This is a genomic window from Streptomyces carpinensis (assembly GCF_002154505.1).
GTDB classification, from domain to species: Bacteria; Actinomycetota; Actinomycetes; order Streptomycetales; family Streptomycetaceae; genus Streptomyces; species Streptomyces carpinensis.
In genome coordinates, this window is sequence record NZ_MUBM01000370.1 from 1 (window position 1) to 42,150 (window position 42,150).

Annotated in this window: 32 protein-coding genes, 1 tRNA gene and 1 pseudogene; 11 read left to right on the forward strand and 23 right to left on the reverse strand. The window is 70.1% G+C overall.

Annotated features, from left to right (window positions below):
* Positions 1 to 14: 14 nt before the first annotated feature.
* Positions 15 to 1,112, forward strand: a complete 1,098-nt coding sequence (locus BZY54_RS38750; protein ID WP_086730044.1) for a DUF1152 domain-containing protein — start codon at positions 15 to 17, stop codon at positions 1,110 to 1,112.
* Positions 1,113 to 1,331: 219 nt separating this feature from the next.
* Here BZY54_RS38750 and BZY54_RS38755 read toward each other — a convergent pair whose 3' ends face one another.
* From BZY54_RS38755 to BZY54_RS38760, 3 genes are all read right to left on the reverse strand, one after another.
* Positions 1,332 to 2,909 (reverse strand): GmrSD restriction endonuclease domain-containing protein, encoded by a 1,578-nt coding sequence (locus BZY54_RS38755; protein WP_086730045.1) that lies wholly within the window; start codon positions 2,907 to 2,909, stop codon positions 1,332 to 1,334.
* 582 nt (positions 2,910 to 3,491) lie between these two features.
* Entirely contained in the window at positions 3,492 to 4,394 is a 903-nt protein-coding gene (locus tag BZY54_RS50540) for a hypothetical protein (RefSeq protein ID WP_143668225.1), read from the reverse strand.
* 233 nt (positions 4,395 to 4,627) lie between these two features.
* Complete coding sequence (locus BZY54_RS38760; RefSeq protein ID WP_158103983.1) at positions 4,628 to 5,122, reverse strand: DUF4365 domain-containing protein; 495 nt, start codon at positions 5,120 to 5,122, stop codon at positions 4,628 to 4,630.
* A gap of 368 nt (positions 5,123 to 5,490) precedes the next feature.
* Here BZY54_RS38760 and BZY54_RS38765 point away from each other — a divergent pair, with 368 nt between their 5' ends.
* Together BZY54_RS38765 and BZY54_RS38770 are read left to right on the forward strand one after the other, a co-directional pair.
* Positions 5,491 to 5,724, forward strand: coding sequence for a hypothetical protein (locus BZY54_RS38765; RefSeq protein ID WP_086730047.1), 234 nt, complete (start codon positions 5,491 to 5,493; stop codon positions 5,722 to 5,724).
* Positions 5,725 to 6,377: 653 nt separating this feature from the next.
* A complete protein-coding gene (locus tag BZY54_RS38770; RefSeq protein ID WP_086730048.1) occupies positions 6,378 to 7,052 on the forward strand; it encodes a hypothetical protein in 675 nt (224 codons plus the stop codon).
* 298 nt (positions 7,053 to 7,350) lie between these two features.
* Here the strand turns inward: BZY54_RS38770 and BZY54_RS38775 are convergent, their stop codons facing one another.
* Positions 7,351 to 7,713 (reverse strand): hypothetical protein, encoded by a 363-nt coding sequence (locus BZY54_RS38775; RefSeq protein ID WP_086730049.1) that lies wholly within the window; start codon positions 7,711 to 7,713, stop codon positions 7,351 to 7,353.
* A 133-nt stretch (positions 7,714 to 7,846) separates the two neighbouring features.
* Between BZY54_RS38775 and BZY54_RS51240 the strand changes: the two genes are divergently transcribed.
* Positions 7,847 to 7,975 (forward strand) — tRNA-Gly (locus BZY54_RS51240).
* A 128-nt stretch (positions 7,976 to 8,103) separates the two neighbouring features.
* On the opposite strand, the pseudogene BZY54_RS54040 reads toward BZY54_RS51240, so the two are convergent.
* From BZY54_RS54040 to BZY54_RS38795, 3 genes and pseudogenes are all read right to left on the reverse strand, one after another.
* Positions 8,104 to 8,277 (reverse strand): annotated as a pseudogene (locus tag BZY54_RS54040) (tyrosine-type recombinase/integrase); the annotation flags it as partial.
* Positions 8,278 to 8,796: 519 nt separating this feature from the next.
* Positions 8,797 to 9,348 carry a YwqG family protein gene (locus BZY54_RS38785; protein ID WP_086730069.1) on the reverse strand — a complete coding sequence of 184 codons (552 nt, stop codon included), beginning with the start codon at positions 9,346 to 9,348 and terminating at the stop codon, positions 8,797 to 8,799.
* Positions 9,349 to 10,371: 1,023 nt separating this feature from the next.
* Positions 10,372 to 10,551, reverse strand: coding sequence for a hypothetical protein (locus tag BZY54_RS38795; protein WP_086730051.1), 180 nt, complete (start codon positions 10,549 to 10,551; stop codon positions 10,372 to 10,374).
* Positions 10,552 to 10,727: 176 nt separating this feature from the next.
* On the opposite strand from BZY54_RS38795, the gene BZY54_RS38800 reads away from it, so the two are divergent.
* From BZY54_RS38800 to BZY54_RS38810, 3 genes are read left to right on the forward strand one after another with little or no spacing between them, the layout of a single operon-like run.
* Positions 10,728 to 12,926: an MMPL family transporter gene (locus BZY54_RS38800; protein WP_086730052.1), complete on the forward strand. Its 2,199-nt coding sequence runs from the start codon at positions 10,728 to 10,730 to the stop codon at positions 12,924 to 12,926.
* A gap of 5 nt (positions 12,927 to 12,931) precedes the next feature.
* Positions 12,932 to 14,131: a sensor histidine kinase gene (locus BZY54_RS38805; RefSeq protein WP_208640900.1), complete on the forward strand. Its 1,200-nt coding sequence runs from the start codon at positions 12,932 to 12,934 to the stop codon at positions 14,129 to 14,131.
* Positions 14,128 to 14,766 (forward strand): response regulator, encoded by a 639-nt coding sequence (locus BZY54_RS38810; RefSeq protein WP_086730053.1) that lies wholly within the window; start codon positions 14,128 to 14,130, stop codon positions 14,764 to 14,766. The genes BZY54_RS38805 and BZY54_RS38810 overlap by 4 nt, the downstream gene beginning before the upstream one ends.
* 246 nt (positions 14,767 to 15,012) lie before the next feature.
* On the opposite strand, the gene BZY54_RS38815 is transcribed toward BZY54_RS38810, so the two are convergent.
* From BZY54_RS38815 to BZY54_RS38825, 3 genes are read right to left on the reverse strand one after another with little or no spacing between them, the layout of a single operon-like run.
* Complete coding sequence (locus BZY54_RS38815; protein WP_086730054.1) at positions 15,013 to 15,831, reverse strand: ABC transporter permease; 819 nt, start codon at positions 15,829 to 15,831, stop codon at positions 15,013 to 15,015.
* Positions 15,828 to 16,790, reverse strand: a complete 963-nt coding sequence (locus BZY54_RS38820) for an ATP-binding cassette domain-containing protein (protein WP_086730055.1) — start codon at positions 16,788 to 16,790, stop codon at positions 15,828 to 15,830. The genes BZY54_RS38815 and BZY54_RS38820 overlap by 4 nt, the downstream gene beginning before the upstream one ends.
* 30 nt (positions 16,791 to 16,820) lie before the next feature.
* A complete protein-coding gene (locus BZY54_RS38825; RefSeq protein WP_086730056.1) occupies positions 16,821 to 17,513 on the reverse strand; it encodes a DUF4097 family beta strand repeat-containing protein in 693 nt (230 codons plus the stop codon).
* A gap of 261 nt (positions 17,514 to 17,774) precedes the next feature.
* Here BZY54_RS38825 and BZY54_RS38830 point away from each other — a divergent pair, with 261 nt between their 5' ends.
* Entirely contained in the window at positions 17,775 to 18,884 is a 1,110-nt protein-coding gene (locus BZY54_RS38830; RefSeq protein ID WP_244217544.1) for a sulfite oxidase, read from the forward strand.
* Between the two features lie 129 nt (positions 18,885 to 19,013).
* Here the strand turns inward: BZY54_RS38830 and BZY54_RS38835 are convergent, their stop codons facing one another.
* The 5 genes from BZY54_RS38835 to sigJ form a co-directional block, all read right to left on the reverse strand.
* A complete protein-coding gene (locus tag BZY54_RS38835; RefSeq protein WP_086730057.1) occupies positions 19,014 to 20,417 on the reverse strand; it encodes a hypothetical protein in 1,404 nt (467 codons plus the stop codon).
* 67 nt (positions 20,418 to 20,484) lie between these two features.
* The gene (locus BZY54_RS38840) at positions 20,485 to 24,123 is read right to left on the reverse strand and encodes a trypsin-like peptidase domain-containing protein (protein ID WP_158103984.1); all 3,639 of its coding nucleotides are present in this window, start codon (positions 24,121 to 24,123) and stop codon (positions 20,485 to 20,487) included.
* A gap of 13 nt (positions 24,124 to 24,136) precedes the next feature.
* Positions 24,137 to 24,460, reverse strand: coding sequence for a trypco2 family protein (locus BZY54_RS38845; RefSeq protein ID WP_086730059.1), 324 nt, complete (start codon positions 24,458 to 24,460; stop codon positions 24,137 to 24,139).
* A 235-nt stretch (positions 24,461 to 24,695) separates the two neighbouring features.
* Positions 24,696 to 25,892: an NAD(P)/FAD-dependent oxidoreductase gene (locus BZY54_RS38850; RefSeq protein ID WP_086730060.1), complete on the reverse strand. Its 1,197-nt coding sequence runs from the start codon at positions 25,890 to 25,892 to the stop codon at positions 24,696 to 24,698.
* A gap of 102 nt (positions 25,893 to 25,994) precedes the next feature.
* Positions 25,995 to 26,942: an RNA polymerase sigma factor SigJ gene (gene sigJ / locus BZY54_RS38855; RefSeq protein WP_086730061.1), complete on the reverse strand. Its 948-nt coding sequence runs from the start codon at positions 26,940 to 26,942 to the stop codon at positions 25,995 to 25,997.
* A gap of 231 nt (positions 26,943 to 27,173) precedes the next feature.
* On the opposite strand from sigJ, the gene BZY54_RS38860 reads away from it, so the two are divergent.
* Positions 27,174 to 27,848, forward strand: coding sequence for a dienelactone hydrolase family protein (locus BZY54_RS38860; protein WP_086730072.1), 675 nt, complete (start codon positions 27,174 to 27,176; stop codon positions 27,846 to 27,848).
* Between the two features lie 71 nt (positions 27,849 to 27,919).
* Here BZY54_RS38860 and BZY54_RS38865 read toward each other — a convergent pair whose 3' ends face one another.
* The 4 genes from BZY54_RS38865 to BZY54_RS38880 all read right to left on the reverse strand — a co-directional run bounded on the left by BZY54_RS38865 (position 27,920) and on the right by BZY54_RS38880 (position 31,315).
* Positions 27,920 to 29,251 (reverse strand): erythromycin esterase family protein, encoded by a 1,332-nt coding sequence (locus BZY54_RS38865; RefSeq protein WP_244217545.1) that lies wholly within the window; start codon positions 29,249 to 29,251, stop codon positions 27,920 to 27,922.
* A gap of 69 nt (positions 29,252 to 29,320) precedes the next feature.
* Positions 29,321 to 29,533 (reverse strand): hypothetical protein, encoded by a 213-nt coding sequence (locus tag BZY54_RS38870; RefSeq protein ID WP_086730062.1) that lies wholly within the window; start codon positions 29,531 to 29,533, stop codon positions 29,321 to 29,323.
* Positions 29,534 to 29,684: 151 nt separating this feature from the next.
* Positions 29,685 to 30,476 (reverse strand): Fpg/Nei family DNA glycosylase, encoded by a 792-nt coding sequence (locus tag BZY54_RS38875; protein WP_086730063.1) that lies wholly within the window; start codon positions 30,474 to 30,476, stop codon positions 29,685 to 29,687.
* A gap of 383 nt (positions 30,477 to 30,859) precedes the next feature.
* Positions 30,860 to 31,315 (reverse strand): MarR family winged helix-turn-helix transcriptional regulator, encoded by a 456-nt coding sequence (locus BZY54_RS38880; protein ID WP_086730064.1) that lies wholly within the window; start codon positions 31,313 to 31,315, stop codon positions 30,860 to 30,862.
* Positions 31,316 to 31,419: 104 nt separating this feature from the next.
* Between BZY54_RS38880 and BZY54_RS38885 the strand changes: the two genes are divergently transcribed.
* Positions 31,420 to 31,875 carry an SgcJ/EcaC family oxidoreductase gene (locus BZY54_RS38885; protein WP_086730065.1) on the forward strand — a complete coding sequence of 152 codons (456 nt, stop codon included), beginning with the start codon at positions 31,420 to 31,422 and terminating at the stop codon, positions 31,873 to 31,875.
* A 291-nt stretch (positions 31,876 to 32,166) separates the two neighbouring features.
* Here the strand turns inward: BZY54_RS38885 and BZY54_RS38890 are convergent, their stop codons facing one another.
* Positions 32,167 to 32,652 (reverse strand): SAM-dependent methyltransferase, encoded by a 486-nt coding sequence (locus tag BZY54_RS38890; protein ID WP_086730066.1) that lies wholly within the window; start codon positions 32,650 to 32,652, stop codon positions 32,167 to 32,169.
* A gap of 432 nt (positions 32,653 to 33,084) precedes the next feature.
* On the opposite strand from BZY54_RS38890, the gene BZY54_RS38895 reads away from it, so the two are divergent.
* Positions 33,085 to 33,714 carry a phosphatase PAP2 family protein gene (locus tag BZY54_RS38895; protein ID WP_086730067.1) on the forward strand — a complete coding sequence of 210 codons (630 nt, stop codon included), beginning with the start codon at positions 33,085 to 33,087 and terminating at the stop codon, positions 33,712 to 33,714.
* A gap of 130 nt (positions 33,715 to 33,844) precedes the next feature.
* On the opposite strand, the gene BZY54_RS38900 is transcribed toward BZY54_RS38895, so the two are convergent.
* The 3 genes from BZY54_RS38900 to BZY54_RS38910 form a co-directional block, all read right to left on the reverse strand.
* Complete coding sequence (locus BZY54_RS38900; RefSeq protein WP_107419938.1) at positions 33,845 to 38,839, reverse strand: DNA repair ATPase; 4,995 nt, start codon at positions 38,837 to 38,839, stop codon at positions 33,845 to 33,847.
* Positions 38,840 to 38,941: 102 nt separating this feature from the next.
* Complete coding sequence (locus BZY54_RS38905) at positions 38,942 to 41,017, reverse strand: flotillin family protein (protein WP_086730068.1); 2,076 nt, start codon at positions 41,015 to 41,017, stop codon at positions 38,942 to 38,944.
* A gap of 484 nt (positions 41,018 to 41,501) precedes the next feature.
* Entirely contained in the window at positions 41,502 to 42,146 is a 645-nt protein-coding gene (locus BZY54_RS38910; protein ID WP_425276356.1) for an Rv1733c family protein, read from the reverse strand.
* Between the last annotated feature and the right edge of the window lie 4 nt (positions 42,147 to 42,150).

The window sequence follows — 42,150 nt, forward strand, 5'->3', positions numbered from 1 at the left end:
CGTAGGCTGAACCCATGACCCGGTTGATCGTCGCGGCGGGGGGCGGGGGCGACGCGGTCGCTGCCGCAATGCTTGACGCCGGCCTCTACGGCGACGAGGACCGGGCGGTGATCCTCACGTACGCGTGGGACCGCCTACTTATCGACCCGGTACCGGGCCCACGAAGAGCCGACAACTTCACCGGCCTCCTGCCGATGACCCCCGCCGTACGACAAGTACCGGCCCAGGCCCGCCCCGTCGCCCCGGCAGGCTCCACCCTCCCCCGGCTCGCGGCAGAGCTCCCGCACACCTTCGCCCTGCTCGACCCGCACCACGGCGTGGAGGGCGTCACCCGCCAGCTCGAAGAACTCATCAGCCACCTCTCCCCCACGTCGGTCGACCTGCTGGACGTGGGCGGCGACATCCTGGCCCGGGGCGACGAACCCACCCTGAAAAGCCCCCTGGCCGACGCACTCGCCCTCGCGGCATGCTGCCAGGTCAACGCCCCCATCCGACTCCTGATCGCAGGCCCCGGCCTGGACGGCGAACTACCCCCGGACGACTTCCGCGACCTGCTCGACACCCTCGTCCACACCTTCACCGCGGCGGACGTGGACAGACTCGGCACAGTCCTGGACTGGCACCCCTCCGAAGCAACGGGCATGCTCGCCGCCGCCGCCCGAGGTGCCCGCGGCACCTGCGAAATCCGAGACGCCGGCCTGCCCGTCCACCTCACGGACGAAAGCCCCACCGTCCACGAAGTCGACCTGGACGACGCCGTCACCCGCAACCAGCTCGCCCGCGCCATCATGACGACCGAAACCCTCGACCAGGTCGAAGCCCACAGCCGCGAGATCTGCGGCTACTCGGAAATCGACTACGAACGCAACAAGGCCGCCTGGCTCAACGACCAGCCCTCAGCCGACCTGAACCCGGACACGGTCCTGGCCCAACTCTCAGCATTCGAGGCGGAAGCCACCAGCCGCGGAGTCACCCACACCACGTTCCGCCGCCTCACTGAAGCCCTGAACTACAGCGGCACCCAACGCGAGAACCTGCGCCAACTGCTGATCAGCAACCGCCCGGAACAGTACGAAGCCCCGCTCTGGCGCATCACGACCCAGCCTGAGTAACAACCTTCCTTACAGGTTCAAGGCGGCTCGCTCCGCTCTCCGCGCGCGGCCCGGCCCCCGGCCGGGCCTGCGCTCCTGTCTCCGCCCCGCTCCAGCCCGGCCGGCGCCCGGGCCGCGCACACGGCGGGCAGCCGAACTGATCGTAGAGAATGCGGTCCGATATCGCGCCATACCCGGCAGGACAATGGAGGGCCCGGGGCGCGAGACCCTGCAAACGCTCTATTGGTCCGCGATCAATTCCTTGGCTTTGCTGACAAGTCGTGCAGCGCGCTCATTCGAAAACTTCTCGAAGTCATCCTCAAACAAGCTCGCTGGACAGAGGGACTTCTCAAGAATCTTCGGGGTGGCCTTCACGTCCATAGTCTGCCGATAGACGCTTGGTGCGACACCGCCTAGTGTCTTATTGTCCTGAGAGGACATGAACGCGAAGTTCACGAGCGCATTAATGTTTTCCGCCTTCACTCCTTGTTGCTTCAGGTAAGCTCTCGGGTAGAGGTGATGGAACTCATTTCGATTATAGTTCTGCAGTACGCTCGCCAGCGTAATGGGGGAACCCGAGACGAAGGACAGCGGTGTTTCTTGCGCAAGCAAGAGCACAAAGGTACGGGTGCTAACCGTTCCCACCGAGAAGCTCTGGTTGAGGAAGTAATCGGAGTCTACTGACGCCGCGATTTGATCGATGCTAGAGCTTCCCTTTGTTCGCAACGCTACCGCTTCGGCGATGTCACGGTTCATGTTGCGCAGAACACCAGCAGAGTAGCGACGTGAAAAGCACGACCGCCAGAACCATCGGAGAAGCTGTTTACGCTGCGCATCCGTGTACTTAACAGCCGTGGTCCCGGGAGTTGCGAAGAATGCACTCAGGGCAACAATGAGCGTTGCGTATGGCAGGTTATTAAGAGACTCAACGTTGAGATTTTTGCGGAGGAAGTCAACAGCCCCCTTAATTCCGTTTTCGATCTCCTGAAAGCGAGTACGCACCTCTGCCCCATTCAGGCCGATCAGGGCGGACGGGGATGCGTCGTGCGCAATGATGGCTGCACAACAGCGCAGCAGAAGGTTGGTGTCCTCCCCTACGTCTTCAAAACCAAAGGGACGAAGGTCCTCGGCTAGGTCATTGAAGCGCTCTTGCAGATCGAATTCTTCGCTCCACGTCCATGCAGAGAGCAACTGGAGAGTATCCAGCTCCACGCCCATTCGGTTTACCCGTTCGAAAACAATAGCCACCTTTGCTCGATTATCAGTCTCGATGGACTGAACCGGAATCGTAGCTTCTTTGAACTCCGCCTGAACTTTGTCGATTAGCTCAAGCTTTTCAGGGCCAAGATGCTCGGTTGCTTTTCTGTACGCAGTAACGTTGAAAAACGTCCCGATGGGGAAGTGTTTTTCAGGATCGACCTTCTCGTCCGACAGCGCAATAAATTGACTCTCCTGTAGGTCGGGCGAGGCTTCGAAGTCGAAATAGACTTTATTCCACTCGACGGTTTCTTGCGGCGTGATATCTGATTGAAAAACGCCGAAAATTGAAGTTAGTCGCTGCTGTCCGTCTAGAACATAGTCGATCGGGTAGTCGGGGTCATTTTGAGGCAAGACAAAAGGACCGAGTTGGCGTTCAGATTGCAACTGTTCCTTGGTCCGCCACAAGATCAATGCGCCGAACGGGTATCCCTTGTAAATCGAATCCATCAAGTAAGCGACACGCTCGGCATCCCACACGAATCCGCGCTGAAAAGCGGGAATTCGAATGGAACCTGACGTGGCTTGGTCGATGACCTTGCGAATTGACAGCCCGTCCAAGGTTTTCCCCCCAAAAAAAGCAAGCGGAGGCCCCGCTCGCGTTCAGCCCGCGCTAGAGACCTCGAAGTCACACCAAGGTCGTAACGAACGCTAGACGGCACAGGGAGTCACAGCAAGCAGAACACCAGAACTCCTCCACCTTGCTTACGGCCAAGGCGGAGTCAAAGTTTCGCGGCCGCTCTCACGGGTCGGCCGTCGCCTCTTGCTCTGGTCGACGGCGTAGCAGCGTGGCTGAGGTCGGTCGGGGTGCAGCGAGGCATACGCGTGCGTGGTCGGACCGCACACCCGCCGTCGTGGCTGACTGTCGTCGGCTGGGGTTCAGACAGGGCGCAGTTAGGGGTGCCGGCCGTCAGTCAGGTGCGCCAGGGCTGGGCCGTCCAAGGTCACTCGACAGTGGCCAAGATGACCAGCGACGACCGCCAGGCGCACGAGCACGCCACCTCTGATCAGGAAAAAGCAGGTCATCAAGATCCCCGGCAAGACCAGGGCAGAAGACTGGTCTTGACGCACCCATTCAGCCTCTGGCGACCGCTCGGAACACCTAATGTTCGTCTATATCAGCGGCCGAACGCAACAAGCACGTTATGTAATGGGAAGTAGGATCTCATCGATGGGCCGGAAGCCGACTGGATTATCGACCACCAGTCTCCTTCCAGTGCCGTGGTTGACCTCTCCATCCACGATGACCACTCGACGAGCACGATGCCAAATGACGGCCTCTTGGTAAGCCTCATAGGGAAGACGAACGCGAATTTCCGACCGCCTCCCCCTGCGTACAGTAGAAATTGTAGCAAAGCCGAACGGATCGTCACCCACGTGCCTCAACTCCACAATATTTCCCGAGAATGTCGATGTGGAATCGATGCGATGCTTTTTCAGCTTTTCTGCGGCCTCCTCAATCTTCTGCGAAGCGCCTGATTCAATAGACACTGAATTAGGCATTGTCTCTGGGGCGGGAACAGAAGAGGCCCATTCGAAACTCGTCTCGAACTCGCTAACCGAAGGTTCCGTGAGGATCTTGGCCAGCGCCGAGCAAAACTCCCTGCTGACGCCGCGTGCAACTACGGCATGCAGATCTCCCACACTGGGCGAAGACTCAGGCTCGAGAATAATCTCTTTCACTGCCATTAACGATTGCGCCAAAGTGCGCGTCACTCGACGCTCAAAAGGTTCCGGAGCAGCTTGGAATAGTTCAAGGTCGGCCGTTTGCGCAGCCTCTCCAGGGGTCTCTTGGGTATGCGATAGAGGAACTAGGATGGGGATGATGAAAGAGCCTTCTTGGGTGTGGTCCATCCGTGCACGTCGCAAGACTGCGTCGCCCTGGCGTGCATAGTTTCCCCCGATGTCGCCGCGTTCATTCCACGCGGTGGTGCCTACTGCCCTGAGCAATTTGCGCGCGGAGGCGATCACCGTAGATGCGGCCTCGAATGGGATCGTGTCGGTGATCGCATAGTCATTTGCTGCCCGCAGATACGTCACGTCCATCAGATGATATCGAATACTTAGAGCCACGTCTTTTGGACTTCTGCGCTCTTGCCTAGCGATTCTCTCAACGATTCCGACCGCAATCCCGGGATCGTTTACAACTGGGACTCCGATCATGACGCCATCGCGGACCCAGATTGTACCGGCCGGTCCGGGAGGATGGCTTTCCCACCCCTCAGCTTGCAAGTATGTGCGAATCTGCGAGACTGTGGGAATTCTGACGCCACGCGGGCCTAGGGCATCGTTGGAATAAAGCATGATTTTACCTCCCCCTCCCATAATTCCAACGTTGCCGCTGTGAGTCGCTGCGTCTTTGGGACCACGATCTTGTCAGTGGGGGCCCCTGCGCCGTTTACGCGTACCCAAAATGCGGCCGCCCTATGGTTGGTTCCTGCATCGTGATGCTGAACCCAGTCCACGGGATCCTTATAATCCAAAATAACTAGCACGAAATAGACGGGCACAGCCGAGGTTGACCAGCTATCCCGCCAGTGCAGCTCTGAGTCCCAGGTGGCACTTTTGCCTGAGATTTTGAATTGTGAGCTACACTTGATCTGAACTCGCGCTGCCGCTATCGCAAATTCCAAGCTGCCGTCTACTGCGATGGCATCCTCATCCGGCGCCGTCTCATTGAAGCCGACTGCAGCCTGGCTAAATATCGATTTCACATAGGCAACACCAAATCTGCCTTTAGCGGTGTTCGGATCCAGCGTGGCGATCGAATGCAAGTGCGTTGCCCCCCCCCTTCCCGCCGTGCGACTTCCCCATCCCGGCCCACGGCGCACACCTTCATGACTGTCCGCCCAGCCTTGAGTTCAACCTGCAACGAGATCGAAATCCTAGCCACGAGGTGACGACCTGTCACTAGTAGTGACCATCTGTCGCTGTCGTGGTCAGCTCGCGCAACGAGCCACGTGCCACAGCCGCGCCGGAAGCAGGGGTCACCAGCGGTCAACTTGGGTGGCTGACGGGGTCGTCCGTGCCCGCCAGCTCGACTAGAGAAGTCGCAGGTCAGCTATGCGAAGCCCCCACCTCTCTCCACAGCCATTGGCGTAGCGGTCTCCGAGGACGCCTCGGAGACGGACGGGGAGGCGCCGTGAACGGCCGGGCCGGCCACATGCAGCGGCTGCTCGTGGTACTGGCGTTGGCCGCGGAGTCCGGACAGGCCGACGTTGAGGCGTTCATCGACGACATCGAGCTGCAAGACCTGGTGGTGCTGATCGCGAACCTCGCCGATCTGGCGCTGCGCGGGATATCCCAGCCGGATGCAGACCTAAGCGGCGGGCCGCCCTGTGCGCCTGGTTGCGGACCGAACTCACCCAGCAGATAGCTGCAGACGGGGCGTAACCCCTACGGCGCCGGAACGCCCATTCTGGTGACCAGGACCGGCCGCCTCGAGTACGAGTACGGGCGCCTGGCCAGCGACGACCAAATCGCCGTTCTCGCAGCGCAGCACGGCCTTACCCTGCGCGCGCCCCTGGACCTGATCAAACCGCCAGCCGAGTGACCCCGCAGGCCGTACCGTCACCACAGAGATCAGCCCAAACCGTACAGGAGCGCCCTTGCCCGACCTTCAAGTGATCTGCGACGCCCGCAGCAAGCCCATCCAGGGAGCAGAGGGCTACCTGTGGATCGACAACGACCAGATCAACGCCGTACTCAAAGCCGTAGCTGAGTGGGACCGCCAGCACACCCTGACCGACAGCCCCCGCCCGGGCGCCAAGATGTTCAGCGCCGCTGACCTCTTCGACTACCCCGAAGAAGTCAGTGGCAGGCCCACCACCACACCTGCGACCCCAAGCAGGACGCGAACGCCTACAGCATCCAAGCCAACCGCATCGGCACCTGGCCCGAACTCCTCGACTGGACCGCCCACCTCATGGAAAAGGGCTGGCTCACCCACACCGACTGGGACGACATCCTCCGCGGCGTCCACGGCGGGCAGCGCCGCATCGTCCTAGCCCCGACCAGCAAGGAGAAGTAGTGGCAGGCAAGCAGCTCAGCGCACGGAACGCGACCATCACCACAGCCGCCGTCGAGGTGAAGGCCCTCACCATCAGCGGCAAGCAGGTCACCCTCGCTGTCTTCCGGCAGCTCAAGGAAGAACCCCTGATCGCCGAGGACGGCACCCTCAACGGCGAACCGTGGGGCATCGTCAACTACCACCCGGACAAGTGCGGAGACGCCCCTGAGCACCTGCATGTCGTCTGGCAGAACGGGGACGAACTCCGTCGCTCCGCAGTGCAGATGCCGAGCGCCGGCTTCCACTCACATCCCCTGGCGAGCTTGTACATCGCAGCTAGGATTATCGACGGAACGGTCCATAGCCCTTGGTCGGAGCCCGAAGTCTGGGACCTCCGCCTCGGAGAGAAGACCGCTGAAGGCTGGCGCTACTACGCGGCGGGACAATTCGTCGTCGGAAGCATGGTCTATCGCAGTGAGGTTTCCGCTGGTCTGCTGGAGAACTGGAAGCAAGGCCGCCCAGTCGACGCCGAGTATGCCAAGGCCTTTCGCGACGCCCTGGCACACGCAGATCTGATGCCTCAGGGGGCGAGCGGCGAGATCGCCCCGCACCTTCTAGACCTGATCGTCGCACGTCGGTACGAGGACACCGTCTACGAGCTGGCCAAGCTTCCGCAGTTGTTCATCGCGGTCTGACAGCACAACGGCCGTGCCCGCGGACATCGGGCACGGCCTAATTCCTAATCGTCTCAGCCCCGCCCAGGAAGTGGAGACGACCATGAGCACGACGGGCAGTCCCCAGCTCATCGAACCAAGATGGCCAGTGGCTGCTCGACCAGGCCCTTCGTCCCACGCTTCCTGGCATCCACGAGTGACATCAACGGCCCCGTACACCAACACACGGCTACGGCTCTGTTCGACCGAGGCGACCACGCAGCTCCGCAGCAAAGCCGAGCTGCAATCGAACTCCTAAAGCGGGTGTCGAGGGCCCACGTCATTCCTCGCGGTGCTGAGCGAACACCTGCTGCTGCTCGTCCCGCCAACTCCAGTTAGTCGGCCGGGAGAAGGGCAGGCTCCGGGCAAGGCTGGAGAACCGGTCGGATGGTTCCCGGCTGGCCTTGTTCACCACGATCGCCGAGAGCATCGGTGCTCGTCCATCCTCGTTGCGGTGGAGGCAGACATCCTTGAGTAGGTAGGTCATGACTCCGCGGTGAGGGAGGATGGAGTCGAAGCCCTGTGCCGCCAACTCGTCGCTTAGCTCCCCGTACGTGATGGTCTTTCCCTGCCTGGCCCACATCTGCAGGATCTCCACGGCCGCTTCGACTGCTGCCGGGTACTCCGGGTCCTTGGTCCTCATTGTCCCTCCCCCATCGCGTGGACACTGTCCAGCCTGCGCATCGTACCGACCAGGCACCACCCCGTACTGCTAGAAGCGTACGAAGAGGTCGTGCCAGAACCGTGCCAGATCGTGCAGGGAACCACGGGGAATGGCGGGTGAACCAGGGTGCCAGCCAGTCAACTCCAGCGCCGCTCCACCACAGGTCAGCACAGCACCCACTCGCAGACGACTCAAGCTTCCCAAGCTGAGAGCGCGAGTTCGATTCTCGTCACCCGCTCCAGGAAACCCCCAGGTCAGAGGCCCGGGGGTTCTTTGTTGTCCAGACCGGTAGGCAGTGCGCGCACCACAACCGCACCATTGGCCCTCCGGTGGCTTCTCCTTGTGGTGCGCGCGGTCGCCGTTGTGGTGCTTCGCACGTTCGGCGCGTACGAGGTCGTCGAGCCCGGCGGCGACCTCCCGTTCCCACTCCTCGGCGGAGTCCTGATAGATCAGCGCCGCCTTCTCGGAGGACTGGCCGGCGCGCACCATCGTGTCCCGGAGGGTGGCACCCGAGCGGGTCGACAGGGTGTGTCCGGTGTGCCGCCTCTGCGGCGCGCCGCGTGCAGGGGGCAGGTTGGATCAACCCGTACGGGCCATGGAGAGGGGCGGCATCGCTGAGCGGTTTACGTGGCACGAGCGCCGCCGACCGCGGCCAAGGCCGCTGTGCTGTCGGCCAGGCAAGCGGCGGAAGGGGTGGCGCCGGGGCCGGGCGACCAGGCCGGGCAGAAAAGGCCGGCACAACCGGGCCGCCGTACCGCCGCCGTCACGGATGCGGCAGCGTGAGCGGACCAACGCCGGGAGATGGATCGAGGGGGAGCAGCTGCTGCCGCGATGTGGCCGAGCCCGTCATGGGCGCTCCGCCAGGCGCGCCCCCATCGTGGCCAAGCGTTCGGCCGTCGGGCCGTCCCTGGGCCGTGCGAGGCCGACCAACGTTGACAGATGACAACAACTGGTCGGGGGATCAACGCGGGTCAGATGTGCGTGTTCACGGCGGGGCGCAGGTAGGGGAGTTGCCGCATCAGATCCAGAAGATCTGACCGAGCGCGTTTACTTGGGACGCGTTCAGCGCTGCCAAAGGAACGCGGCTTCACCGCAGGGCTGACAGCTGAAGACGTAACCGCGGCCACCACCGCCGAAGTTCGCTGAGGTAGCGAAGTCGTGCCCTTCCTCCAGCTCCGCTGTGAACGTCATCCGGGCGGCGCAGGTGGGACACGCGGGGGTCTCGTCGCCCTGGATCCAGTCGGGCTCACCGCCCAGCCGTCCAAGAATCGGCTCATCGGTGGGGGGATCAGTGGGATGGAGGCGCAGGGCAGTGACGGCACCCAAGAGCGTTTCGCCCTCGGCGGGGATGGTGGCCGGGGTGAGGCCGCCGGAAAAGAGGTAGGCGCGGTTGGCGCCGGCGGCAGCGTCCCAGTCGTCGCACATGCCGGGCTCGTTCTGGCAGAAGAACACCGCCACCGCACCGATGTCGAGGGGCAAGTGGGCGAGAAACTGCATAGGTCCCCCACAATTGCGGCACTTCGGCCAGACGAATCCCTCGGGGACGAGGGGGACACCGCCGGTGCGAGGAATGGGCACGTCGGCAGCGGTCTCGCCGTCGTAGATCAGCAACATGGCCACAGCCTAGGTCGGCGGCTTGCGCTATGGGCCTGACGTCGCTTGCTGAGCACGGGAGGCAGAGGACGCCGCGACCGTGCGCCCCGCCACGCTCGGAGCACGTGTCCCCTGCGTGCCCGATCCGACGGCGAGCGGCGGGGAACGACGGGGAACGTCGGCAAGCCGCCAGGAAAGGCCAGCGCCCAGCACCCTCGCGGGTCAGGCCAGATCCTGTTACGCACTCTTCCAAACTGGTGCTCCAAGATCCGAGCGCGGCGGCGCTTGACTGGGTCATTGAAACTCCGGGCCAAAGTCACTGCACCGACCGCGTGGGCGGGTGCTGGCGTTGTCCCATGGTCACGACAGTGGTCGCGATATAGCCCTGCGGCCCGATCGCACTCATCATGAGCGGCATGCAAAGTGCTGAGGTAGAAGCAAGAACTGCCAAGACACGGGGATCGCTTGGCAGCGTCTCGGTCCTCTTCTTCGTACTGGGGAGCGTTGACGCGGGGATTTACCTCGCCGAGTTGATCACGGTTGGTGACCGCTACGTCCAGATGCTTGAGTCCGCTTTTGCCGTGCTGTTCGTAAGCTGGATTACCGGAGCCGTGCACCTCCGCCGGACCAGGAAGGCAGAGAGGCAGAACAGGTCGGGGTCACCGGTCCCGGCGCCTGTGCGGTGCAGCAGCGATTTGCGGCTGACGGAGTCGTGGGCTGAGTGCTGGTGATCACCTTTCTGTTGTTGCAGTGAAGGCCTCCGCGTCGGCGGCGACGTGTCAAGCGACCCACTGACGTCTGAAATCAACGGCTGACACCAGCAGCGACGGACGGAGCCGGACGAAAGCGGCCCCGAGCGACCATCGCACCGCCGCCAGGCTGAGCCTTCCCTAGCTTCTAGGGGTGCCGTGATCGACCTGATAAGGATGAGGCCAGCGAGGCCGATGCGGTACAGCGGCGAAGTACAGCGATCACAGCAAGCGCCCGCATCCTCGTAGAGCCGTAGCCTGACCGAAACGGCCCTCCCCGACCGCCCCACAAGAGCTACACACAGAAGCAGAAGAAGCCGCACCCTGAAAAGATGTGGCTGAACCCGTGGGGCACGGGGCGCAGGACCCGGCCTCGTTCCCATGGGTGGATCCCGCCGGTGGTGAGCCCCGCCACGCCGAACCCCACCATGCCCAGAGCGAAGGCCATCAACGCCAACAGGATCAAGTGGTTCATCGCACCTCCCAGCGGGGATCGTGGCGCGCGAGCGCCTCGCCGGAGTGCCGACAGCTCAGCGCGGCCTTGCCCGGCCCACGGGAAGCTCTCGCGGTCCGTGTCCACCGAACGGTGGACCCGAAGTTCAACCCGTCACCTCTGTCTGCCAACCGCCTTGCCCAGCAAGGCTTTCGGGTATGAACCCACTCACTGTACGCATGGCACGTTGGAGTGCCCGGCACCCCTGGCGGGCCATCATCGGCTGGCTCGTGTTCGTGGTGCTGTGCCTGGGGATCGGCAGTGCCGTCGGTACACACAGCGCGACGACAGCCGACTACCGGGTCGGCGAGGCCGGCCGGGCGGAGGCGATGGCCGCCGAGGGGCACCTGGAGCGCAGGTCCACCGAGCAGGTGCTGATCTCCTCCCGGTCGGACCCGCTCGACCGGAGCACGGCCGAGGCCGCCGCGAGAGACCTGACGGCCCGGATGCGGGGGCTGCCCGACGTGGCGGGCGTGGCCGACCCGGTGCTGTCCGACGATCGCCGGATCCTCATGGTCGAGGTGGCCCTGAAGGGCGAGGAGCGGGACGCCAAGGACAAGGTCGGCGCACTGGTCGAGCAGACCCGGGCGGTGGGGAAGGCGTATCCGGGGCTGCTGCTGGAGGAGACCGGCAGTCCCTCCATCAGTGAGGGAGTCGACCGGCAGCGCAGCGACGACCTGGCGCTGTCGGAGGAGATCACGCTTCCCATCACCCTGATCACCCTGCTGGTCGTGTTCGGGTCCGTGACCATGGCGGGAGTGCCCCTGCTGCTCGCGCTGTCGTCGATCGCGGCGGCCGTCGGACTGTCGATGGTGGTGTCCCACCTCTCCCCTGACGCCGGGGTCGGTACGAACGTCATCCTCATGATCGGCCTCGCGGTCGGCGTCGACTACACGCTCTTCTATCTCAAGCGAGAGCGGGAGGAGCGCGCCCGCTCGGGCGGCCGGCTGAGTTCCGAGGCACTGGTGGAGCTGGCCGCGGCGACCTCGGGCCGGGCGGTCGTGGTGTCCGGACTCGCGGTCGTGGCCTCCACCGCCACGCTGTACCTGGCCGCCGATGTCATCTTCTCCTCGCTTGCCACCGGCACGATCGTGGTCGTCCTGGTCGCGGTGGCGAGTTCCCTGACGGCACTGCCCGCGCTCCTGGTCAAGCTCGGCCAGCGGCAGGAGCGCAGGGTGCGGCGCCGCGCCGAGCGCGGGAGGCCGGCTCGGCGGGTGCGGGGCGACGGCGGGGGCCGCGTGTGGGCCGCTCTGCTGCGACCCGCGAGCCGGCATCCTCTGGCCACCCTGTGCGTCTCCGTGCTCGCCCTGGTCGCGCTCGTCACGCCTCTGGCCGGGCTGAAGATCACGGAGATGAGCCGGGACACGCACTCCCGCGACATCCCCGCCATGCGCGTGTACGACCGGCTGAACGAGGCGTTCCCGGACCACCGGGTCACGCACCAGGTCGTCGTACGGGCCGACGCCGCGCGCGCCGGTGAGGTCACCAGCGCCCTGCACGAGCTGGCCCGGCGTGCCGGCGACGACCCGCTGTTCGCCGGCGCCTCGCGCATCCGGACCTCCGCCGACCGGCGGATCAGCACGCTCGAACTGAAGGTGCCGTACCTGGGCAACTCCGACCAGGCGTACGACTCCCTCGACCACCTGCGGAAGGACTACCTGCCCGCGACCGTGGGCCGGATCGCCGGGGCGGAGTTCGGAGTGAGCGGGGACGTCGCCCGGTACGCCGACTATCCCGCCCACCAGAACAGCAAACTCCCCTGGGTGCTGGGGGCGTTGCTGTTGGTCACCTTCGCGATGACCACGTACGCGTTCCGCTCGGTGGTGCTGGGACTGATCGGTGTCGGGTTGAACCTCCTGTCCGCGGCGGCGGCGCTCGGGCTGCTCGTCCTGGTCTTCCAAGGGTCCTGGGCGGAGGGGTTGTTGGACTTCCACTCCACGGGGTCGATCGGATCGCGCGTGCCGCTGTTCCTCTTCGTGATCCTCTTCGGGCTCTCGATGGACTACCAGGTGTTCGTGGTGAGCCGGATCCGCGAGGCCGTGCTCGCGGGGGTGCCGACGCGGCAGGCCGTACTCGACGGAATCCGCCGGTCGGCGAGCGTGGTGACGAGCGCGGCGGTGGTGATGACGACCGTCTTCGTGAGCTTCGTCTTCCTGCACATCATCGAGATGAAGCAGATCGGCTTCGTCCTCGCCGCGGCCGTGCTGCTCGACGCGTTCATCGTCCGCATCATGATCCTGCCGTCGGCGATGCTGCTGCTCGGGGATGCGAGTTGGTGGCCCGGGCGAGCAGCGGTGCGCACGGCGGCGGCCTCGGCCGAAACGTCCGACGGGCGGCCGATGGTCGACGTACCTTGAAGGTCATGACTGCTCTGACCGCTCCCTCGGCCGACGCCTTCTGGGCCGCGTCGCTGCGCCGGTGGAACACGGTGTGCTGGGTGCTGTTCGGTGCGATGGCCGTCGGGCTGGTGACGACGGCTCCGCCCGGCGGGAGCAAGTACAAGGCGCTCGCGCTGCTCAGCTGCGTGGTGCTGTGCTACGCCGTACTCGACCGCTTCCCCCGGAATCCGGTTGTACGTCCACAGGCGTACCTGTCGGTGCTCGTCCTCGCACTCGGTGGGCTGGCGTATCTGGGCAGCAGCTATGCGGCGCTGTTCATGGTGACGCTGCCGCACTACTGGATGTTCGGGCGCACTCCCAGGGCCTCGATGGGATTCCTCGGGCTCGCGACCGGCGCCACGGTGGCCGGCAGCCTGGTCCGGCAGGGCTGGTCGGCGGAGTTCTTCGGCGAGACGCTGGTGTCCACGCTGATCGTGGTCGCGGTGGGCGTACTGATCGGCCTGTGGGCGCACTCGGTCGTCGCGCAGAGCAGCGAACGGGCCCGGCTCATCGAGGAGTTGGAGCGCACACAGGCGCGTCTTTCCGAGGCGCACCAGCGCCAGGGCGCGGCGGACGAACGGGAACGCATCGCACGGGACATCCACGACACGCTGGCGCAGGGCTTCGCGTCGATCATCGTCCTCGCGGAGGCGGCCCGGGCGGGGATGTCCGAGGATCCGGCACGCAGTGCCCAGCAGCTGCGGTCGATCGAATCCACCGCCCGGGAGAACCTCGCCGAGGCCCGTGAGCTGGTCGCCTCGGCCGGGCAGCCGGGCCCGGGCCGCGAGGAGTCCGGTTCGGTGGCGCAGACGCTGCGCCGCACGCTGGACCGCTTCGCGGAGGACACCGAGCTCACCGTGGACGCCGATCTGTCAGACCTCGACTGCGACCAGCAGACCCGGATCGCGTTGCTCCGCTGCACCCAGGAGTCCCTGGCCAACGTGCGCAAGCACGCGCGCGCGTCCACGGTCGGCGTGGTGCTGGTCCGGCGGCCGTATGGGGTGGAGCTGGAGATCACCGACGACGGAGCCGGATTCGTAGTGGACGAGTCGACGGGTTTCGGGCTCGACGGCATGCGCAAACGACTGGCGGAACTGGGCGGGAGGCTCACGGTGACGAGTTCGGTGGGCGACGGGACGCGAGTCCTCGCAGTGATCCCCATGGCGGACGAGGTGGGGGCATGAGCGAGGGGGCTGTGCGCATCGTCGTGGTGGACGATCACACCGTGATGCGCGCCGGGGTCGTCGCTCTGCTCGCCGACGAGGACAGTATCGAGATCGTCGGTGAGGCGGAGGACGGGCGTGCGGCGCTGGACCTCGTGGAGCGGTACGGCCCCGACGTGGCCCTGGTCGATCTGCGGATGCCCGTGCTGGACGGGGTGGCGACGACGACCGAGATCGTCGCCAGGCATCCGCGCACCCGTGTCCTGATCCTGACGACGTACGACACGGATACGGAGATCGAACGCGGGGTGGAAGCCGGTGCCATCGGCTACCTGCTCAAGGACACCACCCGAGAACAGCTCGTCGACGCCGTCCACGCGGCGGCACGCGGTGAGACGGTGCTCGCTCCCCGGGTCGCCGCGAAGCTGGTGGCGCGGATGCGCCGGCCGGCCCAGGAACCGCTGACCGACCGCGAGACCGACGTCCTCAACGCGGTGGCCGACGGCCTCACCAACGCCGAGATCGGCAGACGCCTCGTCATCGGCGAAGCCACGGTGAAGACGCACCTGCTGCGTCTGTTCGCCAAGCTCGATGTGAACGACCGGACGAGGGCGGTGGTGGTGGCCATGGAGAGGGGGCTCCTGCGGCGACCCTAGAGGCGTCCTGGTCCGTAGTCCGGCGGCCGGCCCGGCCCAACTCCTCGAAGCCGAGGTCGATCACCGACGCGGCCTCGCTCCAGCGACCCGCTCCACGATCGAGGCCCAGGTCACAGACCTGGGCCTTGTTTTTTGGGCGCGGGGATCGGTCGCCGCGTGCCCGATCGGGCGGGTACGCCGACGGGTTTCGGCGTGCGCCGCCCTCGGGTGGGACGAGTCGCGGGACGGCCCGCGTCGTCATGGCGGTTACTTCGGGTCGCTGTTGAACTTCGAGGTCGACCACAGGTAGCCGAGCACCGTGAGGCCCAGGCACCAGACGACGGCGAGCCATCCGTTGTTGCCGATGCCGGTGCCGAGCAGCAGGCCGCGCAGGGTCTCGATGGCGGGCGTGAACGGCTGGTATTCGGCGATCGGTCGGAACCACCCCGGCATCGCGTGGATGGGGACGAAGGCGCTGGACAGAAGCGGCAGCAGGATCAGGGGCATGGCGTTGTTGCCGGCGGCCTCGGCGTTCGGGCTCACCAGGCCCATGCCGACCGCGATCCAGGTGAGCGCCGTGGCGAAGAGCACGAGCAGTCCGAACGCGGCGAGCCACTCCAGGACGGTGGCATCGGTGGAGCGGAAGCCGATGGCCACGGCGACGGCGCCGACGAGGACCACGCTCGTGATCGACTGCAGCACGCTGCCGATGACGTGTCCGACGATCACGGAGCCGCGGTGGATCGCCATCGTGCGGAAGCGGGCGATGACGCCCTCGGTCATGTCGTTGGAGACGGAGACCGCGGTGCCGACCACGGTGCTGCCGATGGTCATCAGCAGCAGGCCCGGGACGATGTAGGCGATGTACTCGGACCGGTTCGGACCGCCGCCGCCGATGCCCGCGCTCATGGTGTCGCCGAAGATGTAGACGAACAGCAGCAACAGCATGATCGGGGTGAGCAGCAGGTTCAGTGTGAGGGACGGGTAGCGCCGGGCGTGCAGGAGGTTGCGGCGCAGCATCGTGGAGCAGTCGCGTACGGCGAGGGAGATCCGGGCCGGGCGGGCGGGAGCCGGCGGTGTGCTCATCGGGCAGCCTCCTTGGGCTGGTCGGGGATGCCGGCGCCGCCGGTCAGGGCGAAGAAGACGTCGTCGAGGTCGGGGGTGTGCACGGTCAGCTCGTCGGCCTCGATGCCCTCCGAGTCCAGCCGGTCGAGGATGGAGCGCAGCTCGCGCTGACTGCCGTCGCTGGGGATCCGCAGGGCGAGGGACTCCTCGTCCCGGGAGGCGTCACGCAGGGCGGAGGCGGCGCTCCGGTACGCGGCCGGGTCGGTGAAGCGGAGCCGCACGTGCCCGCCGGGGACGATCCGCTTCAGCTCCTCGGCGGTGCCCTGGGCGGCGATCTCGCCGTCGTGGAGCACGGCGATGCGGTCGGCGAGCTCGTCGGCCTCCTCCAGGTACTGGGTGGTGAGGAAGACCGTGACGCCACCCGTGACGAGCTCGCGGATGATCTGCCACATGTTGTGCCGGGAGCGCGGGTCGAGGCCCGTGGTCGGCTCGTCGAGGAAGATGATCCGCGGGCCTCCGACCAGGGTCATGGCGATGTCGAGGCGCCGCTTCATGCCGCCGGAGTAGGTCGAGGCGGGCTTCTTGGCGGCCTCGGTGAGGTCGAAGCGTTCCAGCAGCTCGGCGGTGACCTGCCGTCCCTCGCGCTTGGAGAGGTGGTGCAGGTCCGCCATGAGGAGCATGTTCTCCTCGCCGGTGATCAGGCCGTCGACGGCGGAGAACTGTCCGGTGACGCCGATCGCGGCGCGCACGGCCTGCGCGTCGGTGGCGAGGTCGTGGCCGCCGACACGGATCCGGCCACTGGCCGGATCGGGCGGAACGAGGGTGGAGAGGATCTTGACGGCGGTGGTCTTGCCGGCGCCGTTCGGTCCGAGCAGGGAGAAGATCGTTCCTTCCGGGACGGCCAGGTCGACGCCGTCCAGGACGGTCTTGTCGCCGTAGGACTTGCGCAGCCCGTTCGCCGCGATGGCCAGGTCGGTCATGAGAGGTGCCCCCTTCTGCCGGCTGCGGATCTACAGGCTGCGGGCGGTGATGTCGCCGTGGGCGGTGGTCGCGTGGATGTTCAGGCCGGCGGCGCCGCCGTCGGTGTTCTCGAGCGCGTTGTCGATCCGGCCGTGGGTGGTGCCGGCGTCCAGGGAGGCGGAGACTCCGCGGGCGGCGCCCACGGAGATGTCGCCCTGCTGGGTGCGCAGCGTGACCGTGCCGCGCACGGCCTCGGCGATGTGGAGGTCGCCCTTCTGAGCGCTGATCTCCGCGGGGCCGCCCAGCCGGCCGACGGAGACGTCACCGGCCTGGAGGGTGAGGCGGGCGCTTGCGGTCTCGTCGAGCTTGACCGAGGCCTGCGCGCCCTCGAAGACGACGTCGCCGAGCCGTCCGACGCCCCGGAGTTCGGCGAGGGCCGCCTTCGCCTCGACGCGGGAGCCGGCGGGCAGCTGGACGGTCACCTCGACGGATCCGGAAGGGCCGAGGAACCGGTTCTTCGCCGGCTGGGCCTCGATCCGCAGGACGCCGTCGCCGTATGCGACCTCGGTCTGCTCCGCCGCCTTCACGTCGCGGCTCTTGGAGGTGCCCGCGGGCAGGATCTCGACCGTGGTGTCGGCCCGGTCGGCGGCGATGAACCGGATGCGTCCCGCGGGGATGTCGAGGACGGCCGAGACCGGGGCGGGGGTGTCGAACCTCTGCGTCGCGCTCTGGGTCTTGTGCATCGTGCGCTCCTTCGTCCCGTCGTTTCTGATGACGGAAACGCTACGTTGCATTCATAGGTGCAGCAAGATATTCGTTGCGCAAACTCAGCATCTACGCAGGTGAAAGCCGAGAAATCGTTGCAACGGTGTAGGATTTAACGCAACAGACTCTACCTTGCTCGTTGCAATGAATGTAGGTGAACGCTATATCGAAGAGCTCGGACGCACGCCGCCCAGCGGACCTCACGGAGGCCGAGAAGTGGTGCCTCCAAGGTGGCGTAGGTGGCCGATGTGGTGGACATTGACCGCATGGGCATATGGGACAAACGTGACGACATGCTTGTGCACCAGGAGGAGCCCTACAACGCCGAAACGCCTCCCGGCGCCCTCGCAGCTCCGATCACCTCCCTGGACGCCTTCTACTGCCGCAACCACGCGCCGATCCCCCGCATCGACTCCGCGAGCTGGCGGCTGCGGGTGGAAGGTCTGGTCGATCGTCCCCTGGAACTGTCCATGGACGATCTGCGCCGCTTCACCGAGCGGACAGTGGTGGCGACACTGCAGTGTGCGGGCAACCGCCGCGCCGATCTGATGGAGGTCCGTGACATACCCGGCCAGGTCCCCTGGGGCCCGGGAGCCGTCTCCACCGCGCGATGGAGCGGGGTGAGCCTGGCGGACGTGCTGGCCGAGGCCGGAGTGCGGCCGCAAGCGGCCCACATCGCCTTCACCGGCGCCGACGTGTCACAGCAGGCCGACCCGCCCCAGCCCTTCGGCGGCTCCATACCGATGACCAAGGCGGCCTCCGGCGAGGTGCTCCTGGCCTGGGCCATGAACGATCAGGCGCTGCCCGCCGCACACGGCGCCCCCCTGCGCGTGGTCGTCCCCGGCTGGATCGGCGCCCGCAGCGTCAAATGGCTCGAGCGCATCGGCGCACAGGCCGAGCCGACCGGCAACCACTTCCAGACCGAGTACAGCGTCCTGCCCCCCGAAGCCGACCCCGAGGCCGTCGGACCGGGCGACGGCATCACGCTCGGCCCCGTCGCCATCCACTGCGCCATCCTGCGGCCCGGCGGGAACGAGCGTGTGGCCGCCGGACCGACCGAGGTCAGCGGGTTCGCCTTCGCCGGGGAGAACCGAACGGTGGCACGTGTGGACGTCTCCGCCGACCACGGCAGCACCTGGACCCATGCCGACCTCGATCCCCCGGAGAGTCCCTGGACCTGGCAGCACTGGCGCACCGTGCTCACCCTGCCCCCGGGCGAGACCGAGCTCGTCGCACGCGCCTGGGACTCCACCGCGGCCGTGCAGGCCGAGTCCCCGGTGACCGTCTGGAACCCCCGGGGGTACGCCAACAACGCCGCGGCTCACGTGCGCCTCACATGCCGTCCCTGACCGGGCGCCGTGTGCGGCGGTCAGGGCCACCACGGCTCCGGCGGCCGCCTCCGCAGCGCCGTCCGGCGCCACACCGTCCTCCGGCCTCTCCCCGCGCGAGCCGCCTCCCTCGCCGGGACGGGCCGACGATCAGCGGCCGGTGACCTGTGGGGCCCACTCGCAGGCCGCCATCGCCGCCTCCAGTACGGCGCGTTCGGTCGCCGTGAGGGGGTAGGTGGCCGCCGTGCCGAGGGAGGGGTCGAGGTGTGGGCGGACCCGGTCCGCGTCGGCGGGGTTCAGGCTGAGCACCGGCTTCACCAGGATGTTGAGGGGGTGCTCCAGGTCCTGGACGACGGTGGAGTAGAAGGCGTCCGAGCCCCGGGTGGGGATCGCCAGCCCGCCCTCGTAGACCGCAAGCCGTCCGTAGGGCGCCGACACGAACTTGCCGATGGCGCGCGAGCCGCGCAGGTCGTCGTCCTTGTTGTCGGGGCCCGTCGGCACCAGGAACTCCGGAGAGCCGGTGCGCTCGAGGGTGGACATGTCGTAGTGGTAGTTGACGTTGCCTCCCTCCGCGACCAGCAGGTCCCAGGAAGCCACCGGGTTGAGCCGGAAGATCGTGCGCGGTGTGGAGTCCCAGCCCGAGTACAGGCCCCGGATACGGCCGCCGATGATCTGCCAGCGGTACAGGCCCTTCTCCCAGCCGGCGGTGACGATGGAGTCCCCGGTGAAGGTGATCGCGTTGAACTCGCCGTGCCGCACGGACTCCATCACGAGGTCGTACAACGGCTGCAGTCTGCTGTCGGTGACCAGCAGCCGGGAGCCCTCCGCGAAGGCGATCCGGGTGCCGGTGGCGTCGACGGCGAACAGGTCGGCGCGGCGCAGGCCGTAGTCCCGCAGATCGAGCTGCTCCTGCTCGCCGTCGGCGACGGCGAAGGCGACGCCGAGCAGCTTGGTGCCGACCACCCACCCCGTGGCGGTCGGCTCCACGACCGCGTCCAGCAGCCCGCCTCCCGAGGCGAGGACGGCCTCCCGGCCGGGGGTGTACTCCACGATCTCCGTGTCGCCGCGGTAGCCGCCGCTGTCGAACTCACGTCGGGCGATGACGGTTTCGCCGTCGAGCGCGCACAACGACCAGTGCTGCGCGGGTCCTTCGTACAGTGTGTTCCGCACGCCCGTGCGGTCGACCGTGACGACGCGGGAGGTGTGCGGGTCCCGGCCCCTGGTGTCGAGCGCCAGCACCGGATGGCGGACGCAGAAGCCGGCCGGGTTCGCGAAGCCCATCGTGGTGGGCAGCGTCACGGTCGTACGGCGGAACAGGTCCGTGCCGAGCCGGGCCGCCTCCTTGGTGTCGATGGCGGTGAGCACGGCCGCGAGCCGGGCGTCCGCGTCCGACGGCGGGGTCCACTTGCGGAGCTTGAGATGCGCCGCCGCGACCGCCGCCTGCGGCAGCGGCGAGGACAGGATCTGCCACCACAGGGTGCGCCAGTCGCCTTTGCGTGCCAGCTTGCGTGCCTGACCGGCCGGATCCGAGCCACCGCTGATACGTGGGATCACCCTGCGTCGCCTCCCCGTTGGTGCGCATCCGCGACCGGACGCCGTACGGACGCGCTTTCCCGCTGCGTCACACCGAGAACCATCCGCCCGGTCTGATGTCCACGCCGAGTCTCCGCAGCGTGGCCTCCTTCAGCTTCGGGTCGAAGTCGCCGATGGCGCTGGCCGCGTGGACCCGTACGGAGCGTCCGGCGTCCGGCGAGTCCGCCAGCTCCCGCAGGAGGCGCAGCCCCTCCTCCCGGTCCACGCCCGCCAGTGCGCGCGCGGCGCTCACCCGCCTCTCGCCGGTCGCCCCGGCGACGTGCTCACGCAGCAGGAGCAGCCCTGCCTCCCGGTCACGGCGGGCCAGCAGTACGGCGGCCTGGAGGCGCGGTCCGGCGTCCCAGCCGGGTTCCCGGGCCAGCCCGGCCAGCAGCGGTTCGCCCTGGGCCGGTTCGTAGTGGGCTAGTTCGGCCGCCGCCCGCAGCCGGTGCTGGGCTTCCTGGCCGGTGCCGCGGGCGATGACGCCCAGGATCCGCACCCCCTCCTCCCGGTCGTGCTGCGCGAGCAGCACCGCGGCGTCGCAGCCGTAACGGCCGGGCAGGGCGCCGTCGGCGAAGTCACGCAGCAGGGGGACACCGGCGGCGTCGTAGCGGGCGAGCCGGTGTGCGGCCTCGACGCGGTAGCCGACGTCGACGCGCTCGTCGCGGGCGATGCGTTCGAGGAGCAGCGTCGCCTCGGTGCGTTCCTGGTCGCCCGGGTCGGCGAACGCGGCCAGCGCGTCGGCCGCGAACACCCGGCAGTCCGCGAAGAAGTGCGCGTCGGCGGCGAACCGGCGCAGCCAGTCGGTTCCGGAGGCCCGGTCGTGGGCGCGCAGTGCTACGGCGGCCTCGACGCGGGCCAGGTGGGGGCAGTGGGGATGGGCGACCAGGGCGCGCAGCCGGGCGGTGCCGCCGGGCGTGTCGTGCTCCGCGAGCCGCGCGGCGGCCTGGGCGCAGTAGCGGGACGTGGTGTCGTCGGCGAACCGGGTGAGCAGTTCGGTGCCCGTCTCCCGGTCGGCGTGCGCCAGGTAGGCCGCCGCGCCGATCCGCAGTTGCAGGGCGAACGACGGGTCCCGGGCGAAACCGCGCAGCAGCTCGGTGCCGCGGGGATCGTGGCCGGCCAGCGCGGCCGCGGCGTTGACCCGGTCGATCGGCACGGAGTCGGGGTCGGTCGCCATGTCGTGCAGACGGCGCTGCTGCGCGGGCAGGTGGGCGAGTGCCGTATGGGTCTGCTGCCAGTCCTGGACGACCGGGGACGTGCCCGGCTCCCGCTCGTCCGGGTGCTGCCACAGCTTCTCGAGAATCCGGTCGCGGGTCTCGTCGTCGCACATGCCCTCCGCGAGCAGCCACGCGGCCTGCTCCACCCGCCGGGGGTCGGCGGCCAGCCGGCGGGCCAGCTCGCGCTGCAGCTCGGCCGGCTGACGATCGAAGGCGAACAGCGCGGCGACGCGGGTGTCGGCATCGGCCAGGGCGTCGCCCCAGGCGTCCGGGCCGTTGCCGAGGCGGCCCCGGAAGTGCTCCGCGGCCAGGTACTCGGCGAACGTGCGGTGCAGGAACCGGGGATCCGGCCCGTGGACGTCGACGACGAGTCCGGTGGCGTCGAGGAGCGCCGCGACCGTGCGGTGCGTGGACGGGTCGTCGTCGTCCTGCCGGCCGGTCAGCAGCCGGGCGGCGGCGCGGGGTAACGGCGTGCCGTCCCGCAGGTAGGTGTCGGCCAGATCCCCGAGGAGGCCGCGCAGGGCGGTGGTGACGGAGGCGTGACCGGGCGCGTCCCGAGCGTAGCGCTCGCGCAGCCGGCCGAGGAGTTCCTCGACACGGTCCCGCAGCCAGGGCTCGTACGGGTCCTGCCGCTGCGGGAAACGGCCGAGGAACTCCGCCACGGCGCGCGCGTACAGGTCGACGCGGCGGCCCCGCAGGTGCGGCTGCCCGCCCGGGTCGAAGTACTGGCCGACCGCCAGCTGCGCGAGCAGGGGCAGCCGGACCAGGTCGAGTACGTTGCTCGCGCGCACGTACGCCAGGAACTCCGCGGCACGGACCGCGGCCCGCTCGTGGATCACGGGGTCGGCGAGCCGGTCGGCGCCGCCCGTCTGATGGGCCATGACGAACCGCTGCAACTGCTCGTCGGAGAACGGCTGGAGGCGGAACTCCGTGACGCCGACGCTGGTCAGGCTGCGCCAGGTGCTGTCGTGCAGACTGCGGGTGGACAGCATCAGGCGCCGCTCCATGCCGGGCCCGCCGGTGCTCTCCCGGGCCGTGGTGAGCAGTAGCTCCATCACCTGCCGCCAGTCCTCGGGCCGGGTCACCTCGTCCAGCGCGTCGACCAGTACCAGGACCCGGGCGCCCGGCACGGGCGGGCCGGCCTCCAGCAGAACCCGCGCCCGGGGCCGGACGGCCGCGGCGACGGAGTCCCTGCCCACCAGTTCGCGCGCGGCGATCCGCAGCGGCAGCAGCGGCCCGAAGGGGGCCTTGGCGGGCTCCTGGCCCCGGGGCGCGGTGCGCCACCACCGCCAGGCGGTGACCTCCACGTGCTCCAGCAGGCTGGACTTGCCCACGCCCGGCTGGCCGGTGACGACGATGTGCCGGACCGTGGGGTCGGTGAGGAGACGGCCGACGGACACCGGCTGCCCGGTGACCCGGAGGGGGTGGCGGCCCTCGCTCCCCGGGGAGGGCGGCCCGGCCGGGCCCTCGGCGTCCCGGTCCGTGGTCGTGTCGAGGTACTGCTGGGTGTAGACGCGGGCCAGCTCCCCCGGCTCGGCGGCCCGGTAGGAGAGGCCGCCGCGGTCGCGTACGGCGTCGGCCGCGGGCGCGGCGTCGAGCAGCTCGGGCGGGAGCAGCGGGCGACGGCGCCGCAGCTGCCAGGCGCGTACCGGGGAGGTCCAGGACGCGGCCGTACGGCGGGGCGGCGGGATGTCCGCGGGTGCGGAGCGGCTCGGCTCCGGCCGTTCGACCCGGCCGTGTGCCCATACGCCCGCTCCGCCGGCCCACCGGATCCAGGCCGTCAGGCCCGGATCGTCCGCGAACGCCGCCGCGGGTACGGCCCGCAGCTCGGCGACCGGCCCGGACCGCCCGCCGGCGTCGGCGGTGACGATGCCCACGAGCCGGTCCCCGGCGAACAGCGCCGCACCGGACATCCCCGCCCAGCCGCTGCCCGGGGTGGGCCGGGCCAGCGCGCTGGTCGTGATGACCCACTGCCCGGACCGTACGCCGGACAGCGGATGCACGATCCCGCTGAACTGCCGTGACTCGCGCATCCCGCTCACCACGTCGTGGTCGGGGAAACCGACGGCGGTGACGTCGACCGGGTCGGCGGAGGTGAGATCGGCCCAGTACGTCGGCGCCCACCCGGCCCGGGACGCGGGCTGGTGGACGTCTGTGACCAGCAGCAGCGCCATGTCGCACTCCGGCCGCCACCAGACGGTCACCGCGTCACGGAAGGAATGCCCCCTGCGGGCGTCCGCCAGAGCCCGCACCCGGCATCTCGCGCGGTCGCGGGCCAGCTCGTCCAGGGCCGCCGGTGACAAGGGGCGACGCGGCGGCGGTTCGCCGGGCGCGGGCTCGCCGTCGCGGGCGGTGCCCCCGACGGCGTGCCAGACCGTGAGTACGAGCTGCGGCGTGACGAACCATCCCGAACCAACCGTTCTGGCGGAGGGATCGAACACCTCGGCGACACGCTCGGCGCTCAACGGCACGTCCGGGTCCCCCTCAACGCGGCTCGCCGTCGACGTCCGCGCTCACCCGCACGGGCCCGTCGTCGCGCGCCGCCACCGGGTTGAGTGTGAGCGACAACCGATGCGTCGTCTCCGACGCCGCCTTCGCGGCCGCGCCGAACGACACCACCCCGAACCGCAGCCCGCCGTCACCCGATCCCTCACGGGTGATGGCGAGCGCCAATTCGATGTCCACCGGCCCGAGTTCGAATCGCAGGGGCTGTCCGTCGCCCTGGGCCATCGCCGCCGTCAGCTCGGCCCGCAACGCCTCGATCGTCTCGGCCAGCCCTCCGGCAACAGCCACGCTCTCACTGCCCATCAGTCGACCCCTGTGATAACTCGGCCCGCGGCTACCGTGCACAGCTCCATGATGACACTCATGTGCCCTTGTGCAGGGTCGAGTTGGGCAGCCGGAACTCACGGACGCCTGTCCGGGGTGGGGGCCGGTTCCTGCCCGCGGAGGAAGTGCCGGATCGGGGTCTCGGCGCCGGGGCCGAGGCATCCGTTCCGCGGGCGACGCGGTCGGCGCCCGGCCCCCTGCCCGACCGAGATCCTCAGGCCGCGGCCTGGACCGTCGATGCCGCCTGGGCCGGCTCCTGGACGACGCGGCGGCGGCGGGTCGGCATCCCGAGTGTCGGGTTGGCGATGCTCCAGGCGGCGCCTTTGCAGACCAGCTCCTTGTAGACGGCGGCGAGCCGTCCCGTCAGGGCCGCGCGGACGGCGCGGTCGTCGGCGGTGACGTACTGGATCAGGCCCTCCCGGCGGCCCAGGGAGATGCACTGGTTGAAGTAGCGCAGGGGGGTGGTCGGGACCTTGCCGCCGGTCAGCCGGGCCGCGATGGCGTCGGCGGCCTGCCAGGCGGTGGGCACGCCCGAGGCGCACGACATGCGCAGCGGCTTGTCGCCGGGACCCGTCACCATGGCCGCGTCGCCGATGGCGTAGACGTCCGGGTGCGAGACCGAACGCATGGACCGGTCGACCACGATCTGGCCGGTGCCGGTGACCTCCAGGGTGGTGGCCTGTGCGACCGGGTGGACGGCGAAGCCGGTGGTCCACACGGTGACCGCGGCCGGGAGCGAGGCGCCGTCCGCGGTGGTGACGTGGTCGGCCGCCACGGCGGTGACGGCGGCGTGTTCGTGCACGGTGATGCCGAGCCGGCCGAAGACCTTCCGCAGGTGGCCGCGGCCCTTGGGCGAGAGCCAGTCACCGAGGGCGCCACGGGCGGCGAGGGCGATGTCGAGGTCCGGACGGGCCTCGGCGAGCTCGGTCGCGGCCTCCACGCCGGTCAGGCCACCGCCGACCACGACCACGGGCTCTCCGGCCTCCAAGCGGGCCAGGCGCTCGCGCAGCCGGAGCGCTCCGGGGCGAGAGGCGATCTCGTGGGCGTGCTCGGCGGTGCCGGGGACGCCCTGGTCGTTCCAGCCGCTGCCGAGGGCGAAGACGAGGGTGTCGTACTCCAGTTCCTCGGTGCCCTCCGCGTCGAGGACGGTGACGGCCTTGCGGTCGGCGTCGACGCCGGTGACCTTCGCGAGCCTCAGTTCGACGCCGGTGCCCGCGAACATCTCGCTGAAGGGCCGGGGCTTGAGGTGCTGGCCCGTGGCGAGCTGGTGCATCCGGACGCGCTCGACGAAGTCGGGTTCGGCGTTGACGAGGGTGATGGAGACGTCCTCGCGGTGCAGCCGCTTGGCGAGGCGCCCGGCGGCGATGGCTCCGGCGTATCCGGCTCCGAGGACGATGATGCGGTGCTGCATTTCCTCGCTCCTGTCTTCAGCGGGTTCGCACCTTGAACCGGGCGGCCCGCCGTTTCCTGACAGGAACGTGGTGTGAAGCACCTCACATCCGGGTCGGAGGGGTCAGAAGGCGGCCTCGAGCAGGGGTTCGCCGTGGTCGGAGGCCGCCCACCGCTGGGTCGCGCGTTCGAGCTTGTCGGGGTTGACCTGGTTGCGGAACCCGGCGATGCCCTCGGCGGTGATCTGCAGGCACATGACGCCGACGACCCGCCCGCCGACGACCGCCACGAGGGCGGGGTCGCCGTTGGCGGTCATGGCGTAGACCTCGGGCGAGCCCCCGGCCAGGGCGCGCTTGGCCTCGCTGGGCTTGAACAGGCCCCGCATGAACTTCGCGACCGCGAGGGCGCCCTCGAACGCCTTGGCCCGAGCCGGGACCTTCCCGCCGCCGTCGCCGATCGCGACGGCGTCCTGGGTGAGCAGCCGGACGAGCGGCTCGGTCCGGCCGCTGGTGGCGGCGGCGAGGAACTCGTCCACGATCCGCCGGACGGCGGCCTCGTCGATCTCGGTGCGGGCCTTGCCGTCCGCGACGTGCTTCTTGGCGCGGTGGAAGATCTGCTGGCTGGCCGCCTCGGTGATGTCGAGGATCTCGGCGATCTCCCGGTGCGGGTAGTCGAAGGCCTCCCGCAGCACGTACACCGCCCGCTCGCCCGGCGAAAGGCGCTCCAGCAGGGCGAGGACCGCGTACGAGACCGATTCGCGCTGTTCGGCGGTGTCGGCCGGACCGAGCATCGGGTCCCCGGCGAGCAGCGGCTCGGGGAGCCACTGGCCCACATAGGTCTCGCGGCGCGCGCGGGCCGAGGCGAGCTGGTTGAGGCACAGGTTGGTGAGGACCTTCGTCAGCCAGGCCTCGGGGACCTCGATCCGGTCGACGTCGGCGGCCTGCCAGCGCAGGAACGTCTCCTGTGCGGCGTCCTCGGCCTCGCTCGCGGAGCCGAGGAGGCGGTAGGCGATGGCCTCCAGGCGGGGCCTGGACGCCTCGAACCGGTCCACGTCGGTCATGGTCAGGGCCATGGCCGGGATCCTAGCCGCCACGGTGCGCGACGGGTGCCGCGGTTCCTGATCGCGGCCGAGCGGGCCGGACGGGTGGACCGGGCGGGCGGCGCCGGCCGGTCACGCCTCCGTCGGCCGCCGACACCGGCTTCGCCCGGTCGGGCGTTCGCTCCCGCAATGGTGGGTACGCGGTGGTGACGTCAAGGCCGTACCGATCCGCAAGGCCGCAAGACGCGGAAGAAGCTGATGACGATGATCTCCGAGCTGGTTCTGGTGCACACGCAAGACGCCACGCTTCCCGGCGACCTCGTCGTCCCGACCCCGGCGCGGGGCGTGGTGCTGTTCGCGCACGGCAGCGGCAGCTCCCGGCACAGTTCGCGCAACCGGAAGGTGGCCGCCGAGCTGCGCACCGCCGGACTCGGGACGCTGCTGATGGACCTTCTGAGCGAACGGGAGGAGCGGCACGACGCGCTGACCGCCGAACACCGCTTCGACATCCCGTTCCTCGGCCGGCGGCTCGTGGGCGCGATCGACTGGCTGGACACGCAGCCCGACAGCCGAGGGCTTCCGGTCGTGCTGTTCGGCGCGAGTACGGGCGCCGCCGCGGCCCTGGTGGCCGCGACCCAGCGGCCGGACCGGGTGCTGACCGTGGTGTCGCGCGGCGGCCGGCCCGATCTGGCGGGTGACGCCCTGACGCAGGTGAGGGCACCGGTGCTGCTCATCGTCGGCGACCAGGACACCGAGGTGGCGCAGCTCAACGAGGAGGCGGCCCGGTATCTGCGGGCCCCGCACGCCCTGCACGTCGTCCCGGGCGCCACGCACCTGTTCGAGGAGCGCGGGGCCCTGGAAGAGGTCGCCGCCGTGGCCAAGCGGTGGTGCGAGGGCCGGCTGCGCTCCGCGCGGGAGACGGCGCACGAGAAGCAGTGAGCGGCTACGGCGCCTGAGGCGGCGCACCGGGCGGCGGATCGGCGAAACGTACGCCCCGCAGGGTGCGTCACTCACACACCCACGGGCCAGGTCTGTTCCTCCCGGCTCTCCGCCGCCAGGGGGTGCAGCGGCGTGAGCGCGTGGGTGCAGTCGAGGTAGCAGAAGGCGTCGTAGCGCTCGGCCAGCACGGTGGGGACGTAATTGGCCACGCTCTCGAAGCGCGGGCGGTAGACCACGCCGATCGCGCGGTGCCCGTGCTCCTCGTGGTACCACTCGCCCCGGCCACTGGCCGGCGGCCGCTGGAACTGCACATGGGGAAAGACGAACAGCGCCCGCTCGCCGGGCAGCGCCCGGTGCAGCAGGTCCTCCAGGCTTCCGGCGTGCGCCGGCGGCACCCCCATGACCCTGGGCACCTCGCCCCACGCGTCCGCGGCGATCACGGTGCCGGAGTGGGAGCCGAAACCGACCAGCACCACGCCCGCGCCCATATGGCGTTCGCGCACCAGTTGACCGACGTTGACCATGCCGGTGTCGGCCATGTCCGTGGCGCGGGCGTCCCCGATGTGGGTGTTGTGCTCCCACACCACGGCCTTGGCGTCGGGGCCGTAGTGGTCCATCAGCCGGTCCAGGGTGTCGGTCATGTGGTGGTCGCGGATGTTCCAGGAGTCGGGCCCGCTGTCGAGCATGGCCCGGTAGTAGCGCTCGGCACCGGCGAGCACCTCGGCGTTCTGCCGGGCGGCGAACTCGGCGAGCGAGCCGTCCGGGGCGGCCGCCTGCGCGGCCTGTCGCCGCAGCTCCGTGAGCAGGGAGACGACCTGCGGCTCGCAGCCCTCGGGCACGTAACGGGTGGCAAGCGCGTACGACTGCGGGTCCTCGGTGTACGGCTCGAAGCAGCGGTACGCCTCCAGGGCGTGCTCCACCCGGTCGGGATCGTGCTCGCGCAGATGGGCGAGCACCGCGTGCAGCGACTCCCACAGGCTGTAGACGTCGAGCCCGAAGAAGCCGACGCGGTGCCCCGCCGGCCGCTGCTCGTTGTGCCGGCGCAGCCACCGGGTGAAGGCGACCACGTCGGTGTTGCCCCACATCCACGTCGGCCAGCGCCGGAAGTCCGCCAGCACCTCACCGGGGTCCTCGGACGCGCCCGGTGCGCCGACCACGGAGCAGTGCACCGCCTGGCAGTCCGGCCAGTCGCCCTCCACCGCGACGAAGGAGAAGCCCTTCTCCTCGATGAGCCGGCGCGTCAGTACGGCCCGCACCCGGTAGTAGTCGGCGGTGCCGTGGGACGCCTCGCCGAGCAGCACGTAGCGGGCGTCGCCGATGCGGTCCATCAGCGGGTCCAGCGACGCCTCGTCCGTCAGGGGCAGCGCCTTGGCCCTGATGCGGGCCTGGTCGGTGTCGAGCACGGCGTCCTCCCCTTCCGCAGGGTGCCCCACGGGTTCCCGCCGTACCGGCCGGGAAACGGCGCCCCGCCGTCACTGCGCGCAGCCGACGTCCAGCACTTCCACCACGTCGCCGTGGACCGTGTAGACCAGCCAGCACCAGTTCCCGAACACGGCCGCCAGGTCCGGCGCCTGCGTCCCGGTGTCGTGGGTGACCGCGTCGATGAGCGTGATGATCTCTTCGTGCATCTCGTCCCGCACGTCGAAGAGAACGTCGGCGGCCCTTTGGATCAGTTCGACTTTCATGGCGCCCCCAGGACGGGCAGCACGGTCCGGCGAAGCCGAGCACTTCGCGCCGGGCTCCATGACCCGACGGAGCCCTCAGGACCACGGTAGACCCGCCGGGCGCCGGGGAGCCCCTGCGGGGTTCTTGCGGTTCGCCGCCCGTCACCAGGGCTCAGGACGCGCCCGGCTGGCACTGCGGGCACCACACCGTGCCCCGGCCTGCCAGACGGGTGCGGCGCAGATGGGTGCCGCAGCGTGGGCAGGTCGGGTCGGGGGCGTCGCGGTGGCCGGTGAGCCAGGAGTCGCGCGGCGGGACGCAGCCGGCGGTGACCGCGGAGCGCAGGGTGCGGCGCATGTGGGTGTACAGGCGTCGGCGGTCGGCCCCGGTGAGGTCCTGGGCTCGGACGTCGGGGCGCAGCCCGGCGCGCCACAGGACCTCGTCGGCGAGCAGATTGCCGAGGCCGGCGAGTACGGACTGGTCGGTGAGGGCGGTTTTGATGTGGCCGCGACGGGAGGAGAGCGCGGCCTCGAACTCCTCGGGGCCGACCGCCAGCGCGTCGGGGCCCTGGCGCTCCAGCCTCCGGGCCACGTCGCGGTCGTCGTAGGCCAGCCACAGGCCCTGGAGTTTGCGCTGGTCGCGGTAGCGCAGCTGACGGCCGCCGCTCACGGTGAACAGCACGCGGTCATGGGCCTCGGCCGCGTCCTCGGGACTGCCGCACACCAACCGGCCGGTCATGCCGAAGTGCAGCATGAGGGTGGGTCCGTCGCCGGTGCGGGCGAGCAGCCACTTCCCGTGCCGCTCCGGCGCGGCGAACCGCCGGCCCTCCAGCGCCTCGCGCAGTCGTCGTGCGCTGATCCCGTGCAGGACGCCCGCGTCGCGCACGTCGACACGCTCGACGGTTCTTCCCTTCACGCAGGACTCGAGCACCTTCCGGAATCCCTCGACGTCCGGCAGCTCGGGCACGGCGGGCGTCCTTCCTCCGGGCGGGTGCGGCCGGGCGGGCGGTGGTCTGTCGCCAGGCTTCCCCCGCGCCGCCCCGGCACGCACCTCGCGGCGCTCGCACCTCCGCCGGACGGGCTAGGGTCTTTCGTTCGGATCAGGCGAGGTCGTGCGGGGTCAGCTCCGCGCTGCGCGCCGCCGGGGACACGGACAGCCGGATCCGCCCGTCGAGCTCGCGGACACCGCCGAACTGATGGCCACCTCGCCTACGCGGTCAATCTGCGCTCCCGCGCAGGACGGTCTCCACGGCCCTTGCCTCGATCGGCGGCCGGGCCGCCTGAGACGGCGGATTCGGCGCAGACGGCGGGTTCCGTGCGGAGCCGGCGAGCCGGCGCGAGCGGGCCGGTTCAGCCGTCGGTGTCCGCCCCGGCCGCCGACAGCTCTTCGGCGGCCTCCCGGTAGGCCAGGGCCGCGCGGTCGAAGTAGTCGAAGAGGACGTCGAGCTGCTCGGGCGTGTAGCCCTCCAGGATCTCGCCGACCTTCTGCCGTGCGGGAGCCATGACGCGGTCGAGGTCGACGGGCGTGCCGATCGGCTCGACGATGACCTTGCGCCTGTCCCTGGCGTCGGGAACGCGGCGGACGTAGCCCGCCCGCTCCAGCCTGTCGATCAGGCGGGTGGTCGGCCCGGTCGTCAGACCCGCGCGTCCACCGAGCTCGCCCGGGGACAACGCGCCGGACAGCCGCAGGATGTTCAGCGCGTACAGGTCGGTGGCGCCGAGCTCGCAGGCCCTGGCACTCGCCTGGCCGTGCAGCATCACGGCACTCAGATACCGGCGGTAGGCCTCACTCGCGTCGGACCGCATCGGTGGCGTTGACACTGGCTCACCCATTCCATAATCTCTTCTCTTGAGAAGAGAAATCTCTTGCGAAGTAACTTCATTCGCGAAGCTATCATGAGGGGGACTCGATGAACGCACATTCCGCACGCGACACGGACACGGCCGCGATCCGCACCCTCCTGGAGGAGAGCCGCACGGCGTGGAACCGCGGCGACGGGACCGCCTACGGCCGGTGCTTCACCGACGACGCCACCGACGTGACCTTCGCCGGCACCGTCTACCGGGGCGGGCACGAGATCGGTCGCGCCCACCAGGCCCTGTTCGACGGGTTCCTCAAGGACACCGAACTGACCGTCGAGATCACGGACGTCCTCTTCCACGGCGCCGACACCGCCGTCGTCCTCACCCGCGGCGACGCCGGCAGGCGCAGGCCCAAGCGGCTGGGCAAGCTCGCCACCTACACGGTCGTGCGCGAGTCCGACGGCCGGTGGCGCATCGCCGCGGTCCAGAAGACCCAGCGCAAGCGCCTGATGGAAGCCGTCTCCTTCCGGCTCCGGCCTGACACGCGCCCCGCCCAGGGCTGAGACCTGCCGCGTCGCCCGCGCCCCCCTACTCGCTCGGCTCGGCGGCCCACTCGGCCCATTCGCGGCGCATCGCGTTGAACCGGAGGCCGTACCCGGGCGTGCACGGCGACTCCCGTCCCTCTCCTCGGGCACGCCGGACACGGCCACTCGGTCTCCGCCACGGTCATCCGGATCGCCGGCTTCGTCCTCCCGACGGTGTTCGCCGACCACCACGTCGCCCACGTCCAGGGCTGGACAGGGCCGGACAGATGGCCCACTGAACCAGGGCCAGGCCGAGCCCCGCGGAACCCCTCAGTAGTAGCGGCGCATGATGTCGGTGGCCCAGGCGGGCTGGGTGGTGGGGACGTCCTGGGGGCCGAACTCGGTCATGTAGGGCTTGATGTCGAGCACGGGGGTGCCGTCGACCGCGTCCAGGCCGCGCACGTGCACGTCCAGGCCGTCGACCTTGAGCAGGCGGCAGCGGGAGACGCCGATGCGGTTGGGCCGGTTCTTGCCGCGCTGGGCGAAGATCCCCACCAGCGGCCAGTCGGTGTTGCCTCGCGGGTGGCGGGCACCGGTCTCGATCTTCTCCACCGGAACCCGGTCGAAGTGGTAGACGACCTCCAGGTGGGAGAAGGCGTCCAGGCCGGCCAGCGCGTCCGGGCCGAAGCGGTCCGCGTCCAGGCGGATCACGGCCTCCACACCACCCCAGTCGTCGTCGCGGACCTCCTCCCGCCCGCCGACGACCCGGCCCAGGGGATACGAGACCACTCCGGTCGGGGCGCTGTTCTCAGTCATCTGCCGTGCCTTTCGTCATATGGGTCCGTACGCGTGCTCCGCGTGCGGACCTTTGTGGTCCCGCGTCACGCGGCGTCCGGGCGCGGCGCAGCGCCACGGCCGGCCGCGCCGCACCGGAAGAGTCCCATCCTGCCCTCAAAGGCCCGCTCACGTCGCGGAGTTGCTCATGGCAGGCGGGCTGCCGCACATCACCCCCATCGCGCCGGCCGTGCCCCTGCGCCGACCACGGTGCGGGCCTCGAGGACGGAGACGCCGGCCGGGCGGCCACCGACCGCCTCCTCGATGCAACCTGTTCCCCGGCTGCTAACGTCTACCCACCTGTAGACGTTCACCTGTCCGCCGATCGGACTTCACGAGGATTCCAGCTCTGCATCCATGAGCGTTCGCCGAAGCGCTCTTCCGCACTGAGACACCGGCCCGGAGATCCACCTGATGACGACTTCCTCCCCGACCACCCTGGCGCTCGACGGCGCGTCCATCGACGGCGGCCTCTACACCGACGTCACCGACTTCGCCCGCCACACGCACTGGCTGAACGGGGCAGCGGCGGCCTACTCCTCCGTCGGCATGGGTCTGTTCGTGGTCTTCCTGCTCGCCGCCTGGTGGGGGGCCCGGCGGCAGAGGGACTCGACCATGGCCGCCGTGCTGGCCACGCCCTTCGCGGTCGTCTTCGCCTACGTCGTCAACAGCGGGATCAAGGACGTCTTCCAGGAGCCGCGCCCCTGCCGGGCCCTCCCCCACGACTTCCTGATCGAGGCGTGCCCTCCGGTCGACGACTACGCCTTCCCCAGCAACCACACCACGGTCGCCTTCGCGTTCGCGGTCGCGCTGCTGATGGTCAGCCGGTGGCTGGGCTCCGTCGCCTTGCTCGCCGCCGTGGTGATGGGCGCCTCCCGGGTCTACGTCGGCGCCCACTACCCGCACGACGTCGCCGTCGGCGCCTTCGTCGGCAGCCTCGTCTCGCTGATCGTCGTCCTGCTGGCCTACCGGTTCTGCACGCCCCTGGTTCAGCGGCTGCGCGGCGGAGCACTGCGCCCGCTGCTCGTCGCACAGCCCTCCTGACGCAACCCCGGACCGCCGGTGTACGCCCGTGCGTACCGGCGGTCCCGGCGTATCAGCACGCAGGTGCAGACGGCCACGATCAGCAGCGCGGCCGTGAGGGGGACCAGGAAGGGCGTCATCGCGGTCACCGTCACCTCTCCTTTCGGTCGGCCGTGGGCGCGCTACCGCCGGTGGCGCGCCCCGTTCCCTCGGTCTCGCGCCCGCTCCGGTGTGCGGTGGCGGCCGTGAGGACGGACTCGATGGCCGCCATGCGGTCGGCCAGCAGTGCGAGGGCGGCGGTCGCGCGGGTCAGGGGCTCCTCGGCGGGGCCGCCGAGGTCCCGGGTGTGGACGTGGGCGGCCTTCAGGTCGGCCCAGCGCCGGGCCTGCTCGGCGGTGAGGGTGCCGCGCAGCTCGGCCAGTTTCAGGAGGTTGGCCTCGGCCTGGCCGGTCAGGGTCTGAGCCTCCGCCGTGAAGTGGTCGTCGAGCACGGCCGCGAGCTCGGCATGGTTCATGACCGGCCGGATCCGCTGAGCGATCTTGTTCATGGTGCGGTAGGAGCCCTGGAGCCGGAACGGCGGCTCGGTCCGCGTGGCGTCGGACTGGGCTGCGGAGGCGATGTAGGCGGCGTTGACCGCGAGGACCGTCTCGCGCGCGGTGAGCAGATGGCGCAGCACGGAGACGACCTGGTCCAGCTCGGCGGGGGCGTAGGGGTGGGTGAGGCGGTCCGCACGGGCCGTGGGGTCGCCGTCCGCCAGCCGGACCAGCAGGTCCAGGTCCCGGCGGTCGCGTCCGGCCAGCGGGGCGAGGACCGGGTTCGCGGTGAGCGCGTTCTCCAGGAAGCTGAGCGCGAAGACGTCCTCCTTGCCGGTGAGGACGTCGCCGAGGTTCCACACGTCGGCGCGGTTGGCGAGCATGTCGGGCACATGGAACCGGTCCCCGGACTCGGTGTAGGGGTTGCCGGTCATGCAGACCGCGAAGCGCTTGCCGCGCAGGTCGTAGGTACGCGGCTCGCCGTCCCACACGCCGTCCACGCGGCGGGTGGCGTCGCACAGCGGGATGAACTTCTGCAGCAGCTCCGGTGAGGTGTGCTGGATGTCGTCCAGGTGCAGGAGGGTGTTGTTGCCCGCCGCCAGCGCGAAGTTGATCTTCTCCACTTCCTGGCGGGCCGTGGCGTTCGGCGCCTCGGCCGGGTCGAGCGAGGTGACCGCGTGGCCCAGCGCCGGGCCGCTGACCCGCACCATCATCAGGCCGAGGCGGTCGGCGACGTACTCCATCAGCGTCGTCTTGCCGTACCCGGGCGGCGAGACGAGCAGCAGCAGGCCGCCGGTGTCGGTGCGCCTGCTCCCGCCCGCAGTGCCGAGCTGGCGGGCCAGGCTGTCGCCGACCAGCGGGAGGTAGACCTCGTCGATCAGCCGGTTGCGGACGAAGGCCGCCATGGAGCGCGGGCGGTGCTCGTCCAGGCGCAGCCGGGCGCGTTCGGCGGCCACCAGGGCGCCGCGGTGGCGCTGGTGGGCGCGAAAGGCGGGTACGTCGCGCTCCGCGAACCGTTTCGTCCGGGCCAGGAACTCGTCGATCCGCAGACCGAGGGAGCGGCCGGTGAGGCGCCGGTGGCCGCCCAGCAGGCCCTCGGCCACGGCCAGGGGCGAGAAGTCGGACTCGTGGCGGGTGAGGCCGGGGCACAGCTCGGCGGCCACCGCCTCGGCCAGGTCGCCGGCGGCGATGTCCGTGCCGGTGGAGTCGACGTACGCCGTCAGCCACGCCCGGGCCAGCTGCCGGCGCGCGGAGAGCTCCTCGAGTGCGGACAGGTCCTCGTCGTAGGCCGAACCGCCCACCGTGCGGCGGAACTTGTCGAGCAGGGTGCGGGCGGTGGCGCTGATGACGAACCCCTCGGGGCCGGTCGTCAGCTCCTCGAAGAGATACGCCGCCGCGGCCTGGGCCGAACCGTCCGGATCCGCGGCCCCCACCGGTCCGCCGGTGTCCGTCGCCGCCGGCGGGTCGCCGAGGGTGGCCGACCACTGCCCGATCGCCTCAGCCAGCTCCTTCTCCAGTTCCGCGACGGCCGTCGTCGCCGCCGGGCCGAAGGTGTCGCGGGCGCGGGCGAGGGAGACCGCCCGCCGGGTCCAGGTCGCGCGCGCGGCGGGCGTGGTGCCGTGGTCCCAGAACAGCTGGGCGGCGGCCCGTGCGGCGGGCTCGTGGCGCAGCGCACCGGCCTGCTCGTACAGGGGCAGCAGGGCGGTGAGGATCACGGTGGCGTCGTGGTCGTGGACCCCGCGCTCGTAGCCCTCGTCGTACGCCTCAGCGGCCGCACCGCGCACCAGGGCGGGCAGGTCGTCGGCTGCGGCGAGGGCGGCCGGGCCGTGCTCGCGCAGCAGCCGGGCGGCCAAGTGCTCGGCGCGGTAGACCTCGGGCGACTCCGAGGGCAGGTGCCGGTCCCAGTGGGCGCGGGTCGCCAGGAAGTCCGGGTCGGTGACCGGACGCCGGTAGTCGGTGCCGGTCAGCGCGAAGGCGAGGCCGTCGCCGTCCGGGACCAGGGTGAGGTCGAGGGGCTGCGTGGTGACGGCGAAACGGTGGACGCCCAGGCGGATGGTGCGCCCGCCGTCGGCGTACAGGTCGGTGCGGTCGCGCAGGACGCGGGCCGCCTCCTGCCGGGCGGCCTTCAGCCGGCCGTCCAGCTCCTCCGCCCGCACCGGGTCCCCGAGTCCGCGCAGCTCCTCGGCGCTGCGGCGGACCTTGGCGACCATCGGGTCGGAGGCGAAGTAGGTGCTGACCGCCTCGGCGTCCGCGAGCGTGGCCGCCCGCCGGGCGACCGTCTCGAGGATCCGGACGGCGGCGGCGGCCAGCTGCTCGGCGCGGCGGGCGCGGGCGTCCAGGAGGGCCTGCCTGCGGGCGGAGAAGGCCTCGTAGACCTCGGTGCGCCGGGAGGCCAGCTCGCCGAGGAAGTCGTCGAACTCCGCGAACCTCGACTCCAGGTTCTCCAGCCGCACCAGCGCGCCCGCCAGTTGCTCGTCGCAGGCCTCGGGGGTGTCGGCGGCGGCGAGCGCGCCGGTCACCGCCTGCCCGAGCAGCGCCAGCTCGGCGGCGAACTCGGCGCGGCCCTCCCGCTCGCCCAGCTCCCGGCGACGGGCGTCGAGCAGGGCGCGGGCGCGGTTGACGCCGCCCAGCACCTCGGCGATCCGTTCCAGGACGCCGGTGCGCACGGTGGCGTCGGCGATGTCGAGCCCGGTGACCACCTCCGTGACCGTGCGCAGCGAGCCGGCGAGCTCGTCGAGCCGGGCCGCGACCGGCTCCGCCTCGGCCACGCCGGCGATCGACTCGGCGTCCGCGACGAGCCGCTCGACGTCCCGGTGGTGCTCGGCGAAGGCGTCCTCGCGGGCCAGGAAGGAGACGGCCCGCCGGCCGAACGTGGCGAGGTCCGCCTCCGCCTCGGCGGCGAGTTCGTCGATGCGGGCGGTGTCGGCGTACCGCATCTCCTTCAGGGTCAGCACATGGCCCTGCGCCTGCCGCAGTTCGGTCAGCCCGCTCACCCAGGCGGCTGCCCCGCGCGGCGCCTCGCCGCGCAGCCGGCGCACCACCGCCGCGAGCCGCTCCGCGGCCTCCTCCAGCGCGTCGGCGGCCCGGCGGGTCAGGTCCTGCACGGTCCGGAACTCGGCCAGCACCTGCTCCGCCGTCGCCCGTACGGCATCCAGCGGGGTCCGCAGGCCGCCCAGGTCGGCCTCGCCCAGCCAGTGGTGGGTGTCGGCGGCGCGGACGCACGCGGCGGCCAGCGCCTCGTACACCTCCACTGTCGGCGTCGTCTCGGCGACGGCGCGGCTGATGGACAGGCAGTCCGAGATGCCGCGCACCAGGTCGGCGTTGCCGACCCGGGCCAGGGGGCCGGTGCCGGCCGATGCGGCGGCGTGGGTGTCGGAGACGTAGGGGGAGGTCCACAGCTGTGCCGGGTGCACGCGGGCCGGTTCCCCGGCCGTGCCCGCCGGGTCGGCGCGCAGGGCCAGCAGCGCGCCGTCGTCGAACAGGGCCCAGCCGTGGCAGGTCAGCGGGGTGGCGACCTCCTCGCGGATGGTGTTGTACGACAGCAGCAGGCCGCGTCCCCCGGCGGGCGCGTGGAAGGCGTACAGCACGTCCTCGCCGTACGGGGAGCGCACCTCGCGCTCGAACTCCAGGCCGCTGGTGTCGAGTTCGTACGTCTTGTACGCCCCCGTGGCCAGACAGTACCCGGCCGCGAAGACGATGCCCTGGTCCTCGGGGAGGCGGCGGCAGCCCTGCCCGATGCCGTCGAGGCGGACCACCGCCCGGGTGAGCGTGTTGAACACCAGGTAGCGGTCGGCGTCCTCCTTGTAGGGACGGATCCGCAGCAGGATCAGCGCGCCCACTCGCGTGTGCGCGATGTCCGCGTCGGCGAGCGCCTGGAGCGGCTCGTCGACCGGCTCGCTGTGGATGCCCTCGCCCGTCTCGGTGTCGTCCTCGGTCTTGACGGTGAGGGCGCCGCCGACGGTGGAGACGTACAGCTCGCCGCGCACACGGACGTGCGGATGGCGGCCCAGCACATGGTCTTCCCGGGTCGCCTCGGTCCACTCGAAGTCGTGGGCGGGCGGCAGCACGTGGTCGCGTTCCCCGCGCGCGTCCAGGAAGACGGCCCGTCCGTCGTCGGTCAGGTCCCAGCGCAGCGCCCGGATGTCGTCGGCCTTCTCACCGGTGCGGAAGACGGCCAGCAGCCGCCCTTCGATCCGGTGCAGGCGCAGCAGCCGGGCCTGCCGGTAGTAGCGGTGCAGCGCCGCGAACTCCCGGACGAACGCCGGGTCGTCGAGAAGGCCGGGGACGGCGTCCTCGGGCAGCCGGTTCAGCTCGCGGTCGTACAGCCCGAGGACGTCGCCGACCTCCGGCTCCGGGCGGCCGCCGTGGCAGCCGAACAGCAGGTGGCCGCCGACGGCGACGACGTCCCCGGGAACGCACGGGTGCTCGGTGCGCAGCAGACCGGTGCCGGTGAGGTCGAGCCGGGTGGCGCCGAACTCCTCGGCCCGGCGGGCGTTCAGCGCCTCGGCGCCGCGGGCGAGTTCGGCGGCCTGAGCGGTGAGCCGGTCGCGCAGCACCTCGTACGTGCCGCTGTCCACGGCGTCGTACGAACCCGTCTCCAGGGCGGTTGCCATGGATGGTGCGTCCCTTCGGAAGGTTCGGCAGGAGGTCGGGGGCCTGTGGCCCGGGGCGGAGCCGCCGCCCCCTGTTCGGCGGCTCCGCGGGACCCTCGGCCCTCAGGCCCTCACGGTGCCGTTGCGGCCGGTCAGCGCGGTCAGCGGGGTGTCGGCCAGACCCAGCTCGCCCGCGCGCTCCAGGAGCTGCTGGAACTGCCCGGCGTTCGCGCCACCCGACTTCATCAGCTTCATCAGCAGTGCGGAGATCGTCAGGTTCTGCACGTCGGCCGTGGAGATGGAGCCGAGGATCCGGCTCAGGTCCTCGGGGAGGCTCGCCGAGCCCTCCAGGTAGGGCTTGGCGAGGGCCTGTGCGGACCTGGAGTGCTCGACGAACCCGTCGACGCCCTTGCCGAGGGAGATCGCGGACAGCAGCCGGTCGAAGAAGACCGACTCGCCGCCGACGATGTCGATGTCGGCGTTCTCCAGCCCGGTCGCCAGGACGGTGGCCTGCGCCTCGGCGACCTGGCGCTGCACCTCCAGACCCGCGAGCCGGATCTCCTTCTCCGCCTGCAACCGCAGCCGGTACTCCTCGTGGCCGCGCGAGGCCTCGTCCAGGGCGGCCATCGCCGCCGCCTTCTCGGTCAGGCCCGCCGCCTCCGCCTTCAGCTTCTCGCCGATCGCGGTGGCATCGGCCAGCGCCTTGGCCTGGGCGCCCTCTGCCTCGGCCCGCAGCCTGGCCTCGGTGCCCTGCGCCTCCGCCCGCATCCGGGCCTGGGCCGCCTCGGCCTCCGCGCGGCCGGCCTTCTCGATGACCTCGGCCTCCTTGTCGCGGACCTGGACGGCGGCCAGCCCCTCGGCGGCGGCCTCCGCCTGAATGCCCTCGGCCAGCCGCAGCTTGGCCCGCGCGTCCAGATCCGCGGTCTTCAACCGGGCCTCGGCCAGGGTGATTTCCTCGGCCGCGCGGTGAGTGGCGGCCTGCTCGGCGGCCTCGGCGGCCTTGATGTCCTTGACCAGCTTCTCCTGCGCCTCCGCCTCGGCGGCGATGATCACGGCCTGCCGCTCCCGCTCCGCCTCCTCCACGGCGCGCAGCTTCTTGATGGACTCCTCCTGCTCGGCGACCGTACGGTCCACGGCGACCCGCTCGCGTACGACCTCGGCGATCTCCCGCTTCTCCGCCTCCACCTCCTTGTCGGCGGCGATCCTCGTCAGCTGGGTCTCCCGCTCCCGGGCGATGGCCTCGAGCAGCCGGTCCTTCTCGATGCGCTCGTTCTCCACGGCGATGACCCGCTCGCGGTTCTTCGCGGCGACGGCGACCTCACGGGCCTGGTTCTCCCGCTGCACGCCGAGCTGCTCCTCGGTGCGCAGGAAGGCGCTCTGCGCGCGCAGCCGCTCCTCCTCCACCACGCGGGCGGTCTCGGCCTCCTCGCGGGCCCGGGACGTCTCGATCTCCCGCCTCTGCTTGATCTCGGCGTCCGCCTGCCGGCGCTCCAGCTCCAGGATGGCCTCGCGCGCGTCGACGTTCTGCCGGGTGATCTCCTTCTCCTCGGTGCGCTGCGCCTCGTTCGTGCGCACGTGCTCGATCGCCGTCAGCTCGGTGATCTTGCGGATGCCCTGCGCGTCCAGGACGTTGGCCGGGTCCAGCTGGGACAGCGGCGTCTGCTCCAGGTAGTCGATCGCCGCGTCCTCCAGGTGGTAGCCGTTGAGGTCGACGCCGATCAACTCGATGATGTGGAAGCGGAGTTCCTCACGCTTGGTGTAGAGGTCGGTGAAGTCCATCTGCTTGCCGACGGTCTTGAGCGCCTCGGAGAACTTCGCGTGGAACAGCGTCTGCAGCGTGTCCTGGTGGCTGGCACGCTCGGTTCCGACGGACTGCGCCACCTTGATGACGTCCTCGACGGTCTTGTTGACCTTCACGAAGAACGAGATCCGTATGTCGGCGCGGATGTTGTCCCGGCAGATCAGCCCGTCCCGGCCGGAGCGGCTGATCTCGATGGTCTTCACCGAGATGTCCATGACCTCGGCCTTGTGCAGCACGGGCAGCACGACCTGCCCGGTGAAGGACACGTCGACCTTCCGCGTCTTGGAGACGATCAGCGCCCTGCCCTGGTCCACCTTGCGGTACAGCCGGGAGAAGACGAGCAGCGCGAGCAGAACGAGAATCAGGCAGGCAGCGGCGAGCGCGCCGATGACATCCATGGAATACGTCCTTGACGGTACGAAGGATGAGGCGGATCGGGGCGCCGAGCCGGGCGCTCCGGCGGCCTTCAGGCCGCGATCGTGAGTCCCCCTCTCCCCCGTGCAGGCCTCCGGACCGGACCGGCGTCTGCCGGGGTCCGGCATCGGAAACCATCCGTAGTGCTCCCCGGCGGCCATGATGCCCAGCTCGCACCCGGGAGCGCATTGCCGGTTCCCGGCAGTGTTCGGCACCTCCTCGATGCCGGTGGGCCGCCAAGAAGCCGCCGACGGGACGTCAGCACCCCGGCTGCCGCAGGCGTTCGGCAGCCGGGAAGGTGGGGCGGTCGACGACGGAGTACGGCCTGACGCCGAGCGATCGCGGGGCCGAAGCCATCGATCGGCTCCGCGGACACACTGACGGCGAAGTCACTCGGTCCTACCTCCCGGGAGCAGGCCGGCACCACGGCCCTGCAGGCCGAGGCCTCTTGTACGGGCCGTCCCCGCGTCATCTCCGTGTCGTCCAGCGTGGTGCCGTGCCGGCCCAGGCCCTGCCCCAGGCGGTGAGGTTGCGGTGGCGCAGGGCGAGGGTGACGGCTCCGTAGGCCGCGGAGCCCAGGGCGATGACGGACAGGGCGGCGAGGATCGCCCAGCCCATGGTGCGGCTGCGGACCTGGTCGGGGGTCAGCGGCGGGCCGGTGACCTGGCCGTGCGGGTCGGCCCAGACGTGGACGGTGCTGCCGGCGCGCAGGCCGGGAGGGACGTCCGTGGTCGCGTGGTGTGTCCGTCCGCCGGGATCGGTGAAGCGGACCTCGACCGGGTAGCGGGTCTTCTTCTCCTCGGCCGAGCCCGGCTCGGGGTGGCGCGGGGCGTCGTGGACGAGGACGGCGGTGGTGTGGTGCCGGGTCCGTTCGTGCCGTTCGGCGGTGTGCGTGTAGTGGTGGTGGGCCGCGTCACCGACGAGGTACGCGGCGGCGGGCGCGGCGGCCAGTACCGCCAGCAGCAGGCCGAGGCCGAGCCACGCCTGGAGCAGGTCGCTGGTGCGGCGCAGCGGGTTGCGCCGCAGTCGCCACAGCGTGATGGGGTCCTCCCTTCGTCGGCCCGGGTGCGGGAACGGGGGTCCGGTCAGGTGTGGGGACTGCCCCTTATACACATCT

Excerpts from the sequence above, each read along its gene's own strand:
- BZY54_RS38800 (WP_086730052.1), top strand. The coding sequence starts at position 10,728 with ATGAACCCACTCACTGTACGCATGGCACGTTGGAGTGCCCGGCACCCC.
- BZY54_RS38785 (WP_086730069.1), bottom strand. The coding sequence starts at position 9,348 with ATGTTGCTGATCTACGACGGCGAGACCGCTGCCGACGTGCCCATTCCT.
- BZY54_RS38820 (WP_086730055.1), bottom strand. The coding sequence starts at position 16,790 with ATGACCGACCTGGCCATCGCGGCGAACGGGCTGCGCAAGTCCTACGGC.
- BZY54_RS38870 (WP_086730062.1), bottom strand. The coding sequence starts at position 29,533 with ATGAAAGTCGAACTGATCCAAAGGGCCGCCGACGTTCTCTTCGACGTG.
- BZY54_RS38805 (WP_208640900.1), top strand. The coding sequence starts at position 12,932 with ATGACTGCTCTGACCGCTCCCTCGGCCGACGCCTTCTGGGCCGCGTCG.
- BZY54_RS38795 (WP_086730051.1), bottom strand. The coding sequence starts at position 10,551 with ATGAACCACTTGATCCTGTTGGCGTTGATGGCCTTCGCTCTGGGCATG.
- BZY54_RS38845 (WP_086730059.1), bottom strand. The coding sequence starts at position 24,460 with ATGGGCAGTGAGAGCGTGGCTGTTGCCGGAGGGCTGGCCGAGACGATC.
- BZY54_RS38860 (WP_086730072.1), top strand. The coding sequence starts at position 27,174 with ATGATCTCCGAGCTGGTTCTGGTGCACACGCAAGACGCCACGCTTCCC.
- BZY54_RS38815 (WP_086730054.1), bottom strand. The coding sequence starts at position 15,831 with ATGAGCACACCGCCGGCTCCCGCCCGCCCGGCCCGGATCTCCCTCGCC.
- BZY54_RS38900 (WP_107419938.1), bottom strand. The coding sequence starts at position 38,839 with ATGGCAACCGCCCTGGAGACGGGTTCGTACGACGCCGTGGACAGCGGC.
- BZY54_RS38850 (WP_086730060.1), bottom strand. The coding sequence starts at position 25,892 with ATGCAGCACCGCATCATCGTCCTCGGAGCCGGATACGCCGGAGCCATC.
- BZY54_RS38890 (WP_086730066.1), bottom strand. The coding sequence starts at position 32,652 with ATGACTGAGAACAGCGCCCCGACCGGAGTGGTCTCGTATCCCCTGGGC.
- BZY54_RS38810 (WP_086730053.1), top strand. The coding sequence starts at position 14,128 with ATGAGCGAGGGGGCTGTGCGCATCGTCGTGGTGGACGATCACACCGTG.
- sigJ (WP_086730061.1), bottom strand. The coding sequence starts at position 26,942 with ATGGCCCTGACCATGACCGACGTGGACCGGTTCGAGGCGTCCAGGCCC.
- BZY54_RS38895 (WP_086730067.1), top strand. The coding sequence starts at position 33,085 with ATGACGACTTCCTCCCCGACCACCCTGGCGCTCGACGGCGCGTCCATC.
- BZY54_RS38825 (WP_086730056.1), bottom strand. The coding sequence starts at position 17,513 with ATGCACAAGACCCAGAGCGCGACGCAGAGGTTCGACACCCCCGCCCCG.
- BZY54_RS38880 (WP_086730064.1), bottom strand. The coding sequence starts at position 31,315 with ATGCGGTCCGACGCGAGTGAGGCCTACCGCCGGTATCTGAGTGCCGTG.
- BZY54_RS38885 (WP_086730065.1), top strand. The coding sequence starts at position 31,420 with ATGAACGCACATTCCGCACGCGACACGGACACGGCCGCGATCCGCACC.
- BZY54_RS38775 (WP_086730049.1), bottom strand. The coding sequence starts at position 7,713 with ATGAGGACCAAGGACCCGGAGTACCCGGCAGCAGTCGAAGCGGCCGTG.
- BZY54_RS38750 (WP_086730044.1), top strand. The coding sequence starts at position 15 with ATGACCCGGTTGATCGTCGCGGCGGGGGGCGGGGGCGACGCGGTCGCT.
- BZY54_RS50540 (WP_143668225.1), bottom strand. The coding sequence starts at position 4,394 with ATGGACGTGACGTATCTGCGGGCAGCAAATGACTATGCGATCACCGAC.
- BZY54_RS38905 (WP_086730068.1), bottom strand. The coding sequence starts at position 41,017 with ATGGATGTCATCGGCGCGCTCGCCGCTGCCTGCCTGATTCTCGTTCTG.